The sequence below is a fragment of the Nonomuraea sp. NPDC049141 genome (genome assembly GCF_040648415.1).
In the GTDB taxonomy this organism is placed as follows: Bacteria; Actinomycetota; Actinomycetes; order Streptosporangiales; family Streptosporangiaceae; genus Nonomuraea.
The window spans coordinates 57269-114288 of sequence record NZ_JBEZDR010000019.1 but is presented as its reverse complement, the minus strand read 5'-3'; the positions used below and the strand labels follow the sequence as shown (position 1 = coordinate 114288).

The following is a 57020-nucleotide window of genomic DNA, read 5'->3' as shown; positions in this document are numbered from 1 at the left end:
CACCGGCTACAACTGCGTCACCACGCTGAAGAGCACCTCCCTGGGCACCGCCACGGCGACGACCGCCTACCTGGAGGTGCAGGGAAGCAGCAGGATCACCGATACGGGCAACTTCTCCTACTACGCGGGGCCGGTACGGGCCTCGGCGGCGGACAAATGCGTGAAGTGGGGCGGTAAGGCAGGCTCCTCCACCTACGACAGCGGCTTCGAACACTGCACCTGATCAACCGAGCTCCGGGCAGGGCCTCCACAGCGCGGTGGAGGCCCTGCCCGCCTGAGTTCATGTCGCCGGCCGAACACGCCTGGGTCCTGCACCCGGACACGATCGGTGGTGTGTACGAACGGTCGACGAGCAGCCGGCGGGATCGTCATTTTGTCGGTGCCGTCGTTCATGATGCTCGCATGACGTCGTGGAAAGAGTTCGAGCTCCAGGCTCCCGGGCTGGCGGCGGTCGCTCGGCAGGTGATGGAGCGTCACAAGCACAAGGTGCTGGCCACGCTCCGTAAAGACGGTTCGCCCCGGGTGAGTGGCACCGAGTCGCGTTTTGACGGCGGCGAGCTGTGGATGGGGTCCATGGCCGGCGCGGTCAAGGCGCTCGACCTGCGGCGGGATCCGCGCATGGCGATCCACGTCACCTCGCCCGACCCCGATGAGGCCGATCCGTCGTCATGGGCCGGCGACGTGAAGCTGGCCGGGCGGGCGGTCGAGATCACCGACCCGAAGGTGCTGGCCGAGGCGGGCCTGCCCAACACCGATTCACACCTGTTCAGGATCGACCTGTCCGAGGTGGTGTGGACCCGGGTCGAAGGGGACGAGCTGGTCATCGACACCTGGCACGAGGGCGCGGAGGTCCGGCACATCCGCCGTCAGTAATCTACAAAGTAAAGGCGCTCGGCCGAGTCAGTGAACGAAAAAGCCACCATCGACGAACAGCATCTGGCCGGTGACAAACGCGGAGGCGTCACCGGCCAGAAACACCGCGGCACCGGCGAAATCGTCCGGCACGCCGTTACGGCCGACCATGTGACGGGCAGCGAGCGCCTCGACCCGGCCGGGGATGGCCTGGGCCGGTTCGGTCAGCGGCGTCAGCACGAAGCCGGGGATGATCGTGTTGACGCATACGCCCTGGCGTGACCAGGCTTCGGCCTGCGACCGGGTGAGTCCGGCGATGCCTGCCTTGGCCGCACCATAAGCACCGCTGTTGCCGAACGCGCTGACGGTCTGCTGGGAGCCCACGTTGATGATCCGTCCCCAGCCCCGTTCGGCCATGCGCGGGCCGAAGTGCTGGCCGAACAGGTAGGGGGCGGTCAGGTTGACGGCGATCGTCTGCTCGTAGTCGTCGTCGGTGAGCTCGGCCATGGGCTTGCGGATGTTGTTGGCGGCGTCGTTGACCAGGATGTCGATCCGGCCGGCGCCGGCGCAGACCCGTTCCACGGCGGCGCGGTCACCGAGGTCGGCGCTGATGCGGGAGGCCGTCACGCCGTGCTGCTCCAGCTGCTGCACGGCCTTGTCGAGCTCGGCCTCCCGGCGAGCCACGATCACGACCTCGGCACCGGCCCGGCCGATCGCTTCGGCCATGGCGTAACCGATGCCGGAACTTCCGCCTGTCACCAGGGCCCGCCGGCCGGCAAGGGAGAACAGATCACGCAGGTAGTCGGACACGAACGGTCAAATTAGCATCCTGGGCGAGGCTGCTCACGGCGGGGCTTGCTTGTACGGGCATGTGTCCTGGCGAGCTGCGGGTAAGGCCTGGTCATCGAGGGCTAACCCAGCAGCGGGAACCTCACGTCGTCCGACGGCAGCCGTCCCGTGGCCTCCAGGACGTAGGTGGGCAGATCCAGCTGGGACGGCCGGGCCGTACCGAGCAGGCCGTCGAGCGTCTCACCCGCGAGCTCCAGCGCCTCCGGCGCGGGCGGATGATCCGTCGAGAGGTCGAGGTGGTGGATGGCGGCCTCGGTGGCCAGGGTGGCCAGGAAGTCGGGGACGGCGAGGACGTGGCCTTGCGTCGCGACGAACCCGGCGGGGTCCGTGGCCAGCGCCGCCCGCACCGCCGCGGGGGCGGTGTCCTGCCAGACCCGCACGACGCCGGAAGGCCGCGCGAAGGCGGAGGCGGATCTGCGTACCCACCAGGCGTGGCCGTCCGCGCCGTCCACGCCTGGCGTGAAGGGAGTCCAGTAGGTCACGTAGTCGACGTCGGGTGGCCCGTCCGCCGGGGTGGCGAGGGTGACGAGTGCGCGCTGGGCGTCGCAGAGCATGTGGAAGAGCAGGTCGACGGCGGCCCACCCGGCGCACCTGGTGGGCTGGAGCAGGTCGATCCCGCTCACCGCCGCCGTGAGCTCCCGGTAGGCGGCGGCGAAGGCGGTGCGGGCGCGGTCGATGTCCATGTGTCAATCTTGCGCGAGCGTTCCATGCGTGCCTTCACCCGCCGGGGCGCGCCTGCACGCGGTGCCTCAGACGGTGGTGAGCCAGGCGCGGATTTCGTCCATGAGCGGGACGGGCGCGTCGTGGTGGACCAGGTGACCGGCGGCGTCGATCAGCGAGAGTTCGGCGGCGGGGATCAGGCTCTGCAGGCGCCGGGCGATATCGGTGGGGATCCACGCGTCACAGGAGCCCCACAGGATCCTTACGGGGATACTGATGCGGCTCAATCGCTCTTCGTTCTCTTCGAGGAAGCGCTCGTCGTAGTGGGCGATCTGCCGGTAGAAGGCGGGCTGGCCTTCCTCTCCCGTCCACGGCCGCACGAGGGCGTCGAGATCGTCCTCGCGTAGGCCGCGGTGGCTCGCGCCCTGAATGTAGGCGCGCACGATGGCGGTGTGGATGTAGGCCGGTAGCCCTGCCAGGACGTCGGGATGGTCTTGCACGAAGGTGAAGAAGGGCGAGCCGCTGGGCGGGATGGCCACGACGTCGACGAGCATGAGCGAGGCGTAATCGACGCCCAGGGTCAGGTGCGTGCGCAGGGATACGGCACCGCCGAAGTCGTGGGCGATCACGTGTGGCCGGTCCAACCCCCAGTGCGTGAGCAGCGCCGCGAACGCATCGGCCTGCGCGCCGAAATCCACGGGATGCTCGGCATGCTTGGACGAACGGCCATATCCGGGCATGTCCCACAGGTAGACGGTGAAGTCGCGGCTCAAGGCCTCCGCGAACGGCTGCCACAACACCGACGAGAACGGCGTGCCATGGCAGAACACCACGGCCGGACCCGCGCCCGCGCGTCCCCAGGCAATCTGCCTTCCACGCCACTCGAATCGCTCCGTCAACTCCATGACTGGCAATGTTAGTAAGTCGCGCTCAGTCTCCCGGCGGCAGGTCTTAGGCCCAGCGATCAGGCCGAACGGGCGCCGGTCACCGCGTGGCTGTCGTCCTGTCCATCAGGCAGAGCGTGGCCGGGGGGATGGCCTCATCCGGTTATGCCGTGGGGAGCGGGTTCTGGCCGAGGAAGCGGTGGCCGTTGTCGGCGGAGGCACGTACTGCGGCGAACCCGTAGTCGATCATGGCCGTCTCGTAGTCACGCACCGCCGCCACGAGCGGGCGTCCGTGTGCCGCCTTGTTCAGCGCGTCCGCCAGCGTGGCCGCGTCACGCAGCGCGGTGTTGGCGCCCACCCCGCCCGCCGGGCTCATCGCGTGGATGGCGTCACCCAGCAGGGTGACGGCAGTGGTGGGCCATGCCTCGATGGGGACGCTCGTACGCAGTACGGCGGGGAAGATGCTGGCCGGATCCCACTCCCGCGCGATGCGCTGGACGCGGGGATGCCAGCCGTCGATCAGGTCCAGCACCATCGCGCGGAGCTCGGCGCCGGTCATCCGGTGGAGTTCGTCGTCGGTGCGGGGCAGGTGCTCAGCGCGGATGCCGAAGCTGCAGGTCATGTAGTCCTGAACGGCGCGGAGCCGGACGGCGGGGGCGTGCCGGAGCGCGGCCTGGTGGAGCGGCTCTGGGAACTCCACCGGCGCCACCCCGATGAACGCGTTGCGGGGGCCGACGATCGCGGTGAAGACGTTGAACATGTCGTCGCTGAACAGCCCCTGGGTCCGGTCATTGAGCGGGATCTTGCCGTAGAGCTGGCGCAGGCCGGTGTCCACGACGCGGGCGTGGGGGAGGAGCCGGCGGCGGATGACGGAGTTCACGCCGTCGGCGGCCACGAGCACGTCGCCGGTCACGGTGCTGCCGTCGGCGAAGTGGGCGGTGACACGGCTGTTCGCGGTGGTGACGACGTCGTTTTCAGCGCGGTCGGTTTCGAAGCCGGTGCAGGTCTTGCCGAAGGTGACGATGTCTTCCAGCCCGGCCAGCAGGATCTGGCGCAGGGTCAGCCGGTCGACCGTCAGGGGCGCGGGTCCGGGCTCCGCTTCGGCCGTCCATCGCGGGACGAGCTGCTCGTCGAGGAAGACCGAGCGGGGGCCGGGTGTCCCGGCGGTGGCCAGGAACAGCTGCCACAGCCGTGGTGGCAGGGCGTGTTCGAGGGCGCGACGGCCGTCGGCGTTGATGTGGAGGCGGTAGCCCTGGTCGCGGAAGACCGGTGTCGGGTCCTGCTCGTGTACGGAGACGCTGATGCCGTCCTGGCGCAGCCGCTGGGCCAGGCACAGGCCGCCGAGACCGGCGCCGATGACGATCACATGCATGGTGGTGGATCCCTTCTGGTCGTCGGCAACTGTCGGCGCTTGACGCGGGTGAAGGCGAGCCAGGAGCGGCGATGTGGCGGTTTCCGGCACGAGGGGCGGTGCCGAAGACGGAATCCGATGTCACGTGGGCAGGATGGCGCCTGCTCGCTTGACGGTCCGGATCAGCGGTGCCGTCTCGACGTGCCGTACGGCCTTCAGTGATCCGATGCGCTCGGTCAGGTACCGGTACAGATCGCGGGAGTCCCGGCACGTGACGCCGGCGAAGAGGTTGGCGGGACCCGTCGTGGCGGCGGCCACGGTGACCTCCGGGTGCAGGGCCAGGGCCTCGCCCACGGCGGCGAGCTTGGCGGGCTTGACGGACATCCACAGCCAGGCCTCGGCGTGGAAGCCGAGGGGTTCGGGTGGGATGTCGACGTCGAAGTACACGATCCCGGCCTGCCGCAGGTGCGCCAGGCGCCGCCGTACGGTCGACTCCGACCAGCCGGTGATCACGGCCAGGTCGGTGTGCGGGGTGCGCCCGTCCTTTGACAGGGTCTCCAGCAGCGCGTGGTCCGCTTCGTCGAGCCGGATGGATTCGTCGGGCACGACGGGGGGTGGAGGCTGGAGTTCGGCCGCCTGCTCGGTGGACAGTGCCCGCAGGCCCGCCCAGCCCGCCGGTCCACCGGCGAACCTGTGCAGCATGCGGTGCGCGGTGACGCCCACCACCTGCCGGCTGCGGGGGAGTTTCTCCAGGAGGAGCGCGTCGCGTTCGGCGGGGGTACGGGCCAGGGTGCCGCAGGCGATCTCGGTGCCGCCGGAGAGCAGGCTCACCCAGGCGGTGTCGTTGCGGCGGGCCAGGGCGGAGGCGACCGCGCTTCCGGCGTCCGGGGTGCAGCGCAGGCGGATCGCCCACGAAACGTAGTCGAGCCGGAACCCGTCGACCACGCCGACGACGCGGAGTATCCCGGCCGAACGCAGCCGCCGGTAGCGGCGGGCGATCGTGTTCTCGGAGACGCCGAGCACTTCGCCGATCTTGCTGAAGGGTGCTCGGCCGTCGATCTGGAGAGCGTGTGCCAGGCAGCGGTCCAGGCGGTCCAGCGTGACGGTTTCCATCTGGGTAAGGTATCCCTGTGCCGGTTACGGGCATGCTGACGGCCTCCCGTGGCTGTTCGGTCTGCCGCATGGGCGCGCGCGGGAGGTGTCCGGAGACGGATTTCATCGCCTGCCGGGCAGCGTGGTGGCGTCAAAGGTGAGCTGCGACGTCGAGCTTGCATTGACGCCATTATGGCGCCATAGTGATGCCATGGATCTCGCGCCGTACGTCGACAATCTGCGCCGCGAACTCGCGGTCGCCGCCGAAGCGGGTGGCGACGATGCGCGCGCGCTCGCCGAGCGCCTCACCTCGCCGCTGGAGTCGGCCACGCGGCTCGTGCTGCTGGAGGCGTTGTCCGCCGCCGCTGACGAGATTACCCGTGAGCTCGCGCCGGGATCGGTCGATGTGCGGCTGCGCGGACGCGACCCCTCCTTCGTCGTGACACCGCCGCCCATGGACCGCTCGCTGGATGAGGAGGGCGAGGGCGGTTTCGACGCGCTGCCGGGTGGGGCGGCCGGTCGGCGGTGGTCGGGTTCGGGAGTTCCAGCGGGACGAGGGGCTCCGGGAGCCCGGGGGGCTTCGGAGGCGGCCTCAGCGTCGACGGCGGTGCCGCAGGACGGTGAGGAGGGTGGCACGTCGCGGATCTCGCTGCGGGTCCCCGAGCAGCTCAAGCCGCGTATCGAGGAGGCGGCCAGCCGCGAGGGGCTCTCCGTCAACGCCTGGCTCGTCCGGGCCGTCTCCGCCGCACTCCAGCCCGAGGGCGCGGGCGGCCGTTCAGGGTGGCGTGAGGATCCGAAGGGGGGCCGGCGCTACACCGGCTGGGTTCGCTAGCGCGGCAGGCGAGGGCTTTCACGTCCAGCGCCGGTGATCGCGTGCGGGGCGTTCGTCATCTGCCGCTGCCTGTCTCCCTTCCAGGCGAAGGTTGTACGGGGTTTACAGACCTGTAAGTATGGCGTCGTGGAGAAGTACAGTCCCGGTGGGCGGCGGTTGCTGGAAGTGGCCACCGAGGTGTTCTACGCCGAAGGGATCCGGGCCACCGGCGTGGACGCGCTGGTGGAGCGGGCAGGGGTGTCAAAACCCACCCTGTACGCCCAGTTCGGGTCGAAGGAGAACCTGGTGGCCGCCGTACTGGAGTGGCGGCGCGCCGTACGGCAGGCGGGGCTGACCGAGTTCCTCGTCGAGAACGGCGGGTCGGCCCAGGAGCGGCTGCTGGCGGTGTTCGACTGGCTGGCGCGGGGGCACCGGAGTGAGGGGTTTCGCGGGTGCCCGTTCACCAACGCCGCGGTGGAGCTGCCCGATCCGGACCATCCGGCGCGCAAGGTGATCTCCGATTACAAGGGGTGGCTGCGGCAGCGGCTGACCGAGCTGGCCGAGCAGGCCGGACTGGCCGACCCGGAGGAATTGGGTTACGCGTTTTTGCTGCTCATCGACGGGGCCAATGCCCGCGTCGTGGTGGATGGGGATCGGTCGGCGATGCTGCGGGCCAAGGCCGCGGCCGCCCGGATGATCGGTGGAGCGCATGGCTGAAGGGTTGGTCGCGGGGCTGGAGCACGAGTTCGCGTTCCTGGTGCCGCCGAGCAAGGTCGTGGCGGGGCTGTATCCGGAGTCGGCGGAGTTCGGGGTGATGCCGCCGGTGTTCGCCACCGGATTCCTGGTCGGGCTGCTGGAGTGGGCGTGCGTACGGGCCGTCCTGCCGTACCTGGACTGGCCGCGCGAGCAGACGGTCGGCACGCGCGTCGACATCACCCATCAGGCGCCGACGCCGGCGGGGATGACGGTGACCTGCCGGGTGCGGCTGGTGTCGGTGGAGGGGCGGCTGCTGCGGTTCGAGGTGGCGGCTGAAGACGGCGTGGATGTCATCGGTGAGGGTACGCACGAGCGGGTGATCATCGATGCCGAGCGGTTCACCGCGCGGGCCCTGGCCAAAGGCCGCCCGGCCTGAATCAGGCCGGGGAGCTGCTCTCGCGTTGAGTATGCCGGACGCGGCGAGGGTCGCGGAAGGGCGTTGGGGCGCGTCAGGCCAGTGTGCGTACAAGGTGCTCGGCGAGAGCGACGACGGGAAGGTTCGTTGTGGCCCGGGGGATCACCGGGATGATCGAGGCGTCGATGACCCAGAGGTTGTCGGCGCCGTACAGCCGCCCGGAGGTGTCGACGACGGCTCCCGCGTCCGGGTCCGTGCCGATCGCGCACGTGCCGACGGGGTGCCAGTAGTGGGCGGCGGCGGCGCGCATCGCGGCCTCGCCCGCTCGCGGGCCGTCTTGTGGGGTCGTGGAGAATTCAGCTCGCCGGTCCGCCATGAATGCCGCGGTGAACTCGTCGAGAGGCCGCCCCAGAAGCGGCGCCAGCGCAGGTGAGGCGGCCATGCGCCGGCACAGGTCGATGCCGTGCCGCAACACCGCCAGGTCGCGTCCCTCGGGGTCGGTCAGGTAGGCGTGGTCGACGACCGGTCTGGTTCCGGGGTCGGGCGAGATCAGCCGCAGGGCGCCCCGGGACCGAGGCGTGAGGCAGGCGGCGGGCAACACGCAGGTCCAGCCTGCGGATTCTCTGCCGGTCCACGGAAGGAGATGCAGGTCGTACGGCGCCCGGCCGCCGGGCGAGAGCGCCTTGCCGATCACCTGCTCGTCCGGGACCGCCGCCCGCTCGCGCTCGTAGCCGGCGAGTCGTCGCACCAACTCGTCGCTCGCGGCGAACCGCAGCTCCAAGGTGGGGTGGTCGTGCAGGTTGCGGCCGACGCCGGGCAGGTCGAGGCGGGGTTCCACGCCGAGGGCGGCCAGCTCGCCGGCCGGTCCGACGCCGCTGCGCAGCAGTACTTCGGGGCTGCCGTACGCGCCGCCGCACAGGACGAAGCGGTCCGCCTCCACGGTGAGCCGCTCCTGCGCGCGCCGCACATGCGCGCGGCGGACCACCGAGCCGTGCAGTTCGAGGCGGTCGACCAGCGCGTGGTCGACCACACGAAGCCGCGCGCCGCCGCGCCCCGAGTTCAGAGCGCCGCGCTCGGGGACCAAGGAGCCCTGTATCGGGTCCAGGGCGCCGTGCCCTCGGCCAAGGTAGCCCCGAACCGGGTCCAGGTAGGCGAACGCGCTGTTCCAGCGGACGCCGTCAGGGTTGTTGACCGGCGACGGGCCGCAGCCGGCGCCGGCGAACAGGTCGTCCAGGTCATCCGTGCGCGGCACGCCGGAGAGGATCATGGCGTCCATCGCCGCGGCCTGGAACGGGGTGAGCTCGTCGTCGGAGTCCCGGCGGACGCGGAGCCTGGCCGCGCCCTGCCTCATCAGCTCGGTGACCGACGTGTCGGTCCAGGACAGCCCCCATGACCGGTAGTCGGCGGCGTGGCCGACGGTCTGGGAGCAGCCGTTGTGGGATGAGCAGCCGCCGATGACGCGGGCGCGATCGAGCGGCAGGTCGCGTGCGGGGAGGGCGCCGGGGCCCCGGTATCCCCAGTCGTGCGTCTCCGGCAGCGTGGCGCTGTCGAGCAGCTCGCGGGGCCAGCGCCCGGAGGCGAACGGCCCGTAGTCCGGTCCGGCCTCCACGACCACCACGGACAGGGAGGTGGTCTCGATCAGGCGCCCGGCGACGACCGCCCCGGCGGTGCCGCCGCCGAGGATGGCGATGTCCGCGCGAACGCGCTGGTCTAAGTCGTTTCCAACGCCTACCATGGAGCGAGTTTAATCGATCGGTCGATAAAATCAACTAGCTGACGAGAGCGGGCAAGAACGTGGACGTCGCCATCCTCATCTACGAAGGTTTCACCTCCCTGGACGCCACCGGGCCGTTCGAGGTGCTGAGGCGCCTGCCCGATCCCCGGGTGTGCTTCGTCTCGGCCACGCCCGGGATGTGCGCCGCCGATCAGCCCGGTTTCGGGCTGGTGGCCGAGCCGCTGGAGAGCATGGAGCGGCCGGACATCGTGGTGGTCGCCGGCGGCAGCACCACCCAGGGCCTGCTGGCCGACGAGACGGTTCTGGCCTGGCTGCGCCGGGTGCACGAGACGAGCACGTGGACGACGTCGGTGTGCACCGGATCGCTGCTGCTCGGGGCCGCGGGCCTGCTCCGGGGCCGTCAGGCCACCTCGCACTGGTACGAGCTGGACAGCCTGCGCTGCTTCGGCGCCGAACCGGTGTCCAGGCGCGTCGTGGAGGACGGGAAGATCATGACGGCCGCGGGCGTGTCCTCCGGCATCGACATGGCGCTGCTGCTCTGCGACCGGCTGATGGGCCCGGCCTACGCCCAGGCCGTGCAGCTGGGGATCGAGTACGACCCTCAGCCCCCGCACGACGCGGGCTCGGTGGCCAAGGCCCCGGCCGAAGTGGTCCGGTTCATGCGGGACAACATGGAGCGGCACTACGGCCCCTCCTGGGATCGGCGGGCCGTTCAAGGCTCGTAAGCCCTCCACCCGGGTCCGTGCGATTCCGACGTACGTCACCTCGTTCGGCGCGCAGGCTTGCCCCTGTATAGAATTACGTTCATAATTCAATAATCGACGTGATGCCGAGGGGGCTTGACCGTGAACGATGCACAAGATGTACGAGGCGATGTGGTGACGTCATACAAGAACGCACCGACCCGCACCATCGCGGTCGGCGGAGGGACCTTCGCCTACCGCGAGCTCGGTCCCCAGGGCGGCGTCCCGGTGGTCTTTCTCCACCACCTCGCCGCGGTCCTGGACAACTGGGACCCTCGGGTCGTCGACGGCATCGCCGCCAAGCGGCGGGTCGTCACGTTCGACAACAGGGGCGTTGGCGCATCTACCGGGTCGACGCCGCGGACCATCCAGGCGATGGCCGAGGATGCCGTCACCTTCATCCGGGCGCTCAGGTTCGAGCACGTCGATCTCCATGGCTTCTCGATGGGCGGCATGATCGCCCAGGCCATCGCGCAGACCGAACCGCGACTCGTCCGCAGGCTGATCCTCACGGGCACCGGTCCCGCGGGCGGCGAGGGCATCAAGAACGTGACCCGGTTGTCTCATCTCGACACCGTCCGAGGACTGCTCACTCTTCAGGACCCGAAGCAGTTCCTCTTCTTCACCCGCACCGCCAACGGGCGTCGGGCCGGAAAGGAGTTCTTGGCCCGCCTGAAGGAGCGCACCCACGACCGGGACAAGGCGATCTCCCTCACGTCCTACTTTGCCCAGCTCAAGGCCATTCACCGCTGGGGGCTGGAGCGGCCTCACGATCTGTCCGTCATCCACCAGCCTGTGCTCGTCGCCAACGGCGACAGCGACAGGATGGTGCCGTCGAAGAACTCGGCCGACCTGGCGCGGCGAGTGCCGAACGGCGAGTTGGTGATCTACCCCGACGCGGGCCACGGCGGCATTTTCCAGTTCCACGAGCAGTTCGTGGAGACGGCTCTTGAGTTCCTCGAGCGGAAGTAGGTGCCAGGCACGGTTACCGCGGCGGCAGGCGGCCACCCTGCCGCGGATTGACCGCCCCCTCAGCGCATGAAGGTGAGGGCGTTCTCAATTCCCTGCTCAAGGACCTCATCGGCGAACTTACGGTCGGAGAGGGCACGGGACAGTTGCAACGTCCCCACCATCATGGTGAAGAGCCCGATGGCCTTGCCGCGAGCGGACTGCGGATCCTCAGGTGCCAGGCGGGCTGCGATCTCTTCCACGATGGCCCTCGCACCGTCGGTGTAGGCCTGCTTGGTCCCGTCCCCGCAGCGGCCGATCTCGTCGAGCAGGGCGGCGGAGGGGCATCCGACGCCGGGGTGGTCACGGTGCTCAGGCGACAGATACTCGCGAACGAGGTCCTCGAGCCCCGGGCGGCCGGTCCGCAGCGTGCCGTATCTGGCCACCTGCGTGCTCAGTTCGTTCGCGACGACGGTGGCGACGAGGTCGTCCTTGGAGGCGAAGTGGGCGTAGAAGGCGCCGTTGGTGAGCCCGGCATCCGACATCAGCGTGGAGACGCCCGAGCCGTCTATGCCGTCCTGCTTGAACCGATGTCCGGCCTTCTCGATGATCCGTTGCCGCGTCACCTCCTTGTGCTCCTTGGCATAGCGCACCACGAGCTTCCTCCATTCGCTCCGTTTGGCCCAAGCCTATTCTATGATATGACGTACGTAATATCATTAGAGCTTGACGATCATCTTCCCGGTTGTCGAAGCCGTCCACCACGGTCTCCTGGTAGCGGAGCTTGCCCTCGCCGAGCCAGCCGCCGACCTCGCGGACGAAGTCCGGCTGCAGGTCCAGCTCCTCGGTCACCATGAACGCCAGCATCTTCGAACGCGTCACGGACGGGTTCCACAGGTTGCGCGGCCCGACCACCTTCTCGCCGTTGTACTGGGAGACCATTCCGCACAGCCCGTTCGTGGCGGCGGCGGTGGAGGTCAAGTCGCCCGAGCATCCGGCGAGCCTGGTCGCCCGCCGCGGCAAGGAGCGCTGACCGCGTTCTTCCAGCAGGAGGCCGAGCGCGGCGGCGCCGAGGACCCCGCCTTGCTGGCACGGCAGCTGACCGTCGTGTTCGACGGATCCAGCGCGCGGGCGGTCGTGCAGGCGCAGGGGCTCGACGGCCTCGCCGTCGCGACAGCCGGTGCCCTGCTCGACGGCGCCGGCATCCATCCGTGATCACCAGCGGGGGGCCGTAAGGTCACCCGCCGCGCCATGCGGAACCATTCAGAGCTCGAAAGCCTGTCCGTCGCGCCACGAGAAATGGCACCACACCCGCTGCCCGTCCCGCCGGACCTCAGGTGGCTCCGCCTCACCGCACCGCTCGGCCGCCTGCGGGCAGCGCGGGTGGAAGCGGCAGCCGGGCGGGACCCGCAGGGGGCTCGGGGGTTCGCCCGCGAGCCCCCGAGCCACGGTGCCGGAGCGCCGCCGGTGGCGGGAGGGGACCGCGTCGAGCAGGACGCGGGTGTACGGATGCCCCGGCCGTGCGAAGACCTCCGCGACGGGCCCCTCCTCCACGATGGACCCCAGATACATGACGGCGACGCGATCGCACAGCCCCCGTACGGTCGCCAGGTCGTGCGAGATGAACAGCACCGTCAGCCCGAGCCGCTCGCGCAGGTCGCTCAGCAGGTTGAGCACGGAGCCCGCCACCGACGCGTCGAGCGCGGCCACGGCCTCGTCGGCGACCAGCACCTCCGGCTCGACGGCCAGGGCGCGGGCGATCGCGACGCGCTGGCGCTGACCTCCGGACAGTTCGCGCGGGAGCGCGTGCGCCTGCCGTTCCCCCAGCCCGACCATCTCCAGCAGCTCCCGCGTCCGGAGCCCGACCTGCCCGGCGGGGACGGTGCGATCCCGGCGCAGCGGCTCGGCGAGCGTCTGCGACACCGTGCGGCGCGGGTCGAGCGAGGAACCCGGATCCTGGTAGATCATCTGTATCCGGCGGCGCATGCCCGGCGGGCGCCGCGCGGGTACGGGCACGCCGTCGAGCAGTACGCGTCCGGCGGACGGGGGAGCCAGGCCGACGATGGCGCGCGCGAGCGTGGACTTGCCGCAGCCGCTCTCGCCGACCAGGCCCAGGATCTCGCCCCGGCCCAGCTCCAGGTCGATCCCGTCGACCGCGCGGACGCGCCGCTGCCGCAGCAGCCCGGTCCGTACGGGGAAGTCCACGACGAGTCTCTCCACCCGCACCAGCTCGCTCATCTGTCCTCCAAGGTGTGCACGCAGGACGACCGGTGCCTGCTGTCGAGCCCGTCGACGCCGGGGACGAGGCCCGCGCAGGCCGCGACGTGGTGGGCGCAGCGCGCCAGGAAGCGGCAGGCGGAGGTGTAGTCGGCCGGGGCGGGCGGGGAGCCCGCGATCGGACGGAAGCGGCCGATGGGCCCGTCGAGCGTGGGGACGGCGTCGATGAGGGCTCGGGTGTACGGGTGCCGGGGCCGGTCCAGGACGTCCGGCGCCGGCCCCATCTCGATGATCTGGCCGGCGTACATGACGGCGACCACGTCCGCGATCTGGCGGATCACCGCGATGTCGTGGCTGACGAAGACCATGCCGAGTCCCCGGTCGGCGCGTGCGGCGTCCAGCAGCCGCAGGATCTCCGCCTGCAGCGTCACGTCCAGTGCCGTGGTCGGCTCGTCGCACAGCAGCACCCGCGGGTCGGTGGCCAGCGCCAGGGCGATCGCGACGCGCTGGCGCATGCCGCCGCTGAGTTCGTGCGGATAGGCGCCGAACCGCAGGGCGGGGTCGGGGACGCCGACCGAGGCCAGCAGCTCCACGGCCCGTCGCCTGGCCGCGGCCCGTGAGGTGGCGGTGCGGCGGCGGACGATGTCGGCGATGAAGGCTCCGACGCGGGCCGTGGGATCGAGCGAGGCGTGCGAGTCCTGGAAGACCATCGCCAGCCCGCGCCCTGCCGCCTGCCCGGGAGGGACGGCGTGGGGTGCGGCCCCGGCCCGCGGGCTCAGGCGGATCTCGCCGCCGGTGCGTTCGACGCCCGGTGGCAGCAGTCCCATGGCGGCGCGCAGGGTGAGCGACTTGCCGCACCCCGACTCGCCGACGATGCCGAGGCACTGCCCGGCGCCGACCGCGAAGGAGACGCCGTCGAGCACGGTCGGCGCCGGGCCGTCCCGGCGGACGGCGAGCCGCAGTCCGTCCACTTCGAGCAGCGGATGCGCGCTCATCCTCGCGCCTCCCCTCGACCACGGACCCGACCACCGAGCCGACCACCAACCTGACCGCCGACCCGACCGCCAAGGCGGTCGCCGAGCCGGTCGCCCAGGGCGGCGATGCTCGATCCGAGGATCACGATCGTCAGACCCGGGAACGCCGCCAGCCACCAGTGGCTGCGCAGGAACAGCTGGGCCTCCGACACCATCGCGCCGAGCTCGGGCGTACCCGCCTTGACACCGAGCCCGAAGAACGACAGGACCGCGATGCCCTGCAGCGCCATCCCCATGTCGGTGGCCAGGTAGACCAGCGACTGGCGCAGCGCGTTCGGCAGCACGTGCCTGAACAGCACCGCGGTGTGCGACAGGCCGAGCAGGTAGCCGGCCGAGACGTAGTCGTGTTCCCGCACCCGTCGCACCTCGGTGCGGATGAGCCGCGCGTACACGACCCAGCCCAGCACGCTGAACGCGACCAGCAGCGACGCGGTGCCCGGACCCAGCACGAACACGAAGGCGATCAGCAGCACGTACACGGGCAACGCCTGGAAGATGTCGGCCACCCAGCGCAGCGCGGCGTCCAGGACGCCGCCGCGGTAGCCGGCCACCGCGCCGATCAGCGTGCCGGCCAGCATCGGCAGCCCCGCGGCGAACACCATCAGCAGCAGGTCGGTACGGAGCGCGAACAGCAGCCGCGACAGCACGTCCCGGCCGAGCGCGTCCGTGCCGAGCAGGTGGGCGGCGCTGGGCGGCTGGAGCTGGTCGAGCGTCAGCAGGGCCGGGTCGGCCGGAGCCAGCAGCGGCGCGAGGACGGCGGCCAGGATCGCCAGCGCCAGCAGCCCGGCGGCCGCCGAACGGGTCCAGCCGGACGCGCGCGGTCTCACCGGTACGGCGGCGTCCAGGACCGGCGGCGGAGTGGTCATCGCCATGTCGTCCTCGGATCCAGGAGGGCTACCGCCAGGTCGGCGAGCAGGTTGATCCCGATGATGGCCGCTCCGAAGATCAGCGTGAGGGCCTGGACCACCGGGAAGTCGCGCTGGCTCGCCGCGTTGACCATCTCGGCCCCCAGCCCCGGCAGGCCGAACGTCTGCTCGACGATGACCGCGCCGAACAGCAGCGCGGCGGCCTGGACGGCCAGCAGCGTGACGGCCGGCGGCAGCGCGTTGCGCAGCAGGTGACGCCGGATCAGCGGCCACCCGGACAGGCCCAGCGACCGGGCGGTCGTCACGTGGTCGGCGGCGAGCACCTGGCGCAGGCTCGCGGCGCCGCTGCGGGCCAGCAGCGGCATCGCCGCCAGGCCGATCGTCAGCGAGGGCAGGACCATCGAGCGGAGCCGGTCGCCGGTGTCCTCGCCGAAGCCGCCGACAGGCAGCCAGCCCGTCCGCAGCGCCAGCACCGAGGCCAGCATCAGGCCCACCCAGAAGGGCGGGCAGTTGAGGATGACCGTGAGCGAACGCGCGCACACGCGGGCCGCGGGCGAGCGCGGGCGCAGCGCCATCAGCAGCGCGGCGGGCACCGCCAGCACCGTGCTGACGATGAGGCCGCCGAAGAGCAGCCACACCGTCACGGCGGCGCGCTCGCCCACGATGGTGGCGATGGGGATCCCGGTACGGTTCGACCGGCCCAGGTCCCCGCCGGACAGATTCACCACGTATGTCCAGAACTGCGCGAGGATCGACTGGTCGAGCCCGAGATCGTGGCGGACCCGCGCCACCTGTTCGGCGCTCGCCCGCGGCCCGGCGATCACCCGCGCGGGGTCGCCGGGCATCAGCTGCTGGAGCAGGACGACGATGAGCAGCAGCGCGACCAGCACCGGCAGCACCTGGACCAGCCTGCCCGCCACGAAGCGCAACCGTCCGGCGGGCATGCTCACGCCGCCCAGAGCAGGTCGGCCGGATAGGACAGGAAGGGGGTGACCTTGAGGCCCTTCACCTTGGGGGAGACGGCGAAGAGGCGGTCGGGGAAGGCGGTCGGGATGTAGGGCAGGTTGTCATGGATCCAGGTCTCGGCCACGCGCACCGCCTCGGCCCGTTCCTGGTCGGTCCGGGCGACCTCCAGCCGGGCGAAGGCGTCGGAGATGGTCTTCATCGGCAGGCCGGAGTACAGCCCGCCGGTGGCCACGATGAGGCCGAAGATGTCGCCGACGGTCGGTGAGACGCTGCCGACCTCGCCCAGCGACAGGTCGTAGGTGCCCTTCGCCTGCCGGTCGACGAGTACCTGCACCTCCAGCTTCTGCAGGTCGACCTCGATGCCGGCGGCCCGCAGCAGCGCGGCGGCGGTCTCGCCCGCGCGGGTGGAGAACGGTGTCGTGGCGTCCACCACCAGCTCCACCTTCGTCCCCGGCCGGTAGGAGGACTGGGCCAGCTCCTGCTTGGCCTTCTGCACGTCGCTCTCGTACACGCACCCGCACCCGGCCGAGCCCTGGACCCGCGGCGGCAGCCCGCCCGTGGCCGGTACGGCCAGACCGCCGAACACCGCCCGGATGTAGCGGGCGCGGTCGATCGCCAGGCTGACCGCGCGCCGGAAATGCAGGTCGTTGCCCGGTTGCCGGGCGGCGTTGACGAAGATGCCGTGGATGGTCGCCGACGGATGGACGATCACCTGCTCGCCGCGCGGAATCTGGCTGGCCAGGTCGAGCGGCACCGCCTCGATGGCGTCGGCCTGGCGGCTCTGGTAGCGCAGCAACTGCTGGTTGGGGTCGGCGACGACGTCGTAGGTGAGGCGGTTCAGGTAGGGGCGCGCGGGGTCGTGGTAGCGCGGGTTGCGTTCCAGTACGAGCTGCTGGCCCGGCCGGTAGGAGGCCACGACGAAGGGGCCGGCGCCGATCGGCTTGGTGAAGAAGTCCTTCCGGCTCATCCCGCCGAAGTCCTTCGGCACGATGACCGAGGAGCCGTTGCTGAGCCAGGTGAGCGTGAACGTGCTCGCCTTGCTCATCTTGATGACCAGGGTCCGCGGGTCGGGTGTGGCGGTGCCGGTGATGGCGGCGTACAGCGTGCCGAGGGACAGTCCCTTGCGCCAGAGCTCGACGGAGAAGGCGGCGTCCTGCGAGGTCAGTGGCCGGCCGTCGCTGAAGGTCAGCCCGGGACGCAGCGTGAAGGTGATGGTCTTGGCCTTGGCGTCGAGCTTCCAGCTCTGCGCCAGGCCGGGTTCGATCGACGTGCCGTCGGGCGCGTAGCGCACCAGGCCCTCCATCACCTGCGGCAGGGTCTGGAACGTGGCGAGCTGGATGGCCTTGTCGGGGTCCCAGCCGTCGATGTCGGACGCGCGCAGGATCGTCAGGCTCCCGCCGCGTTTCGGCGTCCCGCCGTCACGGGGCGCTGCGTTCCCGGCGGGCGCGCCGCAGCCTGTGGCCAGCAGGGCCATCACCAGCAGGACGCGTCCCGCTGCCTTCCCTCGCATCATGGGCAATCACCATTTCGAACGATCGATAGATTAAGTGGGGGTGGCGCGGTACTCCCGAGCTCAGGTGGCCGGTGCTCAGCGCAGGCTGGCCATCACGTGTTTGACGTGCGTGTAGTCCTCGAGCGCGTAGGCCGACAGGTCCTTGCCGTGGCCCGACTGCCCGTAGCCGCCGTGCGGCATCTCCGAGGCGAGCGGGACGTGGTCGTTGATCCAGACGCAGCCGAAGCGCAGCGCCCTGGACATGCGCAGGGCCCGCCCGATGTCCCGCGTCCAGACCGAGGCGGCCAGGCCGTACGGCGTGCCGTTGGCCAGCCTGATCGCCTCGTCCTCGTCGCCGAAGCGCTGGACGGTGATGACCGGCCCGAAGATCTCCCGCTGGATCAGTTCGTCGTCCTGCCGCAGCCCGGCGACGACGGTGGGCTCGAAGAAGAAGCCCGGCCGGTCGGCGGCCCGGCCCCCGGTGACGACCTCCGCGTGGCCGGGCCGGCGCTCCAGGAAGCCCGCCACCCGCTCCCGCTGGCGCAGGGAGTTGAGCGGGCCGAGCGTCGTGTCCGGCGCGCTCATGTCGCCCATCACCAGCTCCTTGGCCTTGGCGGCCAGCCCGGCGACGAGGTCGTCATACAGACCGGGCGCGGCCAGCACCCTGGTGGCCGCGGTGCAGTCCTGCCCCGTGTTGTAGAAGCCGGCGCCGGAGATGATCTCCAGAGCCGCCTCCAGGTCGGCGTCGTCGAACACCACGACCGGCGCCTTGCCGCCGAGCTCCAGATGGGTGCGCTTGAGCGTACGGGCGGCGTGCTCGGCGACCCACCGGCCGGTCTCGACGGACCCCGTGAGCGAGACGAGGTCGACGTCCGGGTGCTCGACCAGGGCCGCGCCCGGCTCGTTGCCGCCGACGACGACGTTGAGCACGCCGGGTGGGAAGATGTCCGCGGCGATCTCGGCGAGCCTGACGGTGGTCACCGGTGTCGTCGGGGCGGGCTTGAGCACGGTCGTGCACCCGGCGGCCAGCGCGGGGCCGATCTTCCACACCGCCATCATCATCGGGTAGTTCCACGGGGTGATCTGGCCGACCACGCCCACGGGCTCCCGGCGGATCATCGAGGTGTAGCCGGCCACGTACTCGCCGGCCGCCTTGCCCTCCAGGCAGCGGGCGGCGCCGGCGAAGAAGCGCAGGTTGTCGGCCATCGTGCCGATCTCATCGCTCTTGACCACGTGCAGGGGCTTTCCGGCGTTCGCCGACTCCAGTTCGGCCAGTTCGGCGCCGTGCTCCTCGATCGCGTCGGCCAGCTTGAGCAGCGCGAGCGCGCGTTCGCCCGGGGTCGTGGCGGCCCAGCCGGGAAAAGCCGCCCCGGCCGCGGCCACCGCCCGGTCGACGTCCGCGGGCCACGATCGCGGGGCGTGCGCGATCGTCCGGCCCGTCGCCGGGTCGAGCACGGGCGCCGACTCGCCGTCGAGCGGATCGGCGAACGCGCCGTCGATGAAATTACCGATCTCAATCATGTCGATCTCCCAGCGTCATGGCGCGGCGGCGCAGCTCCACTTTGTCGATCTTGCCGATGGGCAGCTTCGGCAGCTCCGCCGCCAGCCGGAACACCTTCGGCACCTTGTAGTTGGCCAGCCGAGCGCGGGCGTACTCGCGCAGCTCACCCGCCGTGACCGGCCCGCTCGGCACGACGAAGGCGTGCCCGACCTCGCCCCAGCGCTCGTCGGGCACGCCGACCACGGCGGCCAGCGCGACGGCCGGATGCTCCTCGATCGCGGCTTCGAGCTCGCGGGGGTAGACGTTGTAGCCGCCCGACTTGAACATCTCCTTCAGCCGTCCGACGAGGCGAATGTGGCCGCCCGCCTCCTGCACCGCGAGGTCGCCGGTGTGGAGCCAGCCGTCGCCGTCGATCGCCGCCCGGGTGGCCTGCGGCGCCCGCCAGTAGCCCCGGGTGATGAAGTCGCCCCGGATGAGCAGCTCGCCGGCGCTGGACGTGGTGCCGTCGGGGCGGCGCAGCGTGACCTCGTAGTGCGGATCCACCCGGCCCACGCTCCAGGCCAGCACCTCCAGCGGGTCCTCCGGGTCGGTGTAGGTCACCGAACCGGTCGACTCGGTGAGGCTGTAGCTGGTGGCCAGCCGCGCGCCCGTCTTGGACAGCGTCTCCAGCAGGCTCTGCGGCGCGGCGGCCCCGCCCCACAGGATGTACTCCAGCGAGCCGAGCTCGCACTGGGACCACTCCGCCGTTCTCACCATGGCCAGCAACTGCGTCGGAACGCAGTACAGGTGCGTCAGGCGCTCGCGCTCCACCATGCGCAGCGCGCCGGCCGGGTCGAAGCGCCGCATGTACACGACCGTGCCGCCGGCGGTGAGGATCGAGGTGCTGATGTCGCCGAGCCCGCCGATGTGGTTGAGCGGCAGGTCGCACAGCTTGCGGGGCGCCTGGCCGTACCACCGTCCCGCCTGCACCGCGCCGCAGTGGGCCAGCCCCCAGTGCGGGACGAGCGCGCCCTTGGGCCTGCCGGTGCTGCCGGAGGTGTAGATCATCGCCGCCGGATCCAGCGGCCGGACCCGCTCGCGGGCGCCGGCCAGCAGGTCGCCGGGCACGTCCGCGCCGGCGTCGAGGAACTCCTCGTAGGAGACCGACAGCCCGTCCACCGCGCGGTCAAGGGTCACCACGCGGGCCGGCCCCAGCGACCGCAGCGCGCTCAGCGTGGCGTCCTCGGCGTCGAGCATGCCGAACAGCAGGGCCGGCTCGCTGTCGGCGACCACGTGGGACAGCTCGGCGATCGTGTACTTGGGGTTCAGGCCCACCCAGACGCCGCCGATGCTCGCCGTCGCCAGGAAGACCACGAAGCATTCCGGCTGCGGGTGGCCGAGCAGCGCCACCCGGTCGCCGTGCCGCACGCCGGCGGCCAGCAGCGCGGCCGCGCAGCGGTCGACGTCCTCACGCAGCCGCTGGTACGTCCAGCGGCCGTGCTCGCCGACCAGCGCCTCGCGGGCCGGGCGGTGCGTGGCCCAGTGGCCGACGTAGTCGGTGATGCGGGCCAACCGTGGAACGCTCATACCGGCACCGCCTCCTGGCGGGCCGACAGCAGCCGTCTGGCGTTGTCGTGCAGCAGCGCGTCCAGCGTCTCGGCCCGCAGGCCGAGGCCATGCCACTCCTCCAGGGCCCGCAGGTGCGGGAACACCGGCCAGTCCGTGGCGAACAGCACCTGGCCGCGCAGGACCCGGTCCATGAAGCGCAGCATCATCTCCCAGCCCGATCCCGGCACGCCGAGGTACTTGGGGGCCAGGCCGCCGAAGTCGACGAGCACGTTCGGGTGCCGCCGCGCCACGGCCACGATCTCCGGCACCCAGGGCCAGGCGCCATGGCAGGCGATGAGCGTCGCCTCGGGGAAGTCGCAGGCGACCTGGTCCAGGCGGACGGGCCGTTCGGACTCGATCGGGTGCCGGCGCGAGTAGTTGACGCCCGTGTGGATGCCGATCGCCAGCCCCAGCTCGGTGGCCTTGGCGTACACCGGGTACAGCTGCCGGTCGTCGATCGCGTGGCCGAAGAACGACGGCTGCACGTTGATCCCCGCCAGCCCCAGCGCGGCCACCCGCTCGACCTGGCGTACGGCGCGCATGATCGACAGGGGCTCCAGCGTGACCGTCCCGAACCCGGAGAACCGGTCGGGCCGCAGCCGCACCTGCTCGGCCACCTCCTCATTCAGCGCGTCGGCGTAGTCGCCGTGCTCGTACTCCGCGTGCAGCACGGCGTGCCCGACCCCGGCCTCGTCCATCTCGGCCAGTAACTCGCCCATGCCCTTGTGCCAGCCGTCGCCGATGTCGAGGACCGCCTCGTACTGGGTGTAGACGTCGCCGCCGGCCGCGAGCGGCGGGCGTGCGGCGCTGGGCACCCGTACGCGGAAGTCGATGATCGTCGAGGAGAGCGGGGCGGTCAGATCCATGAGGTGTTCCTCCCGGCGGATTCGATGGTCATGGGCATGCTGGGCCTGCGGTGACGCCACGGGTGGGCGCGTTCGAGCTGGCCGGCCAGGGCCAGGACCGTGCCGTCACACCATCTGCCGCCGATGAGCTGGACGCCGAGCGGCAGGCCGCCGGGCTGTTCCACGAGCGGGATGGAGATGGCGGGCAGGCCCAGCATGTTCGCCAGGGCCGTCAGCGAGGCGGTCTCCTCCGCGCGCCGCAGCGGCAGCCACGGGTCGGCGTCCTGCCCCTGCCACAGCGCCCCCTCACTCGGCGCCAGAACCGGGTTGGTCGGGGTGAGCAGCACGTCGACGGCCTCCCACGCCCGGTACATCTCCGCCGAGCGCCACTGCAACTCCAGCATGGTCCGCACGTACGTCAGCGAGTCGGTCTCACGGGCGGCCTGGCGAAGGGTCCGGTTGAGGGGCTCGGCCGCCGACTCGTCCACGACCGCGCAGTCGGCCGAACCGGTGGCGTAAAGGATCTCGAAACGGGGCTGGAACCAGTCGGGGTCGAGTCCCGGAATCGACTGCTCGACCACCTCGTGCCCGAGGTCGGCGAGCAGGTCGGCGGCCCGGCGGGCCAGGGCGACGGCCGCGGGGTGCACCTCGGCGGGGAAGGCGGGCTGCAGGTTGAGCCCGACGCGCAGCCGCCGCGGATCACGCTGGGCCTGCCGCCGGTAGGGCTCGTCGGCCGGGGGAGCGCTGTACCAGGTGGACTGCGGGGCCGCCGCCAAGACGTCCAGGATGGCCGCGGTGTCCAGCACGGTACGGGTGAGCACGCCCTCGGTTGCGAAGCCCTCCATGTAGTGCGCGTCGGACGGGACGCGTCCGCGGCTCGGCTTCAGCCCGACCAGCCCGCAGAAGCTGGCGGGCTCGCGGATGGAGCCCGCCCCGTCGGATCCGTGCGCGACGGGCAGCAGGCCGGCCGCCACGGCCGCGGCGGCGCCGCCGCTGGAACCGCCCGGGCTGCGGTGCAGATCCCAGGGGCTGCGGGTGACGCCGTGGCGCAGCGACTCGGTGACCGACACGGTGCCGAACTCCGGCGACGTCGTCGCGCCCACGAACACGAAACCCGCCTCCCGCAGCGCCTTGACCGCCGGCGCGTCGGCGTCCATCACGCGGTGCTCGACGGCGTTCGAGGCGCTGCACAGGGGCCGGCCGCGGACCGGGTGCAGATCCTTGATCGCGATGGGCACGCCCAGGAACGGCGGCAGCGGCCCGCCGGCCGCCACCCGCGCGTCGGCCGCGTCGGCCACCTGGCGGGCCTGGTCATGCTCGACGTGGCAGAACGCGTTCAGCGCGGGATCGAGCGCGTCGATGCGCGCCAGGTAGCCTTCCAGGACCTCGCGCGCGCCGGCCTCGCCGGAGGCGATCCGCCCGGCCAGTTCGGTGGCGCTCGGCCACCCTTCCGGCCCGGTGCCGACCGGCTCCGGGAGGCTTGTGGTGTCTGTCATCGTCTCTCCTAAGCAGTCGAACGATCGCTCAAATAAGCGCCTACGTCAAGGCATGCCGCGTCAGAGGGTGGCCTCGACCTCGCCCAGCGCATCGTCGAGGACATCGAGGAACAGCTCGCAGTCCGCGCCGGTCAGCACCAGGGGAGGCTTGATCTTGAGAACGTTGTCAGCCGGCCCGTCCGTCGACAGCAGCACCCCGCGCGCCTTCACCGCCTCCTTGACCGCGCCCGCCTGCGCGGTGGCCGGCAGCAGCCCGTCCAGGCTCAGCTCCACGCCGAGGAAGAGCCCCTCGCCCCGGACGTCCCCGATCAGCGGATGGCGGCCGCTCAGCCGCCGCAGCCCGCGCAGGAGCTGCTCGCCGCGCCGGCGCGCGTGGGCCTGCAGACCCTCATCGCGTACGACGTCGAGCACGGCCAGCCCGATCTCGGCCGACACCGGGTTGCCGCCGAAGGTGTTGAAGTACTCCATCCCCGTCTCGAACGACCGCGCGATCTCCGGTGTCGTCACCACGGCGGCCAGCGGATGCCCGTTGCCCAGCGGCTTGCCCAGCGTGACGATGTCGGGCACGACCCCCTGCGGCTCGAACCCCCAGAAACTCCGCCCCACCCGCCCCAGGCCCACCTGCACCTCGTCGGTCACGCACACCCCGCCCGCCCGCCGTACGTGCTCGAACGCCTCGCGCAGGTAGCCGTCGGGGTAGACGATCTGACCGCCGCAGCTCTGCAGCGACTCGGCGAAGAACGCGGCGGGCCGCCGCCCGGCCGCCGCGAGCCCGGCCAGCCGGTCGGCGACCGAGCCGGCGTAACGCCGGCCCAGATCGTCGTCGCGGCCCGCCCGCAGCCGGCCACGGTAGGGGTCGGGCAGCTCGCAGACATGAGTGGTGTCCGGCCGGCCGCGCCCGCCGCGCCGGTCGAACTTGTACGGGCTCAAGGCGATCTGCGAGGACAGGTGACCGTGGTAGGCGTGGTCGAGGACCAGCACGTCCGCGGCGCCGGTATGAGCCGCCGCCAGCCTCAGCGCGAGGTCGTTGGCCTCGGAGCCGGAGTTGACGAAGAAGCAGACCCGCAACGGGTCCGGCAGCAGCTCGACCAGGCGGCGGGCGTACTCCACGACGGACTCGTGCAGATACCGGGTGTTGGTGTTGAGCCGGGCCGCCTGCCGATGACCCGCGGCCACCACCCGCGGGTGGCAGTGGCCCACATGGCAGACGTTGTTCACCAGGTCCAGCCACGGCCGGCCGGAGGCGTCGAAGAGGTAGGCGCCCTCACCCCGGACCAGGTGCAGCGGCTCGCGATAGGACAGGCTCATCGCCCGGCTGAGATTCGTCCGCCGGCGCGCGGCGATGCCGTCCGCCTCCCGCCGTGGCCGCGCCGCGCCCCCTCGTCCGAGGACCAGGCCGGGGTCGGTGCTGATGCCCCTCCACAGGTCCGCCTCATCGACGGGCGCGGTGTCCGGGAAGTCGGCTCCCATGCCGAGCAGGTGGGTCAGCAACTGCAGGCGCGCTCGCGTGGCGCCGGCCGTCCCCAGCGGGTCGCCGGGTGCCAGCTCGCCGCCCGGGGTGAGGTGGGTGATCGAGCTCGCGTCCAGGTGCCGGTAGAGGGTCCAGAACGGCACGCCGCCGTCGGTGCGGTGCTCCAGCACGACGGAGCCGGACGGGTGGGTCTTCACGGTGTGCACGACCGACGGGAGAGGGCACCGCACCGTGACACCCTCGCCGGTGACCAGGTCGCACCCCAGGTGGATCTCCGGCCGCCGTCCGGGTGGCTGCGCGGTCTCCTCGCCGTAGCGGGCCGGCGGGGCGTCCAGCACGGGCGCCGCCGGGACGGGCCGGGCTGAGACAGCCTCGTCCGGCGGGGCCGCGCCAGGCAACAGGGGCACGGGCCGGGCCACGCCGGACTCGAAGTGCTGGCGCACGGCCCGGGCCAGCGGGTTGGGCGCGAAGCCGACCGCGTCGCGCAGCCGGAAGTGGGCGAGGCCCGGGCTCGTCCCGGCCAGCCGCCGCAGCACCCGCGTCACACCACGCCGGCTGACCAGCAGGTAGTCGTTGGCGGGGTCGTTGGCGTGCTGGTAGGCCGACAGGCACACGCTCATCGCCAGCCGGGTACGCATGAGGTCGTACAGGACCTCGAGCTCGGCCGGTCGCAGCGGCGACACCTCGTCGTACCCGCTCACCACAGGCAGCACCGCCCGCAGCGGATCGGCGTGCCCCTGCATCGCGTACGCCCCGGCCACCGCCAGGCCGCACACGCGCGGGTTCCACGCCACGTCGCCGAAGTCGATCAGAGCGGCCACCTCGCCGCCGTCGTCCACCAGGATGTTGAGCTCGTTGGCGTCGTTGTGGATCACCTGGTGGGGCAGCGCCGCGACGCGCGGGGCGACGTGGTCGCGGTAGCGGTCGAAGACCTCGGTCACCAGCGGCCGGAGCTCGCCGTCGAGCAGCGGCGCGAGGTCCGCGACGGCGGGGGCGCCGGTCAGGTTCCACACGAGTTCGCGCCGCATGCCGGGGTGGGTGAAGTCGCGCAGCGCGTGATCGACGGCCGCCACGTGCCGGCCCAGGCCGCGCAGGCGCCGCGCCGTCGGCTCGACCTCGGCCCAGGGGCGGCCCGCCATCCAGGTGAGCACCCTGGCCGTGCGCGTGCCGTCGGCCCACGCGGCGGCGGCGGACCGGCGTCCGTCCAGGGCCGGCACCACGCGCGGGGCCGGGGGCCGCTCGCCGCCTCCTACGGCGCCCGGCTCACGCCGCGAGCCGGGCGAGGGCGACCCGGCCCGGCCGGCCAGGTGCAGCAGCACGGCGTCCTGCAGGTCGAGCTCGGCGGGGTCGGTGCCCGGGGCGTGGAGCTTGAGGACGTAGCGGTCGCCGTCCGCCGTGCTCAACCGGAAGTTGCGGTCCTTCTCCCCCGGCAGCGGCTCCAGCCGGCCCGCCAGGCCGAACAGGTCCCGCGCGAGCGTGGCCGCGCGCTCCAGCTCGTCCGCCGAGCTCGGCGACGACGCGGCCCGCCGCTCGTCATCATGGCCCGTACGCCTCACGCCGGTCTCCCCTCAAGGCCCGTTATGTTGTCGAACGATCGCTCAAATTCGTGGTGATGTCAAGACCCCGCCCGGCCCATCGGGAGGTCACACTCCCGTGGGCTTGCGGCGGGGCTCGATCGACAGCTCGACCCGCTGGAGCAGCAGCTCGGAGTCGGGGATGCGCAGGTCACCCACCTGGAGCGGGCGCCCGTCGCGGCTGGCGCCCATGAGCGAGAGCCCCATGTCGGCGAACCGCTCGCACAGCCGCGCGATGTCCAGCTCGCCGTTGGGGCGGTACCAGTGCGCGATCCCGGTCGCCATCTGCAACAGGGCCAGCCGGGCGACGTTGCCGCGATCGGTGAAGACGCCGGCACGCACTCCGGCCTCCAGCGTGTCCGCCCACACCTTCTCGTAGGCGTCGCGCAGCCGCAGGATGTCGCGCCGGGCCTGCCCGGTCAGCGCCTGGAACTCGTGGTCGGCGACCTTGGCGGCGCGCGGGTTGCGCGCGTGGAAGGCGGCGTGCACGGCGATGAGCGCGGCCAGGCGCTCGGCGGGGTCGTCGATGTCGCGGACCGCCTCCTCGCTGCTGGCCGCGAGCACCTCCATGACGCGGCGGGTGACCGCCTCCAGCAGCTCGTCCTTGGAGGAGGCGTAGTAGTACATCGCCGAGACGGCGACCCCCGCGGCCTCGGAGATGTCCCGGATGCCGGTGCCGTGGAAGCCTCGCTCCGAGAAGAGCCAGCAGGCGGTGCGCAGCAGCCGCAGCTCCGTGCGGGCCGACTGCGCCCGCCGCGAGGACGTCGCCTTCATCCGGCCGCCCTTGGTGTGCCGGCTGCCGCCCGTCTGGTTGGTGGTGGCCATGGCGCCGACTATCCCATAGCCAGGACGGTCGCGGGGTTGGTGACCGTCACCGTGATGATCTCGCTCTGGCTCATCCCCATGCGGCGCATCAGGGGGAGGGCGCTGTCGAGGATGTGGGCGTATCCGGGGCCGCCGTAACGGCGCAGGTAGACCTTCTGGCAGATGTCCTGCGCGATCAGCAGGCGCTCGCCGTGGCCGGCCTCGATCACCCGCTGGAGCCATTCGACGCGGGTGCGGTCGTTGGGGCGGCGCGCGTCGGGGTTGAAGGTGTAGTAGCTGGACTCCTGGCCGAACAGGTCGAGCTCCAGGTAGCAGCCCGTGCCCGCGAGCTTCAGCAGGTCGTCCGCCGTCCACAGCGTACGGTCGAGGTGAGACATGATCACGCGGTCCGGGTCGCCGCCCGCCTCCAGGACCACGCGCATGGCCCGCAGCGGCGCCTCGCGATGCCGGCCGGGATGGATCTGCAGCGGCGCCCCGGTCGCCGCCTGCGCGCGGCAGGCGGCGCGCAGCACCTTCTCCTCGGTGGGGTGCACCGGCCAGCTCAGGCCGATCTCGCCGATGAGCCCGGCGCGGACGCCGGTGTCGCCCACGCCGTCCCGCACGTCGGCGATGATCTCCGCGCCGATGGCCTCCACGGAGGCTTCGGCCAGCCCGGCCGGATGGTAGTCGCGGCAGTAGTAGCCGCTGCCCATCACGATGTGCACGCCGCTGGCGCGTGAGACACGGGCGAGCCCGAGGGGGTCGCGGCCCAGTCCCACCGGCGTGGAGTCGACCACCGCGCCGCCTCCGGCCGTGCGGTAGTGGATCAGCTCCTCGGCCGCGTCCTGCTCGGACAGCAGGCGCAGGTTGTCGAGGTTCAGGACCGTGCGCCGGATCCAGTCGTAGTTGTCCAGCCGTACGGGCTCGGCGACCCGGGCGCGTACGGACGCGGGCAGCTCCCGGGCGATCGTCGCCCGTGGCGCGCCGTCGTCACCGGCCACCGGCCGCGGGCCCCAGGGCTGAATGATCGCCGACATGTCGCACAGGACGTGTTCGTGCGGCTGCGTGTGGCCGAGTGCTGCGGGTTCGACATCACCGAGCACGGTACGCACACGCCGAGCCGGTCCTGCCGGAAGCTCCGCCATGCGCGTTAGTCTATCGATCGTTTGTACAAATAATCAATGCGCCGGGATCCCTGGGGAGGTCGCGGGAGACCTGCAGCACCGGGCGTTCAGGACGGCGGGTCCTCGGTGGCCGGCATCGTGAAGAACCTCAGGAACACCGGCCGCGCGCCGGGCGACGCGTCTTCGGGCGCACGGCGGAATCTGGACAGCAGTTCCATGTACGCCTCGAAGAGCTCGTCGAGCTCCTCCCGGGTCAGGTGAGTGAGCCCGCGCGACGCCTTCGCCCACTCGCCGTAGCGCCGATGGTCTCTGAAGAAACGCCGGGCGAGTTCCAGCTCCTCGTCGACCTTGAACTCGGTGATCTCGTCGAGGAGCTTCTGCGACTCCTCGTCCAGCTCACCCGCCGAGGGCCACCTCAGGTCGCGGCTGATCTGCCGCCACCAGCGCTCCCTTCCGTTCGACCGCTCGGGGATGTCCTCGATGAACCCGTTGTGCTCAAGCTGGCGCAGGTGGTAGCTGAGCGTCCCGGTGTTCTCGCCGAGTGCCCGGCTGAGCGTGGTGGACGTGGCCGGGCCGTGGATGCCGAGATGCCGCAGGATCCGCTGGCGCAGCGGATGGCCGAGCGCCTTGAGCGCACCTGGATCACTGAGCTGCCGGACCGCCGGTCTGTTCGCCACGCTGCGAGCTTACAACCCCTCACCGGATTGCAGAACTTTCGCTGCAGCATTTCTTCTGCAATACTCCGTCGCGATGATCCTGATGCCACCACAAGGGGACATTTGGGACGCACGACACGGGGAGTGAACACGGATGACACCAGTGGCCGCAGACGAGCAGGCATCGAGACGGCGCTCACTCGCCGCCGGACTCACGGCCCTGTGCGTGCTCGTGCTGATCGCCATCGGCGCGATCACGGACACCACCCCCACCGCGGTGAACCCGGCCGGCGCCCCCGCCCGGGAGTTCAGCGCGCGGCGGGCCTTCTCCCAGGTCGAGCGCTTCGCCGTCAAACCCCACCCCGTCGGCACGGCCGAGCACACCCGGGTGCGTGACTACCTGGTCGGCGAGCTGCGACGGCTGGGCCTGCGGCCCGAGGTGCACGAGGCGGTGGGCGTCTCCCCGATGGACGAGCGGGGCGACCCCGTCACCGCCGGCCGCGTCTTCAACATCGTCACCGTGATACCCGGGACCGCTCCCACCGGCCGGGTCTTCGTCACCGCGCACTACGACTCGGTCCCCGAGGGGCCGGGCGCCAATGACGACGGTGCCGGTACGGCGAGCGCGATCGAGACGGCCAGGGCGCTGGTCGCGGACGGCACCCGGTTGCGCAACGACGTCGTGTTCCTCATCACCGACGCCGAGGAGGCCGGGCTCCTGGGTTCGGAGGCGTTCGTCGCCGGGCACCCGCTCGCGAAGGGGCGGAGCGTGGTGCTCAACAACGAGGCGCGCGGGGCCAAGGGGCCGGTGCTGATGTTCCGGAGCACGCCGTCGAACTCCGGCCTGATCTCCATGTTCGGATCGGCGGCGCCCATGCCCGTGGCCGACTCCGTCTACGCCGAGCTCATGAAACTGCTCAACAACGACACCGACTTCACCGCCTTCGCACCCGGCAGGATGGCCGTGCTCGACTCCGCCTACGCCAACGCGGGCACCGTGTACCACAGCGTTCTCGACGACCCCGCGCACGTCGACCTGGCGGCGCTGCAGCAGATGGGCGACAACACGCTGGCGCTCGTGCGCGCGTTCGGCGCCACCGACCTGGCACGGCTGACCACCGGCAACGACCTGGTCTACTTCAACCTCCCGCCCGGCCTGCTGGTCCGCTATCCGAGCTGGGCGGCGTCCCTGCTGGGCGCCGTCGCCCTGCTGGCCGCGCTGGCACTGATCTTCCTGGCCCGCCGCCGGGGCATGGTCACGTTGCGGCGCACGCTCCTCGGCACCGCGCTCGCCCTGATCCCGATCGGAGCCGGGGTGGGCGCCGGTGTCTTCTTCTGGGACCTGCTCAAGATGATCCGGCCCGAACTCAGCGGAACCGCCACCACGACGCCGTATCAGCCGGAGCCGTTCTGGCTCGCCGTAGTGATGCTCGCGGGCACCATCCTGCTCGCCTGGTACGCGCTGCTGCGCCGTCGCGTCGGCACCGCCGAACTGGCGCTGGGCATGCTGACCTGGGCGGCCCTGATCGGTCTCGGACTCGGCATCGTCGCGCCCGGAGCCTCGCACCTCGCCGCCTGGCCCGCCCTGGGGGCGGCACTCGGCGGGCTGGCCGCACTCGGCTGCCCGCCGCGGTGGCGCGTCCTCGTCCTCGCCGCCGGTCTGGTGCCGGGCGCCCTGATCCTGCTGCCCAGCGCGTGGAACACCCTGCCGACGGGCCTGCAGTACGCGGGCTACGCCCCCATGCCCCTGGTGATCCTGTTCGGCGGCCCCCTGCTGCCGCTGATCGAGACGGTGTGGCCGCGCCGGCGTTCCCCGCTGATCCCGCTGACCGCGCTGGCCGTCTCGATCACCCTGGTGGCGGCGGGCCTGCTGGCCGAGCCCATCGACAAGGAGCACCCGCGCCGGACCAGCCTGGCTTACGGCCTCGACGCCGACACCGGCGAGGCCGTCTGGCTGACCTCGAAGTCGCCCGACCAGTGGGCCCGCCGCTATGGCGGTGCCGCCGGCCATCCGGCGGCGCAGCTGTGGGGCGGGTCCAAGCTCCTCAGCCCGGCGAAGGCCGCCGCGCTGGCGGCGCCCTCGCTGCGGGTGCTCGCCGACACGACCCGGCACGGCGTGCGAACCCTGCGCGTACGGATCCGCTCCGAGCGCGGAGCGAACACGGTCGGCCTGCGGGTGGACGGGGACACCTCGACGGTGCGTTCGCTGACCGTCGAGGGCCGCTCCATCACGGCCGATCCGGCGGGATTCGTCTTCCACGCCTCAGGGGCGGCGGGAGTCGAGGCGTCGCTGGAGGTTCCCGGCGGCAAGATCCGACTGAGGGTCACCGATGTGAGCCCGAATCCCCGTGAGCTGTCCACGCTTCCTGGCTTCATCGCCCCACCGGACTGGCTGTTCGTCGGCGACGCCAAGATCTCCGTCACCAAGGCCTACACCCTGTGACGCGTCAGAGGAAGCTCACGTTCTGGGCGAGGGTCAGCTGGTCGGAGTAGTTGACGGTGCTGGTCGTGCGCCGCATGTAGGCGCGCCAGGAGTCCGAGCCGGACTCGCGCCCGCCGCCGGTCTCCTTCTCACCGCCGAAGGCGCCGCCGATCTCCGCGCCGGAGGTGCCGATGTTGACGTTGACGATGCCGCAGTCGGAGCCGTCGGCGGCCTGGAAGCGCTCGGCCTCGCGCAGGTCCCGGGTGAAGATGCTGGAGGACAACCCCTGGGGGACGTCGTTGTTCAGGGCGATGGCCTCCTCCAGCGTCCGGTAGGTCTGCACGTACAGGATCGGCGCGAAGGTCTCCTGCCGGACGATGCCGCTCTGACCGTCGATCCGGACGATCGCGGGCTCGGCGTAGCGGGCGGCGGGGGCGGCGTCGGCCAGGCGGCGCCCGCCGCCGGCCAGGATGGTGCCGCCCTCGGACCGCGCGGCGCTCAGCGCCTGCCGCATCGCCTCGTGTGCCTGAGCGGAGATGAGCGGCCCGACCAGGGTGGAGTCGTCGAACGGGTCGCCGATGGGCAGCTTGCCGTAGGCGGTGGTGAGCCGGTCGATCAGGGCGTCGGCGATGTCGGTGTGCGCGATGAGCCGGCGCAGGGTGGTGCAGCGCTGCCCGGCGGTCCCGGCCGCGGCGAACACGATGGCGGGCGCGGCCAGGTCGAGATCGGCCGAGGCGGTGACCACGGCGGCGTTGTTGCCGCCCAGCTCCAGCAGCGAACGGCCGAAGCGGGCCGCGACCCGCGGGCCGACCTGGCTGCCCATTCGGACCGAACCGGTGGCGCTGACCAGCGCCACCCGCCGGTCGTCGGCCAGCCGCTCCCCGATGGCGCGCTCGCCGAGCAGCAGCCGGTGCACGTCGCGGGGGGCGCCGCTCTGCCCGCTCGCCGTGGCCAGCAGCCGGTCGCAGGCCAGCGAGGTCAGGGGGGTCAGCTCGGAGGGCTTCCAGACCACGGTGTCGCCGCAGACCAGGGCCACGGCGGTGTTCCACGCCCACACGGCCGCCGGGAAGTTGAACGCGGAGATCACGCCGACGACGCCCAGCGGGTGCCAGGTCTCCGACAGGCGGTGGCCCGGCCGTTCGGAGGCGATGGTGCGCCCGTAGAGCTGGCGCGACAGGCCGACCGCGAACTCGCAGATGTCGATCATCTCCTGGACCTCGCCGAGCGCCTCCGAGCGGATCTTGCCCGCTTCGATGGTGACCAGGTCGGCCAGGTCGTTCTTGTGCTCGCGCAGGAGTTCCCCGAGTCTGCGCACCACTTCGCCGCGGCGGGGGGCGGGCACGGTGCGCCAGGTCAGGAACGCCTCGTGCGCCGCCGCGATCGCCTCGTCGGCCTCGGCGGGGGTCGCGGCCTTGAGGCCGAACAGGTGCTCGCCGGTGATCGGCGTGCGGGCGTGGAGGTCGTCGCCCTGTTCGAGGGTGACGTCCAGGCGGGTCAGGATGTCGAGCGCGCGTCGCCGCAGGGCGTCGGTGCTGGGAAGGGTCATGAAGGGTTCTCCGTCTGGGCGGTCATCAGGTGATCTCGGGCAGGCCGAGCGCGTGGGCGGCGCCCCGCAGGGATCGCTGCTGCTGGGTCTCGTACAGGGCGAACGGGTCCAGCACCTCGCGTCCGATGGCGCCGGACAGCCAGTCGGCGTCGTAGCCGGCGGCGGTGTGGCTGTCGTCCTTGACGCCCTGCCCGCTGAGGTTGGACTGGAAGATCCCGGCCGCCGAGCGGGGCAGGAAGTCCTCGTACACGATGGGCTCGGCGCGTACCCAGCCGTGGTCGAGCAGGTCGGCCAGGCCGGTGGCGGGTGGCCGCCCGTCACGCACGCGGTCCGGCACCGGCTGATAGGTGAAGAACCCCAGAGCGCCGACCGCCAGATCCCGTTCGGTCGCGGGGAACTCCCGCTCCCAGATCGACCGTACGGCCTGGGCACGGCTGTGAGCGGGATCGCCGCCGTCCGCCCCGTGGCCTGCCCCGCCGTCTGTGCCGTGGTGGCCGGTGGGTTCGGTGTCGGCGCGCGCCTGCAGGTCGTCGTAGCGTTCCCGGCCGGCGCGGGTGAGCGCGATCCCGCGCGCCTCCACCTCGCCGAAGCGCACCCGCAGCGATCCCGTGGTGATGCCGCCGTCGGGCTGGCGCAGCGCGCGCGGCTCGGCCAGGGCGCGGAAGGAGGTCTGGCGCAGCAGCACGTCCGGCCCCGACCAGCGCGGCGGCCCCTGAATCGTGTCGATCATGGTGATGCCGCGCTCGGTCATCCGCCGGTACAGCTCGTCGATGTCGAGCACGCGCGGCGTCAGGTGGTTGATGTGGGTGCTGCGCACGCCGCCGATGTCGGCGGCGACGGCCGAGACCCGTTCCAGCCTCTCGTACCAGGCCCTGTCGATCGGCTCCTCGGCCAGCGCGAACGCGTGGACGGCCAGGGCGAGGAAGCGTTCGGCCTGCTCCTGCGGCAGTTCGCGCTCGCGTTCGGCCCGATCGGCGAGCTCCAGCAGCTCGGGCGGGAACAGTTGCCGCGCGGCCAGGAACCTCTCCAGCCGCTCGCGCAGGTCCGCGTCGAAGAAGCGGGGGTCGGCCGGGGTGAGCATGGAGGTGAAGACCCGGAAGGGGTTGCGGGCCAGCTCGTCGTCCGCGACGGGACGAAAGGCCGTCGAGACCACGGGCACGGCGCTGGAGGCGGCCTCACGCAGGTCGTAGAACCCGACCGGGCGCATGCCCAGCGCCCCGAAGATCCGCGCCACCTGCTGGAGCTCGGCCGGGGTGCCGACCCGGATGGCGCCGTGGCGTTCGGCGGTGACGCGGTCGATGGACCCCAGCCGCTCGGCGCCGGCTCCCGCCCGCTGGAGCACGCTGTCGTTGACCTCCCGGGAGACCTCCACCAGCGTCCGGTAGGCGGGCACCTCCTGCCCGTACATCTCCGACAGACGCCGCGCGAACGAGGCGCGCAGCCGCCCTTGAGAGACCATGACCATGCGTTATCTCCTCCAGGTCCCAGATGGCTCTGTCCACGATGGAGGCGATCCCGGGTGAATCCAAGCCCCAGGAGACCGATAGATTTCCGGCCAAAGCCCAAGCACTGCTTATGGTGCTCCACCGGCGGCTCGGAGGCGGCATGGTCAAGCCCCTGCTTCTGGTCACCTTGCGAGAGGTGTGCCGGACTGGATCGTTCGCGCTCGCGGCACGCGAGCTCGGCTACACGGCCTCGGCCGTCTCCCAGCAGATCGCGGCGCTGGAGAAGGACACCGGGCTGGTGCTGTTCGAGCGGGAGGCGCGCGGCGTGCGCGCCACCGCCGCGGCCCATCGCCTGGTGGAGCTGAGCCAGCGGGTGCTGGCCACGTTGGAGGACTTCGGCTACGAGGTGCGCGAACTGGCCACCGGCACCACCGGCCGGCTGCGGCTGGGCAGCTTCCCCACGGCCAGCGTGCGCCTGGTGCCGCCGACCCTGTCGGCGTTCACCCGCCGCTACCCCCGGGCGGAGATCCTGCTGGAGGAGGGCGAGCCCGAGGAGCTGGTCCCGCGGGTGATCGACGGCGCTCTGGACCTGGCGCTGGTCTATGAGTACGGGCTCACACCGCAGTCGTGGCCTGACGGGCTGGCCGCCCACCACCTGCTGCGTGAGGACCTGCTCCTGCTGCGCCCTCAAGATCATGGCCCGGGCGCGGAGCTGTCCGCGCTGGCGGGGGAACGCTGGATCACCAGCCGCGAGGGGACCGGAGGCGCCCTGTCACTGGCCCGGCTGTGCGCGGCGGCCGGATTCGTGCCCGTCGTCACCTTCCGCAGCAACAACTACGACGTGGTGCGGCATCTGGTGGCCGCCAGGCTGGGGGTGGCGGTCGTCCCCGCCCTCGGCCATGTGCCCGACGACCGCGTCGTGGCCACGCCGTTGAGGCTGCCCGCCGCGCACCGAACCGTCGTCGCGCTGCACCGGGAGGCCAACGGCAACCCCCTGCTCGCCGACGCGCTCGCCACCCTGCGGCAGGTCGTCCTGCCATGGAAGGAGGGTTGAGACTTTCCGGGTCTGCGCCCGGCAATTCTCCAGCAAACCCTCAACGTGCGTAGACGCTTGCGGAAAAGGCGGAAAGAGCGATACTCTCGCTTACTTGGCGTCAAAACCAAGAGGGGTTCACACGCCTCCCGTTAGGAGTATATCAGCGAATGGCTAATCGTCAAGATGCTCTCGCGGAAGCCCTTGACACCGAGCAGGGGACTGTTTCCATGCTCTACGGCAGACTCGACGCGGCGCGCGAGCGGGCGCGGGAGGTGCTGCGTGAGGTGTACGGCCGCGGCGGCGCGCTGGGCACCCGCCAGGCCATGGTCGAGCGTGAGGTGCGGGCCTCGGAGCAGGCGCGGCGGCTGACGCAGCTGGACGGGGTCGAGCGCGGGCTGTGCTTCGGCCGCATCGACGAGGCCGGCGGCCGAAGCACCTACATCGGCCGGATCGGGCTGCGTGATGACGAGCACGAGTCGGTCCTGATCGACTGGCGCGCTCCGGCGGCCCGTCCGTTCTACGTGGCCACGGCCAGCGATCCCGGCGGCCTGCTGCGCCGCCGGCACCTGCACACCAAGGACCGCCAGGTGGTGGGCCTGGATGACGAGGTGTTCGATCTGGAGCGGATGAGCGAGGGCGATCGGCGCACGCTGGTCGGTGAGGCGGCGCTGCTGGCGGCGCTGCGCCGGGGGCGTACGGGCCGGATGGGTGACGTGGTGGCCACCATCCAGACCGAGCAGGACCGGGTGATCCGCGCCGGGCTGCAGGGGGCGCTGGTGGTGCAGGGCGGCCCCGGCACCGGCAAGACGGTCGCGGCGCTGCACCGCGCCGCCTACCTCCTCTACACCCACCGCGCCACCCTGGAGCGGCGGGGTGTGCTGGTGGTGGGGCCCAATCCGATGTTCCTGCGCTACATCGGCCAGGTGCTGCCGGCGCTGGGCGAGACGCAGGTGGTGATGTCGACGGTGGGGGAGTTGTTCCCCGGCGTGCGGGCGGTGGCGGCCGACGGGCCGGCCGCGGCGGTGGTCAAGGGCGATCTGCGGATGGCCGAGGTGGTGGCGGCGGCGGTGCGCGAGCGGCAGCGGCTGCCCGCGGGCGATCTGGAGGTGTGGCTGGACGGCCGGCTGCTGCGGGTGCCGCGCGCGGTGTGCGTGGCGCTGCGTGAGCGGGCGCGGGCGGTGCGGTTGCCGCACAACATGGCGCGCAAGCTGTTCGTCACCGAGTTGCTGAAGGAGCTGGCGCTGGCCGAGGCGCGGGCGGTGGAGGAGGCGCTGAAGCTGGCCGAGATGGAGTTCGAGGATCCGGAGCTGGCCGAGCCGCTCGACCTTGAGCGCGATCTGGACGAGGTCGATCTCGCGCTGGCCTCGGCGCGGCTGTGGTCGGAGGATCCGGTACGCCAGGCGGTGGAGGAGTTGTGGCCGGAGCTGACGCCGCAGCGCCTGATCGGCGAGTTGCTGGCTTCGCCGGAGACGTTGTGGCAGGTGTCGCCTCCGGGCCTGGACTGGCGGGCGCTGGTGCGGCCGGAGGGTTCGCCGTGGACGGTCGGCGACGTACCGCTGCTGGATGAGGCGGCCGAACTGCTGGGCGAGGACGACTCGGCGAGCCGCTCGGCCGCCCGGGAGGCCGAGGGCGCATGGGAGGAGCAGGAGCGTTACGCCCAGGAGGTCCTGGAGACGACCGGCCTGCTCGAGGAGGGCATCTTCGACCGGGCCGACGTGCTGGCCGACCGGCACGCCGACGCCGGCGCGGACCTGAGCACCGCCGAGCGGGCCGCGGCCGACCGCCAGTGGGCCTACGGCCATGTGATCGTGGACGAGGCCCAGGAGCTGTCGGCGATGGCGTGGCGGACGGTCATGCGCAGGGTGCCGGCCCGCTCGCTGACGGTGGTGGGCGACATCGCCCAGACGGGTTCGGCGGCCGGGGCGCGCTCCTGGGGCGAGGTCCTCGATCCCTACCTGCGGGGCCGCTGGCGCGAAGAGCGGCTGCTGGTCAACTACCGGACCCCGGCGGAGATCATGCGGGTGGCGGCCGACGTCCTGCGCGCGGTCGACCCGGCCCAGAGCCTTCCGGAGTCGGTCAGGGACGGGGAGGCCGAGCCGCGCGCGGTCCGTACGGGCCTCAACGGCCTGCCCGCCCTGGTGGCCGAGGAGCTGCGGGAGATCGGCGAGGGCCGCCTGGCCCTGCTGACCCCGGACGCCCTTCAGGCGGAGACGGCGGCGCTGTTTCCCGGCTGCGACGATCTGGAGGCCCCGGTGGTGGTCCTGACGGTGACCCAGTGCAAGGGGCTGGAGTTCGACGCCGTCATCGTGGTGGACCCGCAGGCCATCCTGGCCCAGTCCCCGATGGGCGGCCAGGACCTGTATGTGGCCGTGACCAGGGCGACCCGCCGCCTGACGGTCACTCACGAGAACGGCCTGCCGGAGGTCCTGGCCCAGCTCGCCAAGAAATCTACTTTGTAAAGGCGCTCGGGCAGGTCAAAAACCCAAACGCATAATCGAATAAATCCTCATCTATCAAACGGCGGCACGCGAGCGGTCATGGGTAGAGCCGGTCGGCGACTTCGCGGATGCGGGTGGTCACCCGCAGGAGGGAGTGCAGGGTCTCGGTGTCGAGGTGGCGCATGATGTTGCGGTAGTGGTCCAGGCCGGCGTCGTTGATCTCGGCCATGAGCCTGGTGCCCGCGTCCGTCAGTTCCACGCGGCGCACGCGGCGGTCGTGCGGGTCTTCGCGCCGGCTCACCAGGCCGTGGCCGACCAGCCGGTCGACGATGCCGGTCACGGTGCCGAGCCCGACGCCGAGGCTCTGGGCGAGCTCCTGGCCGGAGGTGGAGCCGTTGAGGGACAGCACCATGACGACTTTGAGTTGGCGCATGGTGAGGTTGGAGGTGAACAGCGGCGATGGGCTCTGGGCGAAGGTCCGCCCGAGGTCGCGCTGGGTTTCGGTGATCCGGCGGATCAGGTCTTCGCGTTCGTCGTCCACACTCACCTCTCGCTTCCTGAGAATGTTATCAGGAACGCCAAGGCAGGCTAAATATTCGTAAAAGGCGAAGTGTTAGTCTGGAGCGAACTCTGAAGGGACCTCCATGACCGCGTTCGCCCGGTTGAGTCTTGCCAACCGCAGTTTAGTGATCTTGCTGGCACTCGTGCTCAGCGCGTTCGGCGCGTTCACGATTCCGCAGCTCAAGCAGCAGTTGTTGCCGTCACTGTCGTTCCCCGGCGCGTTCGTCATCGCGTCGTATCCCGGTGCTTCGCCGGAGATCGTGGAAGACCAGGTGACCAAGCCGCTGGAGGACTCCTTCCAGGGCATTCCCGGCATGGAGCAGATGACCTCGACGTCGAAGGAGGGCCTGACGCAGGTCCAGGTCGCCTTCGCGTTCGGCACCGACATCGAGGCGTCGATCAACAAGATGCAGCAGGCGGTCAGCCGGGTGCAGCCGCAGTTGCCCTCCGGTGTGGAGCCGCAGGTGGTCGCGGGTAACACCGACGACATCCCGGTGCTGGTGCTGGCCGTGGGCGACGGCGGCGACGAGCGGGCGATGGCCGACAAGCTGCGCCGCATCATGGTGCCGGAGCTGCAGGCCGTGGAGGGCGTGCGGGAGGCGACGGTCACGGGCACGCGTGACGAGGTCGTGACGATCAAGCCGGATCTGAAGAAGATGGCGCTGGCGGGTGTGTCGGCGGCGCAGATCCCGGAGGTGCTGAAGGCCAACGGGACGCCGATCCCGGCGGGCACCCTGAACGACGGCTCCTCGTCGCTGACGGTCCAGGTGGGCCAGCGGGTCGATTCGATCGAGAAGCTGAAGGACCTGTACCTGACCCCGGCCCAGCCGCAGACCGCTCAGGCTCAGCCGCAAGCCCAGCCGCAGGCGCAGCCGCAGCAGGGTCGTCCGGGCGGGCAGCCGCAGGGCGGCCCGGCGCAGACGGCCACGCTGGTCAAGCCGAAGCCGCTCAAGCCGGTCAAGCTGGGTGACGTCGCGGAGATCACCCGCGGTCTGGCCGATCCGACGACGATCACCCGTACCGACGGCAGGACCAGCCTGGGCGTGTCGGTGACGATGTCGCCCGACGGCAACGCGGTGTCGATCTCGAACGCGATCCGCGAGAAGCTGCCCGAGCTGGGCAGGGCGCTGGGCGACTCGTCGGAGACGGCCGTCGAGGTGGTCTTCGACCAGGCTCCCTACGTGCAGGAGTCGATCGAGAACCTGACCACCGAGGGTCTGCTGGGCCTGGTGTTCGCGGTGCTGGTCATCTTGGTGTTCCTGCTGTCAGTGCGCTCCACGCTGGTGACGGCGGTGTCGATCCCGCTGTCGGTGGTGATCGCGCTGATCGCGTTGTGGGCGGGCGACTATTCGCTGAACATGCTGACGCTCGGCGCGCTGACGATTGCGGTCGGCCGGGTGGTGGACGACTCGATCGTGGTGCTGGAGAACATCAAGCGCCATCTCGGGTACGGCGAGGCGAAGCTGTCGGCGATCTTGTCGGGGGTTCGCGAGGTGTCGGGGGCGGTGACGGCCTCGACGCTGACGACGGTGGCGGTGTTCGCGCCGATCGCGGTGGTCGGCGGCATGGTGGGTGAGTTGTTCGGTCCGTTCGCGGTCACGGTGGCGGTGGCGTTGCTGGCTTCGCTGGTGGTGTCGCTGACGGTGGTGCCGGTGCTGGCGTACTGGTTCTTGAAGGCGCCGGCGCTGACGCCGGAGCAGGCGCGGGCGCAGCGTGAGGAGGCCGAGGCCAAGGAGTTGCGCAGCCCGTTGCAGCGCGCCTATCTGCCGGTGTTGCGGTTCGCGACGCGGTTCAAGCTGGTGACGGTGCTGATCGGGCTGGCGGTGTTCGTCGGGACGCTGGGGCTGGCGGGCCAGTTGCAGACGAACTTCCTGGACTCCTCTGGCCAGAACACCATCTCGGTGTCGCAGAAGATGCCGGTGGGCACCGATCTGGCCACGACGGACGCGGCGGCCAAGAAGGTGGAAGGCGTCCTTTCCGGCCTGGACGGCGTGGAGACGTACCAGGTGAACGTGGGTGGCGGCAACGCGATGCGCGGTGGGGCGGGTGGTGGCGCGGATCGGGCGTCGTACTCGCTGACGTTGAAGGACGGCGTCGAGACGCCGGTGGTGGAGCAGGCACTGCGGGACAAACTGGCCGGTCTTTCGGGGATCGGCGAGGTGACGGTCGGCGGTTCCGGCGGCGGCGGGTTCTCCTCCGACTCCATCGACGTGATCGTGCAGGCGGCCGACGCCGAGACGCTGCGGACGGCCGCGGACGCGGTCAAGACGGCGATGGGCCAGGTGCCGGGGCTGCGTGATGTGGCCTCGAACCTGGAGGCCAGCGCGCCGCGCGTCGAGGTGCGGGTGGACAAGGAGAAGGCGGCGGCCAAGGGGTTGTCGGAGGCGCAGATCGGTCAGTCGGTGGCGCAGGCCTTCCGCGGCGCGCCGCTGGGTCAGGTCACGCTGGATGGGCGGGCCAGTGATCTGGTGCTGCGGGTGGGTGATGCGCCGGAGGACGTCAAGGCGATCGAGGGTCTGAAGCTGGCGACGGCGTCGGGTCTGGTGAAGCTGTCGTCGGTGGCCGATGTGGAGCGGGTGGCCGGGCCGACGCAGGTGACGCGGATCGACGGTGAGCGTTCGGCGACGGTGTCGGCCAAGGCGACGGGCTCGGATCTGGGCAGTGTGACGCAGGCGCTGACGACGAAGCTGGACGGGGTGACACTGTCGGCGGGTGCCTCGTATGAGATCGGTGGCGCGTCGGCGGATCAGCAGGAGGCGTTCGCGGATCTGGGGATGGCGATGCTGGCGGCGATCGCGATCGTGTTCATGATCATGGTGGCGACGTTCCGGAGTTTCGTGCAGCCGCTGATCTTGCTGGTGTCGATTCCGTTCGCGGCGACGGGCGCGGTGGGGTTGCTGGTGGCGACGGACACGGCGATGGGCGTGCCGGCGTTGATCGGCATGCTGATGCTGATCGGGATCGTGGTGACGAACGCGATCGTGCTGATCGACCTGATCAACCAGTATCGCGCTCAGGGGATGGGGATCGTGGAGGCGGTGATCGAGGGCGGCCGGCGCAGGTTGCGGCCGATCCTGATGACCGCGGTGGCCACGATCTGCGCGTTGACGCCGATGGCGCTGGGTGTGACGGGGTCGGGCGGGTTCATCTCCCAGCCGCTGGCGATCGTGGTCATCGGTGGTCTGGTGACCTCGACGCTGCTGACGCTGGTGCTGGTGCCGACGTTGTACACGGTGGTGGAGCGGACGAAGGAGCGGCTGCGCCGTAAGCCGGCCGAGCCGAAGCCGGAGCCGAAGGTGCTGGCCCCGACCTCGTAGATTCAAGGGGGGTGCTCCGCCCGTGCGGCCTGGTGCCGTGCGGGCGGAGCTGTGTGAATAGACTTGTGCGACGTGACTTCCAAGCCGCGTATCCCTGACGTCCTGGCCGCCCGTTATGCCTCCGCGGAGCTGGCCCGGTTGTGGTCTCCCGAGTACAAGGTGGTCGCCGAGCGGCGGCTGTGGCTGGCGGTGTTGCGGGCGCAGGCGGAGCTGGGGGTCGCGGTTCCCGAGGATGCCCTGGCCGACTACGACAAGGTGGTCGAGCAGGTCGATCTGGCCTCGATCGCGGCGCGTGAGCGGGTGACGCGGCACGATGTGAAGGCGCGCATCGAGGAGTTCAACGCGCTGGCCGGGCACGAGCAGGTGCACAAGGGCATGACCTCGCGCGATCTGACGGAGAACGTCGAGCAGTTGCAGGTGCGTGACAGCCTGCTGCTGGTGCGGGATCGGGTGGTGGCGTTGCTGGCCCGGCTGGCGACGCTGGCCGAGGAGCATGAGGCGACGGTGATGGCGGGCCGTTCGCACAATGTGGCGGCGCAGGCCACGACGCTGGGCAAGCGGTTCGCGTCGGCGGCAGATGAGCTGCTGGTGGCTTTTCGCCGCCTGGAGGAGCTGATCGCCCGTTATCCGCTGCGCGGCATCAAGGGGCCGGTGGGCACGGCTCAGGACATGCTGGATCTGCTGGACGGTGATCGCGGGAAGCTGGCGGAGCTGGAGGGGCGGGTGGCCGCGCATCTGGGGTTCGAGCGGCGTTTCACCAGTGTGGGGCAGGTCTATCCGCGGTCGCTGGATTTCGAGGTGGTGACGGCTCTGGTGCAGCTGGCGGCGGCGCCGTCGTCGCTGGCCAAGACGATCCGGTTGATGGCCGGGCATGAGCTGGTGACCGAGGGGTTCAAGGAGGGGCAGGTCGGTTCGTCGGCGATGCCGCACAAGATGAACACCCGCTCGTGTGAGCGGGTGAACGGTCTGACGGTGGTGTTGCGGGGTTACGCCTCGATGGTGGGCGAGCTGGCGGGCGATCAGTGGAACGAGGGTGATGTGTCGTGTTCGGTGGTGCGCCGGGTGGCGTTGCCGGATGCGTTCTTCGCTTTCGACGGGCTGGTGGAGACGATGTTGACGGTCCTGGATGAGTTCGGGGCGTTCCCGGCGGTCATCTCGGCGGAGCTGGATCGGTATCTGCCGTTCCTGGCGACGACGAAGATGCTGATGGCGGCGGTACGCGCGGGGGTGGGCCGTGAGCAGGCGCACGAGCTGATCAAGGAGCACGCGGTGGCGGCGGCGCTGGCGATGCGTTCGCGGGGCGCGGCCAACGAGCTGCTGGAGCGGCTGGCGGCCGATGAGCGGTTCCCGGTGGACCGGGCGGGCCTGCAGGCGCTGCTGGGTGATCGGGTGTCGTTCACCGGGGCGGCGGCCGACCAGGTGGAGGCGGTGTCGCAGGCGGTGGGCGAGGTCGTGGCGGCCTATCCGGAGGCGGCGGCTTATCGGCCGGGCTCAATTCTGTGATCGTTGAGCTTACGCGGCTGGATCAGGTGCGGTCGGCGTGCGGGGACGACGATCTGCTGAGGTGGGCCCGTCGTATCGGCCGTTCGGTGATGTGGAGCTGATGGCGGATGTCGCGCCGTCGGTCGGGTTCTTGGCGGAGGTCGCGACTGCTGCCCGGTTCCGCGGGCGGGGGCTGGCGGAGCGGCTGTGCCGGTGGGTGTCGGGTGAGCTGGTGGCGGCGCGGGGCAGGGCGGCGCTGATGGTGGATGACGGCAACCTGGCGGCGATCAGGGTGTATGAGCGGATCGGGTATCGCCGTCGAGCGGTCATGGCGTCGCGGGCGGTGTAGAGCGGCCGGCTCCGGGTGAGGGGTGGGAACGTAGATGGTGACCGTGCGCACGTCGCGGTGGGGTGGCGGCGCGGCCGGTGAGCGTGACCCTGGAGTGCCGGTGACCTGGGGCGGCGGGTGGGTCTTCCCGTGCTTGCCGTACAGGATGGATGGGGTTGTGTTTTTAAGAAGGAGCGGCGCGGCGGAGTAGCTCGGTGAGCAGGGGGCGCAGGGCGGTGGGAATGTTGGGTTCGGTGAGTTCGGTGGTCTGGTCGCCGGTGGGGTGGTGGACGGTGAGCCGGTAGCGGGGTTGGGCCGAGGTGGCGGGGGTGGCGGCGGGCTCGGCGGCGCTGAGGGCGGCCAGGAGGGTTCGCAGGTCGTCGTCCAGGTCGGTGTCGAGGGTGGCGTGGCGGCGCAGGCCGGTGAAGCCGCCGCTGGTTTCGAGCGTCACGCGCATGTCGTCCCTTCCGGCGGATGGTTCCTCTTTCACGGTACGCGGGTGGACTCCGCACGGGTCTGTGGCGGGTATCGTCGCGGAACCCTCGCGGGATGCCGCGCCGTCAGGCCCGTGCGGAGAGTTCGCGGGGTTACCAGAATCCCTGCTGGCGGGCGGCGCCGCGGACGGTTTGGGGGGACTGGCGGGGGACGAGGTTGTTGCGGGCCAGGATGCGGGCCTGGGCGACGGCGACGGTGGCGGCGTCGCTGAACTTGGCGTTAGGCCACAGGTTCTGCAGGGTCTGGTACATGATCAGGGTGGCGGCGTCGAGGCCGATGTCCTGGCTGATGAGGTAGAACCAGCGGTTGGTGATGCCGGACATGATGTGGGGGTCGGCGGGTTCGAAGTAGCCGGACATGTCGCGGGGTTGCGGGTCGCGGCCCATGAGGGGGTTGTCGAAGGCGGTGCCGGGTTCGGCCATGTTGCGCAGTGCTTCGCCGTAGAGGTCGTCGGCCATGATCTCGTCGCCGATGAGCCAGTTGTGGCTGTGGGCGTCGTGGTTGCCGGCGTGGGCGTCGATGGCGGTGCCGAGCATGTCGCTGAAGGATTCGTTGAGGGCGCCGCTCTGGTCGTTGGTGTAGTTGAGGTTGGCGCTGAACTGGGTGACGCCGTGGGTGAGTTCGTGGGCGCAGACGTCGACGCTGGCGGTCAGGTCCTTGAAGACCAGGCCGCTGCCGTTGCCGAAGACCATGCGCAGGCCGGCGTCGTCCCAGAAGGCGTTGTCGAAGCCGACGCCGAAGTTGACGTTGGCGACGAGGTTGAGTCCGGCGTTGTCGATGGAGTCGCGGCCGAGTTTGTCCTGGTAGTAGGTGCGGACGAGGCCGAGGTAGTCGTAGGCGTCGTTGGCGTTCTGGGCGGTGACGGCGGGGTCTCCTTCGCCGCGGATGAAGGTGACGTCGAAGGTCCACTGGTTGAGGTCGTCGTAGATGAGGCGGCCGGCGGTGCCGGGTTTGGGGATGGTGAGTCCGGGCGGGAGGGTTTCGGGTTCGGCGGTGAGGCGCTGCTGCTGGCCCAGGGGCAGGGCGTCGGGGCTGCGCCGTCCGCGGCGGAACTGGGCGGAGACGACCGCTGAGCGCTGGGCCGAGGCGGGTTCGGCGCTCTGTTGTGCCTGGACTTTGGCGATGTGGTCGAGGACGTGGGGCGGGACGAAGCTGCAGCGATATGCCATGGCGCAACCCTTGTGCCGGGGGTGGTTGTGACGTTTCCACGTAAGCGGGGGCCGGTTGGGGTGCGCATCGGTGGTGGTCTCAGGGCTATCCCTAGGGCCGCCTTGGGGGGTGGCTGGAAAATCGGATGAGGTTCGCCAGGTGGTCAGGCAGAGTTGACGGTGTGATGTCCGATTTTGTGCCTGGTATTGAGTTGTCCCGAGCCTTTTATGCCGAGGTGGTGGCGCCGCTGGTGGCGCGGGTGCCGCATAGTGCCGCGTTGATCGGGCCGGGTTCGGAGGTGCTGGCGTTCGACACGGGCCGCTCCGCTGATCATGACTGGGGTCCGCGGGTGCTGGTGTTCGTGGAGCCGCGGGCGGTGGCGGAGGTGGAGGCGCGGGTGCTGGCCGGGCTTCCGGAGCGGTTTCGGGGGCTGGCGACGGTGTTCGACTATCACGGCGCGCTGCAGCCGGGGGTGGTGGTCGCCGATCTGGAGGGTTGGCTGGTGGAGCGGTTGGGGTTCGATCCGCGGCGGGGGGTGTCGCTGCTGGATTGGCTGTCGGTGCCGTGGCAGAGCCTGGCGGAGGTGACGTCGGGGGAGGTGTTCCATGACGGGCTGGGTGGGCTGGAGGCGGCTCGGGCGGCGTTGCGCTGGTATCCGGGGGATGTGTGGCGTTATGTGCTGGCGTGTCAGTGGCGGCGTATCGCGCAGGAGGAGCCGTTTCCCGGCCGGTCGGGTGAGGTGGGCGATGAGCTCGGCTCGGCCGTCGTGGGGGCGCGGCTGAGCCGGGAGGTGATGCGGCTGGCGTTGCTGTTGCGCCGCCGCTATCCGCCGTACGCCAAGTGGCTGGGCAGTGCTCTGGCGCGGATGCCCGGTTCGACGGAGCTGGGGGAGTCGCTGGGGCTGGCGGTGGCCGCCCGGTCGTGGCGGGAGCGGGAGGACGGGCTGGCCGCGGCCTACGGGCGGCTGGCGGCGTTGCAGAACCGGGTGGGTCTGGCCGAGCCGCTGGATGAGCGGGTGCGCGGCTTCCATGATCGGCCGTTCCGGGTGATCGGGGGTGATCGGTTCGCGCAGGCGTTGCTGGGGTCGGTGTCGGATCCGGTGATCAGGGGGTTGCCGGTGGTGGGGTGTGTGGATCAGCTGTCGGACTCGGTGGATCTGCTGCTGGAGCCGGGCCGGGCCCGGGCGGTGACGGCGGCGGCGCTCGGCCTGGGCGCCTGACAGGTGTTTCCCACCTTCTGCCGGGTAGCGGGACCCGGCGACCGGAAAGCACGAGAGCGTCATGAGCACGAAAACCGATGAGTTCGCCGACCGCCTGTTCCACGCGGCGCTCGGCGCCATTGAGGTCCTGTCGGTGCACATCGGTGACCGGCTGGGCTGGTATCGCGCGCTGGCCGAGCACGGTCCGGCCGATCCCGGCGAGCTGGCCGCCCGCGCGGGCGGCCACGAACGATACGCCAGGGAATGGCTCGAACAGCAGGCCGCCTGCGACATCCTTCAGGTCGGCGCCGACGGGCGTTTCGCGCTGCCCGACGGCGCGGCGGAGGTCCTGACCGACGCCTCCAGCCTGGCCTACCTCGCACCGCTGGCGCGGATGCTGACCAGCGCCGCCGTGCAGATGCCCGCCCTGCTGGAGGCCTACCGGCGGGGCGGCGGGGTCGGCTGGGCGAGCTTCGGCCAGGACATGCGAGAGTCTCAGGCGGACCTGAACCGGCCCTGGTTCGAGCGCGCGCTGCCGGGCGCCATCGCGGGCGTGCCCGACCTGGAGGCGGTTCTGCGCCGTCCCGGGGCTCGCATCGCCGACCTCGGCTGCGGCGCGGGGTGGTCGACGATCGCGCTGGCCAGGACCTACCCCGAGGCCATGGTGGTGGGCGTCGACATCGACGGCCCGTCCGTCGAGCTGGCCGCGCGCAACGCCGCGAGCGCCGGGGCCGGGCCTGGCCTCACCTTCCGCCAGGGGGATGCCGCCCTGCTCGGTGAGGATCGCTACGACGCCGTGTTCGCCTTCGAGTGCGTGCACGACATGCCGCGGCCGGTGCGGACGCTGGCGGCGGCGCGGCGGGCGGTCGTGCCCGGTGGGGCGGTGGTCGTGATGGACGAGGCCGTGGGTGAGCGCTTCGCCGGGCCCGCCGATGAGGTGGAGCGGCTGATGTACGGCTTCAGCCTGCTGATCTGCCTGCCGGACGGGATGAGTGATCCGCCTTCGGCCGCCACGGGAACGGTGATGCGGCCGGACACGCTGCGCCGGTACGCGCGCGAGGCCGGGTTCGCCGACCTGGAAGTCCTGCCGATCGAGGACTTCGGATTCTGGCGCTTCTACCGCCTCATCCCCTGACCTCGCAAACTGAACTCCACACCAAAAATACAATGGACTTAAAGTTTGGTGTTGAGTTAAGTTATTGCGCATGTCCGAGGGGTTGCGGGAACGCAAGAAGCAGCAGACGCGCCGCCGCATCCGCGACGTGGCCACCGCCCTGTTCGTGGAACGCGGCTTCGACCACGTCACGATCGCCGAAGTCGCCGCGGCGGCCGAGGTGTCCGTCAACACCGTCTACAACTACTTCCCGGCCAAGGAGGACCTCGTCCTGCCGCCCGATGAGGCCTCACCTCATCGCCTGGCCGACATCGTGCGCCGGCGCCCCGCCGGGCAGGCCGCCATGCCGGCGGTGCTGGAGCACCTGCGGCAGGAGGTACGGCGGCGCGACCGCAAGATGGGCCTGACCGAGGGGTTCGGCCGCGTCCTGGAGATGATGCGCGCCGCTCCCACCCTCACCGCCCGCCTGGGCGACCTCGGCCGGCAGATGACCGACGAACTGGTCGCCGTCCTGGCCGAGGAGACCGGTGCCGCGCCCGGCGACCCGCTGCCCCGCATGGTGGCCTGGCACATCGGCGGCCTGCACTCGCTGGTCTACGCCGAGATCGGCGAACGGACCGCGGCGGGTCACAGCGCCGGCGACATCGCCGCGGCCGTGCTGGAACTCCTGGACGTCTTCGAGGACCTGCTCGGAGAACGCCTGCTCACCTATGCTCGACGAAAGGACTGACCTTGTTCAGAGTGATGATTCGCGGCAAGTTCGACGCCCTGGACGACGCCGCCCGTGAGGCCGTGCGGGCCGCGGGAAACGCCGCCTTCACCGAGGCCGGGACGTTCACCCACGACCAGAGCGTGTCGTCGTTCACCTTCCGCTGCCAGGTCCCCGCCGGGCCCGACGACGGCGAGAACGAGGCCATCAGGTCGGCGATGGCGGCCCTGGAGGCGCACGGCCACCTGTATCAGTTGCTGCACGTCGCGGTGACGGACATGCGCGACATCAAGATCCGCCGCAAGGGACGCCCGAGGACGACCTCGGGCTGACCGCGCACCCTGCCCCGGCTCACCGCTCCGTGCGGGCTTGTGTCCTGCTGTCATGTGGCGGTTTTTCGCTCTTTTTACGGCACGCATGGGTCACCCGCCACCCGCCGCACGTGGCCGGGGGCCTCCAGGAAAACGGCCTCTGACCCCGCACGTGGCCGGCCGCCGTTACGTGAGCGTCCTTGCTTGCGTCGCCCGGGAACGACGTCAGAGCCGCTGTGACCTCGGCGGGCCGTTCCCCCGCGAGGCGGAAGGAGCGCCCGCCGAGCAGGCGGTTCAGCAGGCGGCTCGGCGGCGGGCGTTGGCGGTGATGGCGAGGCGGACGTAGGCGGCCAGGCCCGGCACCTGGCCGTCGAAATGGGCCGTGAACCGCGGATCCATCACATACAACTCGCCCAGCCCCCGATGAATCTCATACGTGCAGGTGTAGAACCACCGGCTGATGTGAGCGCGATGACGCTCGGCCACCTCCATCGCCGCCTCGCCGTCGGGCGGCAGCCCCGCCTCGAACACCGCCACCAGATCGCCCAGCACGCCCGCCGCCTCGGCCTTGATCCGCAACCAGTCGGCCTTGGTGTAGGTGGCCACCCGGCGGCGGCTCTGCTCGTACTGCTCGCCGCCGCCCCAGCGCCGCTCCACCTCCGCCTCGTGATCCTCCGGCCGGAAGCCGCCGAACACCTCCAAGCGTTCGGCCGGGGTGAGCGCGACGCTCATCGTGCGCGCCTGCATCGCCCGTTCCACCGCGGCGATCACCTCGCTGAGCCGCTCGGACTTGCGGACCAGCAGCTCATGCTGGCGTCGCAGGTGCGTCAGCTCGTCGGCGCGCGGCTCGTCCAGGATGACGGCGATCTCCTCCAGCGCGAAACCCAGCTCCCGATACAGCAGCACCTGCTGCAGCCTGATCAGATCCGCCTCGGTGTAACGACGGTAGCCGGCCGCGCTGCGCTCACCCGGGCAGAGCAGGCCGACCTCGTCGTAGTGATGCAGCGTGCGCACGGTGACGCCGGCCAGCCGCGACACCTGCCCCACGGACAAACTCATGACACCACCATGAACCCTCACGTTACGTCAGGTGCAACCCCCGGCTGGACTCTCCCACGGCGGGAGGGCCCATGCTGGGGGCGTGGATGAGGATCTCCTGCCGATCGGGCAGTTCGCCCAGCTTGCCCGGTTGAGCGTGAAGCAGTTGCGGCACTACGACGAGATCGGGCTGCTGCGGCCCGCCTGCGTGGACGCCGCCACCGGCTACCGCTACTACCGCGCCGCGCAGGCCCGCACGGCGCTGTCGATCGGGCTGCTGCGCTCACTCGACGTGCCGCTGCCCGTCGTGGGCCAGGTCCTGGCCGGCAGCCAAGGCGCCCTGGAGTCCGTACGCGACTCGCTGGAGTCCGAACTGGCCCGGCGGCGGCGCGCCCTGGCGTCACTGGAACGCGTCATGGCCGACGGCCTGCCCGCCACCCAGGTCCGCATCGTCACCGAACCCGCGCACCGCGTCGCCCTCGTCCGCGAACGCGCCGACGGCCCGGCCGACATCGCCCGCGCCACCAGCACCGCCGCCGCACGCCTGATGGCCGGCATGTACAGGGCGGCTGACGCGGGCGCCGGCACCCGCCCGGCCCACTCCGGCACCCGCCCGAGGCGGGACGGCCCGCTGCCCGTACACGCCGACACCGGGAACACCGGGGGCAGCCCGCCTGCCTGGGACGCCGCCGCCTCGAAGACGAAGGACGCCGACGCCTCGCAGGCAGGGTACGGCCCGCCACCCACGCACGCCGCCGCCTCGAAGACGAAGGACGCCGACGCCTCGCAGGCAGGGTACGGCCCGCCACCCACGCACGCCGCCGCCTCGAAAGCGGCGGACAGCCCGCCCCCTACCCCCAGCGACGCCGAGCCTCCCGGCCGGACGCTCGCCCAGGCCGCCGGCACGCATCCCGGCGGGGGAGCGGCGACGGGCGACGGGCCGCAGTTGATCGGGCTGTTCCCCCTCGACCTGAGCGACGCCTTCGACGTGGCCTTCGCGCTCGTCCTGCACGACGGCTGGGAGGCCGGCGGGGGCGCGCGGGTGGACGTGCTGCCCGGCGGCACGTTCGCCGCCGCCACCCACATCGGCCCCTACGACCAGATCTCCCTGACCGCCCACGCCGTCCTGGCCTGGTGCGCCGAACGCCGCCACCCCATGCGCGGCCCGATCCGCGAGGTGTACGTGTCCGACCCGGCCCGCACCCCGCCCGATGAGCTGATCACCCACCTGATGATCCCTTTGGAGGAAGAGTCATGAACGCCGAACTGACCACCCACGGCCCGGTCACCTGCCTGAACGTCACCGGCCTCGGCGAACCCGGCGGCAGCGAGCACCTGTCGGCCATCGGCGCCCTGTTCGCCGTCGCCGGCGCGATGGGCGGCCCCGGCGGGCCGCTGGAGGGCCTGTGGTGGGTGGAGGACGAGCGGCCCGGTCTTGAGGTGCCGCGCGAGCAGTGGCGCTGGCACCTGCTGCTGCCCCTGCCCGCCGCACCCGAACCGGGACGGCTGGAGCAGGCCCGCGAGTCCGTGCGCGCCACCGGCGCGGCGGTGGACCGGGTACGCGTGGCCGTCTTCACCGAAGGACAGTGCGTGGAGATCCTGCACCACGGCCCCTACAGCGAGGAGCACCTGTCGCTGAAGATCATGGAGGACTTCATGGACGAACACGCGCTGGTGCCCAACGGGCCGCACCACGAGGTGTACCTGACGGCCTTCGACGACCCCGACCCGCGCACGGTGCTGCGCCAGCCTGTGCGCCCGGCCTGAGGCGCGGGAACCGGCGACGCCCCACGGGCAAGGCCGTAGCACATGCCTGCGCCGATCAACGCCGCCCACTGGCGTGGCGCCCGCCGCGGCCCACCCGTCCGGCCGGCCCGCTCACCGCTGCGGGTCGGCCCGCTTCAGCAGCGGGTGCGCCCGCATCGCCCCTTCCAGCTCGCCCGGCAGCTCATCGCGGTAGCGGCCCAGCGTCGACAGGTCGCTGTGGCCCAGCACCCGCCGCACCGCGTCCATGTCCACCGCGTCGGCCAGCAGATGCGTGGCCGTCGTATGCCGCAGCCCATGTGGTGTCACCGAGCGGCGCTGGCCGGCCTCTACCTGCCGCTGCACCCGGTCGATCACCGCCTGCACGTCACCGCGCGCCAACCGGCGCCCCCGCCACGACAGCAGCAGCGCCTTGTCCGGCAGCGGCGCCCGCTCCCGCGCCAGGTAGGCCTCCAGCGCCAGCGTCACATCGCGGGGGAGCGGCAGATCGCGGGTGCGGCCGCCCTTGCCGAAGATCCGCCAGTAACGCACGCCGTCATTGGTGTAGAAATCCTCGACGTTGGCCCGTACGAGCTCCGAGACCCGCGGCCCCATCGTCGACAGCAGCAGCACGATCAGCGCGTCGCGCAGCTCGGTGCGCTGGTCTCGCCGGCCCCGTGCCGGAGCCTCGCCCAGTGACCGCGCCGCGCCGATCAGTCCTTGCGCCTGCTCGCGGGTCAGCGCCCGCCGCTCCGGCCGTAGTCCGCCGCGTTCTCTGGCCGTCACCGTCGAGTGGGTCATCGGGTTGATCTGCACCCAGCCCGCCAGCGAGGCGTGCTTGAACAGTGCCGAGATCGAGCGGCGGAAGCGGGCTTGGGAGGAGGGGCTCTGCCCGCCGCCGGCCGCCGAGCGCCGGCCGTCCGGTTTGCGGGCGAACGCCAGCAAGATCGCATCGATGTCCTCGCCGGACAGGTCGTCCAGCACCGTCGACTCGCCGGCCAACGCGACCAGCGTGGCCACGTCGCGCGCGTAGAGCTCGGCTGTGGCCTGCGACAGCGCTCCCGTCAGTGTTTTGGCCCGCACCAGCTCCACATAGCGATCGGCCGCCTGGACCACCGTCAGCCGATCAAGCTCAGCAGGCCGCACCGTCCCCCCTCACGCTGGAAGATCCCCGTCACAGGCAGACGGTAGCGGGCCCCACCGACAGAAAATTTCAGATGTCGCGGAACGTCTCGATCCGCGCGCCCAGCGCGTTGAGCCGCTCGGCCAGGTCCTCGTATCCGCGGTTGATGACGTACACGTTGCGCAGCACCGAGGTGCCCTCGGCCGCCATCATCGCCAGCAGGACGACCACCGCCGGGCGCAGCGCCGGCGGGCACATCATCTCCGCGCTGCGCCAGCGCGTCGGCCCCTCCACCAGGACGCGATGCGGGTCCAGCAGTTTGACCGAGGCCCCGAGGCGGGTCAGTTCCGTCAGGTAGATGGCGCGGTTGTCGTAGACCCAGTCATGGATGAGCGTCGAACCCTGCGCGGTGGCCGCGATCGCGGCGAAGAAGGGGACGTTGTCGATGTTCAGTCCGGGGAACGGCATCGGATGGATCTTGTCGATGGGGGAGATCAGCTTGGAGGGCCGCACCGTCAGGTCCACCAGCCGGGTGCGGCCGTTGGCCGCCGGGTATTCTCCGCCCCGGTCGTGATCGAGGCCCATCTCCTCCAGCACCGCCAGCTCGATCTCCAGGAACTCCACCGGGACCCGGCAGATCGTCAGCTCCGAGGAGGTCACCACCGCGGCCGCCAGCAGGCTCATCGCCTCCACCGGGTCTTCGGAGGGGGAGTAGTCGACGTCGCACTCGATGGAGGCCACCCCGTGCACGGTCAGCGTCGTCGTCCCGACGCCCTCCACCCGCACGCCCAGCTCCTCCAGGAAGAAGCATAGGTCCTGGACCATGTAGTTGGAGGAGGCGTTGCGGATCACCGTCACGCCGTCGTGCCGCGCCGCCGCCAGCAGCGCGTTCTCCGTCACCGTGTCGCCCCGCTCGGTCAAAACGATCGCCCGTGAGGGCGACACGCCCCGGTCCACCCGCGCGTGGTAGAAGCCGCCTGTCGCGGTGATGTCCAGCCCGAAGTGCCGCAGCGCCGACATGTGCGGCTGCACCGTGCGTGTTCCCAGGTCGCAGCCGCCGGCGTACGGAATCCTGAACTCCTCCGCGCGATGCATGAGCGGCCCCAGGAACATGATCACGCTTCTGGTGCGGCGGGCGGCCTCGGTGTCCATCGCCTCCAGTTCCAGCCGGGCCGGAGGGACGATCTCCAGGTCGCTGCCCTCGTTGATCCATCGGGCCCGCACTCCGATGGAGGCGAGCACCTCCAGGATCCGGTACACCTCTTCGATCCGCGCCACCTTACGCAAGATCGTCCGGCCGGAGGTGAGCAGGGACGCGCACAGCAGCGCCACGCAGGCGTTCTTGGAGGTCTTCACGTCGATGCTGCCCGACAGCCGGCGTCCGCCCACCACCCGCAGGTGCATCGGCCCGGAGTAGCCCAGCGACACGATCTCGCTGTCGAGCGCCTCGCCGATCCGCGCGATCATCTCAAGACTGATGTTCTGGTTGCCGCGCTCGATCCGGTTCACCGCGCTCTGGCTGGTGGCCAGAGCGTCCGCCAGCTGCAGCTGGGTCCACCCACGGTGCTGGCGGGCGTCGCGAATGAGCCGGCCGATCCGTACGAGATAGTCATCAGTCATAGCACGACAACATATCTCACATATGAGATGCCGCTGCGACGGGCCCCGCCGACGCGCCGGACAACTCCCGGTGCACCGCCAGGTGGTCCGGCGTCGTCACCACCTTACGCTTGTGCACGAACGCCTTGCGCGCCTGCCGGAAGCCGTTGCGGTCATCGAACATGTCCCGGCTCATCTCGGCCAGCTCCTCCACCCGGTAGGCCTCCAGGGGCTTGCGCCGCTCGTCGGCCTCCTGCGCCTGGCGTTTGATCTCCAGCAGCCGCCCGTAATCGTCACCGGCGGCCAGCCGCTCGGCGTACTCCAGCACCGAGCGCTCGAACTCCAGGCGCGAGCCGGGCATCAGCCGGTCGGCCAGCCCCAGCTCGAGCGCCTGCGCCGCGCTGATCGGCAGCGCCTGGCCCGTCAGCCGCCGCGCCACCACCGCCCCCACCCGCCGGGGCAGCACATACGTCCAGTACTCCGACCCGAACAGCCCCATCGTCCGGTAGTGCGGGTTGAGCACCACGCCCTCGCGCACCAGCACCCGATCGGCGCCCAGGCCCATCATCACGCCGCCCGCGCCCGCGTTGCCGCCCACCGACGTCACCACCAGCTGCCCCGTGCACGTGATCACCTCACGGCACACCTGGTTGATCGCGTTGATGTTCGTCCAGGCCTCCAGCTCGGGGTGGCGCGAGGCCTCGATCACGTTCAGGTGGATGCCGTTGGAGAACACCTCGCCGCCCCGCACCACCAGCACGCGGGTGTCCTGGGCGCCGGCGTAGCGAAGGGCCGAGGCCAGGCGGCGGCACTGCTCGCTGGACATCGCGCCGTTGTAGAAGTCGAAACTCACCACGCCCACCGTGTCGCTGCGGTCGTAGGTCACCTCGCTGTAACCCGGGCGCTCCTCCAGCCCGGCCGCCCGCTCACCCAGGACCGTGGCCGCCGGCAACTTGATCGCGCCCGGCTCCTCCACCCGCAGGTGCCCCACCCACACCGTGCCGTCGCCGGTGTGCACCAGCACCGCGCCCTCGCGCCGGGCCGCCACCGCGCCCTCGCGCCGGGCCGCCACCGTGCCCGGCGTCCCGGCCACCACCGGGCCCCGGTAGACGTCGAACACCCGCATCATCCGCCCGTCCAGCATCACCCGCCCGCCCGGCGCACCGTCGGCCGAGCGGATGCGCCGCAGCACCGCGTCGGTGCTCTGCGACCAGGAGAACTCCCGATCGGCGTGCCGCATCGCCGGCCGCAGCCGCCCGCGCACCTGCGGCGAACGGTAGTCCAGCGGCACCGGCACGAACCCCGCGTCCATGGCCTTGGCCGCCACCTCCACTACCAGCTCCACCGCCGCGTCGGCCACCGGCCCGTTGTACAGGGCGGACTTGCGCGGCGGCTCGGCCGGCATCGCGAACGTCCGATACCCCCAGATCGGCCCGGCGTCCATCTCCTCCACCGCCTGCAGCGCCGTCACGCCCCACTCCGGCTCCGCGTCGGCGATCGCCCAGTCCAGCGAGGAGGGGCCCCGGTCGCCGGGGGGCCCCGGGTGGATGATGATCGTGCGGTGGTTCTGCCACAGAAGCGCCGGCACCTTCTCCTTCAGGAACGGGCAGATGATCAGGTCGGGCTTGGCCAGCCGGGCCGCCTCGACCATCACCTGCTCCGAGACGGCCAGCTCGACGGTGACGTCGTGTCCGGCCCGGCGCAGTTCCAGCCAGGCACGCTGGGTCAGGCCGTTGAAGGAGGAGCAGAGCAGCAGGATGCGCAACGGATGACTTCTTTCAGGCGGTCGTTCGAGGGTGACGGGGGCTCGCCGTGTGCGGGCCCGGGGGAGGGGGCCTGCTCAGCCGGGCGTACCCGGGCCCGGGTGATCCCAGAAGTCCCGGATGTTTACGGCAGTCCCATATGGCCCGTACATGTCATCGATGCTGACACGAACCTGCAAGTGCTGATGACACATCTCCGCAAAAATCCGCCCGGACCAGCCCCAAATGACCCGCTTTGTCGGAATCGAATCTGGGGGACAGGCGCCCGTACGCCCCTACTCCGGCCCAACCGCCTAGCCCGCTACCCGACCGAAACCCCGCTCCTGCGGCCGGCGGATGAGTGATTCCAGGACGTCGATGCCGATCGGGATCGACTCCTCCCGCACCTCGAAGGTCGCACTGTGATGGGGGCCCGGGCTGCCGGCGCCCACCATCAGGTAGGCGCCCTGGCCGCCGCGTTCCTGCACACGCCGGATGAGCAGGTTGGCATCGTCGCTTCCCGCGTACGGCCGGGTCCGGATCACCTCCACGACGGCGGGATGGGCCTTGGCCGCCTCGACGATGCGGTCGACCAGTTCCTCGTCGGGGGTCACGGTCGTGGAGCGGCCCATCACGGCCAGCTCCACCTCCACGCCCTGCGCGCCGGCCGCCCCCTCCACGATGGAACCGATCCGGCCCACCAGCTCCTCAGCGACCTCGTCCACGGTGGCGCGCGCCTCGCACGTCATCACCGCCGTGGACGGCACGATGTTCACCCCGTCACCGGCCACCAGCGTGCCGACGTTGAGCCGGGTGTCGGCGGAGCTGAAGCGCGGGATCGCCATGATGGCCAGCGCGGACATGGCGGCGGCCAGCAGCGCGTTGCGGCCGGTCTCGGGCGAGCCGGCGGCATGGGAGGCCTCGCCGGTGAAGTCGACTTTCAGCTTGCGGGTGGCCAGGCCGCCGGTGAAGCTGCCCACGACCGAGCCGAGGGCCATGTCGCCCGCCATGTGCACGGCGAGCATGGTGTCGATGCCGTCGGCGACCCCGGCGTCGATCATCGTCTGCGCGCCCCGCACCCCCTCTTCGGCGGGCTGGAACAAGATCCGCAGCGAGCCCGCGAAGTCACGGTCGGCCAGGCGGTGCAGCAGGCCCACCCCGATGGTGGCGTGCGCGTCATGGCCGCACGCGTGCATCGCGCCGTTGACCGAGGCGAAGCCGTTGGCGGCCGGGAAGTGCGCCGGATCGGCCGACTCGCGCATCGGCAGCGCGTCGATGTCGACACGCAGACCCCACCGCGGGCCCGGCCGCAGCCCGGCCACGTCGACGACCAGCGCGGTGCCGTTCTTGCGGAAGAAGCGGGCGCGCTCGGCCGCGACGCCGGACTCGATCGCGCGAGCCTCCCATGCGTCGAGCGTGCGCGGCGAGGGGTAGTTCACGACGGGGGAGAGGTCGTGGGCGTCCTCTCCGGTCAAGACGGTCACCGGCAGGCCTTCGATGGCCTGGGTGATCCGGGCGGCCGTCCCGATCTCCACGAACGCGGGTTCCGGATTCC

At 71.3% G+C, this 57020-nt stretch carries 51 protein-coding genes (2 of these 51 running past the window's edge); 21 read left to right on the top strand and 30 right to left on the bottom strand.

Features of this window, described 5'->3' with window-relative positions; all coding sequences use genetic code 11:
* A protein-coding gene (locus AB0B91_RS44295; protein ID WP_358333920.1) for a M23 family metallopeptidase crosses the window boundary here: on the top strand, positions 1–223 show its 3' end. Its footprint begins 695 nt before the window's first position; the window shows 223 of its 918 coding nt (coding positions 696–918); its start codon lies beyond the left edge, outside the window; the stop codon is at positions 221–223.
* A gap of 179 nt (positions 224–402) precedes the next feature.
* A complete protein-coding gene (locus AB0B91_RS44290; protein WP_358333917.1) occupies positions 403–873 on the top strand; it encodes a pyridoxamine 5'-phosphate oxidase family protein in 471 nt (156 codons plus the stop codon).
* Positions 874–900: 27 nt separating this feature from the next.
* Here AB0B91_RS44290 and AB0B91_RS44285 read toward each other — a convergent pair whose 3' ends face one another.
* From AB0B91_RS44285 to AB0B91_RS44265, 5 genes are all read right to left on the bottom strand, one after another.
* Positions 901–1662, bottom strand: a complete 762-nt coding sequence (locus AB0B91_RS44285; protein WP_358333914.1) for an SDR family oxidoreductase — start codon at positions 1660–1662, stop codon at positions 901–903.
* A 101-nt stretch (positions 1663–1763) separates the two neighbouring features.
* Positions 1764–2384 carry a maleylpyruvate isomerase N-terminal domain-containing protein gene (locus tag AB0B91_RS44280; RefSeq protein WP_358333911.1) on the bottom strand — a complete coding sequence of 207 codons (621 nt, stop codon included), beginning with the start codon at positions 2382–2384 and terminating at the stop codon, positions 1764–1766.
* A gap of 66 nt (positions 2385–2450) precedes the next feature.
* On the bottom strand, positions 2451–3266 hold the full coding sequence (locus AB0B91_RS44275) for an alpha/beta hydrolase (RefSeq protein ID WP_358333908.1): 816 nt from the start codon (positions 3264–3266) through the stop codon (positions 2451–2453).
* Positions 3267–3408: 142 nt separating this feature from the next.
* Complete coding sequence (locus AB0B91_RS44270) at positions 3409–4617, bottom strand: NAD(P)/FAD-dependent oxidoreductase (RefSeq protein ID WP_358333904.1); 1209 nt, start codon at positions 4615–4617, stop codon at positions 3409–3411.
* 120 nt (positions 4618–4737) lie between these two features.
* Positions 4738–5709, bottom strand: coding sequence for an Lrp/AsnC family transcriptional regulator (locus tag AB0B91_RS44265; protein ID WP_358333901.1), 972 nt, complete (start codon positions 5707–5709; stop codon positions 4738–4740).
* 190 nt (positions 5710–5899) lie between these two features.
* On the opposite strand from AB0B91_RS44265, the gene AB0B91_RS44260 reads away from it, so the two are divergent.
* From AB0B91_RS44260 to AB0B91_RS44250, 3 genes are all read left to right on the top strand, one after another.
* Positions 5900–6520: a hypothetical protein gene (locus AB0B91_RS44260; protein WP_358333898.1), complete on the top strand. Its 621-nt coding sequence runs from the start codon at positions 5900–5902 to the stop codon at positions 6518–6520.
* A 126-nt stretch (positions 6521–6646) separates the two neighbouring features.
* Positions 6647–7216 (top strand): TetR/AcrR family transcriptional regulator, encoded by a 570-nt coding sequence (locus tag AB0B91_RS44255; protein ID WP_358333895.1) that lies wholly within the window; start codon positions 6647–6649, stop codon positions 7214–7216.
* Positions 7209–7631: a thioesterase family protein gene (locus tag AB0B91_RS44250; RefSeq protein WP_358333892.1), complete on the top strand. Its 423-nt coding sequence runs from the start codon at positions 7209–7211 to the stop codon at positions 7629–7631. Before AB0B91_RS44255 ends, AB0B91_RS44250 begins: the two co-directional genes overlap by 8 nt.
* A 73-nt stretch (positions 7632–7704) precedes the next feature.
* On the opposite strand, the gene AB0B91_RS44245 is transcribed toward AB0B91_RS44250, so the two are convergent.
* Positions 7705–9345 (bottom strand): GMC family oxidoreductase, encoded by a 1641-nt coding sequence (locus tag AB0B91_RS44245; RefSeq protein ID WP_358333889.1) that lies wholly within the window; start codon positions 9343–9345, stop codon positions 7705–7707.
* A 59-nt stretch (positions 9346–9404) separates the two neighbouring features.
* On the opposite strand from AB0B91_RS44245, the gene AB0B91_RS44240 reads away from it, so the two are divergent.
* Together AB0B91_RS44240 and AB0B91_RS44235 are read left to right on the top strand one after the other, a co-directional pair.
* Positions 9405–10070 carry a DJ-1/PfpI family protein gene (locus tag AB0B91_RS44240; protein ID WP_358333886.1) on the top strand — a complete coding sequence of 222 codons (666 nt, stop codon included), beginning with the start codon at positions 9405–9407 and terminating at the stop codon, positions 10068–10070.
* A 153-nt stretch (positions 10071–10223) separates the two neighbouring features.
* A complete protein-coding gene (locus AB0B91_RS44235) occupies positions 10224–11060 on the top strand; it encodes an alpha/beta hydrolase (protein ID WP_358333883.1) in 837 nt (278 codons plus the stop codon).
* Positions 11061–11119: 59 nt separating this feature from the next.
* On the opposite strand, the gene AB0B91_RS44230 is transcribed toward AB0B91_RS44235, so the two are convergent.
* Positions 11120–11692: a TetR/AcrR family transcriptional regulator gene (locus tag AB0B91_RS44230; protein WP_358333880.1), complete on the bottom strand. Its 573-nt coding sequence runs from the start codon at positions 11690–11692 to the stop codon at positions 11120–11122.
* 197 nt (positions 11693–11889) lie between these two features.
* On the opposite strand from AB0B91_RS44230, the gene AB0B91_RS44225 reads away from it, so the two are divergent.
* Together AB0B91_RS44225 and AB0B91_RS44220 are read left to right on the top strand one after the other, a co-directional pair.
* A complete protein-coding gene (locus AB0B91_RS44225; RefSeq protein WP_358333877.1) occupies positions 11890–12069 on the top strand; it encodes a hypothetical protein in 180 nt (59 codons plus the stop codon).
* A gap of 50 nt (positions 12070–12119) precedes the next feature.
* Positions 12120–12251 (top strand): hypothetical protein, encoded by a 132-nt coding sequence (locus AB0B91_RS44220; protein WP_358333874.1) that lies wholly within the window; start codon positions 12120–12122, stop codon positions 12249–12251.
* Positions 12252–12299: 48 nt separating this feature from the next.
* On the opposite strand, the gene AB0B91_RS44215 is transcribed toward AB0B91_RS44220, so the two are convergent.
* From AB0B91_RS44215 to AB0B91_RS44155, 13 genes are all read right to left on the bottom strand, one after another.
* Positions 12300–13274 carry an ABC transporter ATP-binding protein gene (locus AB0B91_RS44215; RefSeq protein WP_358333871.1) on the bottom strand — a complete coding sequence of 325 codons (975 nt, stop codon included), beginning with the start codon at positions 13272–13274 and terminating at the stop codon, positions 12300–12302.
* Positions 13271–14248 (bottom strand): ABC transporter ATP-binding protein, encoded by a 978-nt coding sequence (locus AB0B91_RS44210; RefSeq protein ID WP_358333868.1) that lies wholly within the window; start codon positions 14246–14248, stop codon positions 13271–13273. The genes AB0B91_RS44215 and AB0B91_RS44210 overlap by 4 nt, the downstream gene beginning before the upstream one ends.
* Positions 14245–15153, bottom strand: a complete 909-nt coding sequence (locus tag AB0B91_RS44205) for an ABC transporter permease (RefSeq protein WP_358333865.1) — start codon at positions 15151–15153, stop codon at positions 14245–14247. Before AB0B91_RS44205 ends, AB0B91_RS44210 begins: the two co-directional genes overlap by 4 nt.
* Complete coding sequence (locus AB0B91_RS44200) at positions 15150–16097, bottom strand: ABC transporter permease (protein WP_358334285.1); 948 nt, start codon at positions 16095–16097, stop codon at positions 15150–15152. Before AB0B91_RS44200 ends, AB0B91_RS44205 begins: the two co-directional genes overlap by 4 nt.
* Before the next feature lie 2 nt (positions 16098–16099).
* Entirely contained in the window at positions 16100–17632 is a 1533-nt protein-coding gene (locus AB0B91_RS44195) for an ABC transporter substrate-binding protein (RefSeq protein ID WP_358333862.1), read from the bottom strand.
* Between the two features lie 75 nt (positions 17633–17707).
* Positions 17708–19132, bottom strand: a complete 1425-nt coding sequence (locus AB0B91_RS44190; RefSeq protein WP_358333859.1) for a gamma-aminobutyraldehyde dehydrogenase — start codon at positions 19130–19132, stop codon at positions 17708–17710.
* The gene (locus AB0B91_RS44185) at positions 19125–20678 is read right to left on the bottom strand and encodes a class I adenylate-forming enzyme family protein (protein ID WP_358333856.1); all 1554 of its coding nucleotides are present in this window, start codon (positions 20676–20678) and stop codon (positions 19125–19127) included. Before AB0B91_RS44185 ends, AB0B91_RS44190 begins: the two co-directional genes overlap by 8 nt.
* Complete coding sequence (locus AB0B91_RS44180; protein WP_358333853.1) at positions 20675–21565, bottom strand: amidohydrolase family protein; 891 nt, start codon at positions 21563–21565, stop codon at positions 20675–20677. The genes AB0B91_RS44185 and AB0B91_RS44180 overlap by 4 nt, the downstream gene beginning before the upstream one ends.
* Positions 21556–23040, bottom strand: a complete 1485-nt coding sequence (locus AB0B91_RS44175) for an amidase (protein ID WP_358333850.1) — start codon at positions 23038–23040, stop codon at positions 21556–21558. The genes AB0B91_RS44180 and AB0B91_RS44175 overlap by 10 nt, the downstream gene beginning before the upstream one ends.
* A gap of 60 nt (positions 23041–23100) precedes the next feature.
* The gene (locus tag AB0B91_RS44170) at positions 23101–26067 is read right to left on the bottom strand and encodes an aminotransferase class III-fold pyridoxal phosphate-dependent enzyme (RefSeq protein ID WP_358333847.1); all 2967 of its coding nucleotides are present in this window, start codon (positions 26065–26067) and stop codon (positions 23101–23103) included.
* Between the two features lie 87 nt (positions 26068–26154).
* The gene (locus AB0B91_RS44165; protein ID WP_358333845.1) at positions 26155–26910 is read right to left on the bottom strand and encodes a TetR/AcrR family transcriptional regulator; all 756 of its coding nucleotides are present in this window, start codon (positions 26908–26910) and stop codon (positions 26155–26157) included.
* 8 nt (positions 26911–26918) lie between these two features.
* Positions 26919–28034, bottom strand: coding sequence for a hypothetical protein (locus tag AB0B91_RS44160; RefSeq protein WP_358333842.1), 1116 nt, complete (start codon positions 28032–28034; stop codon positions 26919–26921).
* An 86-nt stretch (positions 28035–28120) separates the two neighbouring features.
* Complete coding sequence (locus AB0B91_RS44155; RefSeq protein WP_358333839.1) at positions 28121–28690, bottom strand: helix-turn-helix domain-containing protein; 570 nt, start codon at positions 28688–28690, stop codon at positions 28121–28123.
* A 133-nt stretch (positions 28691–28823) separates the two neighbouring features.
* On the opposite strand from AB0B91_RS44155, the gene AB0B91_RS44150 reads away from it, so the two are divergent.
* Complete coding sequence (locus AB0B91_RS44150; protein ID WP_358333836.1) at positions 28824–31112, top strand: M20/M25/M40 family metallo-hydrolase; 2289 nt, start codon at positions 28824–28826, stop codon at positions 31110–31112.
* A 4-nt stretch (positions 31113–31116) separates the two neighbouring features.
* Here AB0B91_RS44150 and AB0B91_RS44145 read toward each other — a convergent pair whose 3' ends face one another.
* Entirely contained in the window at positions 31117–32637 is a 1521-nt protein-coding gene (locus AB0B91_RS44145) for an aldehyde dehydrogenase family protein (protein WP_358333833.1), read from the bottom strand.
* Between the two features lie 25 nt (positions 32638–32662).
* A complete protein-coding gene (locus AB0B91_RS44140) occupies positions 32663–34102 on the bottom strand; it encodes a DUF1338 family protein (protein ID WP_358333830.1) in 1440 nt (479 codons plus the stop codon).
* Between the two features lie 140 nt (positions 34103–34242).
* On the opposite strand from AB0B91_RS44140, the gene AB0B91_RS44135 reads away from it, so the two are divergent.
* Both AB0B91_RS44135 and AB0B91_RS44130 read left to right on the top strand, forming a co-directional pair.
* A complete protein-coding gene (locus AB0B91_RS44135; protein WP_358333827.1) occupies positions 34243–35136 on the top strand; it encodes a LysR substrate-binding domain-containing protein in 894 nt (297 codons plus the stop codon).
* A 209-nt stretch (positions 35137–35345) separates the two neighbouring features.
* Positions 35346–37577 carry an ATP-binding domain-containing protein gene (locus AB0B91_RS44130; RefSeq protein ID WP_358333824.1) on the top strand — a complete coding sequence of 744 codons (2232 nt, stop codon included), beginning with the start codon at positions 35346–35348 and terminating at the stop codon, positions 37575–37577.
* Positions 37578–37653: 76 nt separating this feature from the next.
* Here the strand turns inward: AB0B91_RS44130 and AB0B91_RS44125 are convergent, their stop codons facing one another.
* Entirely contained in the window at positions 37654–38103 is a 450-nt protein-coding gene (locus AB0B91_RS44125; protein WP_358333821.1) for a MarR family transcriptional regulator, read from the bottom strand.
* 97 nt (positions 38104–38200) lie between these two features.
* On the opposite strand from AB0B91_RS44125, the gene AB0B91_RS44120 reads away from it, so the two are divergent.
* The 3 genes from AB0B91_RS44120 to AB0B91_RS44110 all read left to right on the top strand — a co-directional run bounded on the left by AB0B91_RS44120 (position 38201) and on the right by AB0B91_RS44110 (position 43265).
* Positions 38201–41434 carry an efflux RND transporter permease subunit gene (locus AB0B91_RS44120; protein ID WP_358333818.1) on the top strand — a complete coding sequence of 1078 codons (3234 nt, stop codon included), beginning with the start codon at positions 38201–38203 and terminating at the stop codon, positions 41432–41434.
* 72 nt (positions 41435–41506) lie between these two features.
* Entirely contained in the window at positions 41507–42937 is a 1431-nt protein-coding gene (purB, locus tag AB0B91_RS44115; RefSeq protein WP_358333815.1) for an adenylosuccinate lyase, read from the top strand.
* A 100-nt stretch (positions 42938–43037) separates the two neighbouring features.
* Entirely contained in the window at positions 43038–43265 is a 228-nt protein-coding gene (locus AB0B91_RS44110) for a GNAT family N-acetyltransferase (protein ID WP_358333813.1), read from the top strand.
* A gap of 163 nt (positions 43266–43428) precedes the next feature.
* Here AB0B91_RS44110 and AB0B91_RS44105 read toward each other — a convergent pair whose 3' ends face one another.
* Together AB0B91_RS44105 and AB0B91_RS44100 are read right to left on the bottom strand one after the other, a co-directional pair.
* Positions 43429–43695 carry a protealysin inhibitor emfourin gene (locus AB0B91_RS44105; protein WP_358333810.1) on the bottom strand — a complete coding sequence of 89 codons (267 nt, stop codon included), beginning with the start codon at positions 43693–43695 and terminating at the stop codon, positions 43429–43431.
* A 136-nt stretch (positions 43696–43831) separates the two neighbouring features.
* Positions 43832–44908 carry a M4 family metallopeptidase gene (locus AB0B91_RS44100; RefSeq protein ID WP_358333807.1) on the bottom strand — a complete coding sequence of 359 codons (1077 nt, stop codon included), beginning with the start codon at positions 44906–44908 and terminating at the stop codon, positions 43832–43834.
* Between the two features lie 191 nt (positions 44909–45099).
* Here AB0B91_RS44100 and AB0B91_RS44095 point away from each other — a divergent pair, with 191 nt between their 5' ends.
* The 4 genes from AB0B91_RS44095 (at position 45100) to AB0B91_RS44080 (ending at position 48241) form a co-directional block, all read left to right on the top strand.
* Entirely contained in the window at positions 45100–46107 is a 1008-nt protein-coding gene (locus AB0B91_RS44095; protein ID WP_358333804.1) for a DUF4037 domain-containing protein, read from the top strand.
* A 61-nt stretch (positions 46108–46168) separates the two neighbouring features.
* Positions 46169–47221 carry a class I SAM-dependent methyltransferase gene (locus AB0B91_RS44090; protein ID WP_358333801.1) on the top strand — a complete coding sequence of 351 codons (1053 nt, stop codon included), beginning with the start codon at positions 46169–46171 and terminating at the stop codon, positions 47219–47221.
* A gap of 70 nt (positions 47222–47291) precedes the next feature.
* Positions 47292–47930, top strand: a complete 639-nt coding sequence (locus tag AB0B91_RS44085; protein ID WP_358333798.1) for a TetR/AcrR family transcriptional regulator — start codon at positions 47292–47294, stop codon at positions 47928–47930.
* 11 nt (positions 47931–47941) lie between these two features.
* On the top strand, positions 47942–48241 hold the full coding sequence (locus AB0B91_RS44080) for a DUF6204 family protein (protein ID WP_358334281.1): 300 nt from the start codon (positions 47942–47944) through the stop codon (positions 48239–48241).
* A gap of 273 nt (positions 48242–48514) precedes the next feature.
* Here the strand turns inward: AB0B91_RS44080 and AB0B91_RS44075 are convergent, their stop codons facing one another.
* Positions 48515–49279, bottom strand: a complete 765-nt coding sequence (locus AB0B91_RS44075; RefSeq protein ID WP_358333795.1) for a MerR family transcriptional regulator — start codon at positions 49277–49279, stop codon at positions 48515–48517.
* A gap of 82 nt (positions 49280–49361) precedes the next feature.
* Here AB0B91_RS44075 and AB0B91_RS44070 point away from each other — a divergent pair, with 82 nt between their 5' ends.
* Together AB0B91_RS44070 and AB0B91_RS44065 are read left to right on the top strand one after the other, a co-directional pair.
* A complete protein-coding gene (locus AB0B91_RS44070; protein ID WP_358333792.1) occupies positions 49362–50516 on the top strand; it encodes a GyrI-like domain-containing protein in 1155 nt (384 codons plus the stop codon).
* Positions 50513–51025 (top strand): hypothetical protein, encoded by a 513-nt coding sequence (locus tag AB0B91_RS44065; protein ID WP_358333790.1) that lies wholly within the window; start codon positions 50513–50515, stop codon positions 51023–51025. Before AB0B91_RS44070 ends, AB0B91_RS44065 begins: the two co-directional genes overlap by 4 nt.
* Before the next feature lie 111 nt (positions 51026–51136).
* On the opposite strand, the gene AB0B91_RS44060 is transcribed toward AB0B91_RS44065, so the two are convergent.
* The 4 genes from AB0B91_RS44060 to AB0B91_RS44045 all read right to left on the bottom strand — a co-directional run.
* The gene (locus AB0B91_RS44060; protein ID WP_358333787.1) at positions 51137–52147 is read right to left on the bottom strand and encodes a tyrosine-type recombinase/integrase; all 1011 of its coding nucleotides are present in this window, start codon (positions 52145–52147) and stop codon (positions 51137–51139) included.
* A gap of 67 nt (positions 52148–52214) precedes the next feature.
* Positions 52215–53744, bottom strand: coding sequence for a UDP-N-acetylglucosamine 1-carboxyvinyltransferase (locus AB0B91_RS44055; protein WP_358333785.1), 1530 nt, complete (start codon positions 53742–53744; stop codon positions 52215–52217).
* 16 nt (positions 53745–53760) lie between these two features.
* Entirely contained in the window at positions 53761–55488 is a 1728-nt protein-coding gene (locus AB0B91_RS44050; RefSeq protein ID WP_358333782.1) for an enoyl-CoA hydratase-related protein, read from the bottom strand.
* Between the two features lie 291 nt (positions 55489–55779).
* Positions 55780–57020, bottom strand: partial view of an amidohydrolase gene (locus AB0B91_RS44045; protein WP_358333779.1) — the 3' portion only. It continues 43 nt past the right edge of the window; the window shows 1241 of its 1284 coding nt (coding positions 44–1284); the start codon falls outside the window, past its right edge; the stop codon is at positions 55780–55782.

Coding starts and splice junctions, on each gene's coding strand:
- AB0B91_RS44290 (WP_358333917.1), top strand. CDS start 403: ATGACGTCGTGGAAAGAGTTCGAGCTCCAGGCTCCCGGGCTGGCGGCG.
- AB0B91_RS44280 (WP_358333911.1), bottom strand. CDS start 2,384: ATGGACATCGACCGCGCCCGCACCGCCTTCGCCGCCGCCTACCGGGAG.
- AB0B91_RS44275 (WP_358333908.1), bottom strand. CDS start 3,266: ATGGAGTTGACGGAGCGATTCGAGTGGCGTGGAAGGCAGATTGCCTGG.
- AB0B91_RS44270 (WP_358333904.1), bottom strand. CDS start 4,617: ATGCATGTGATCGTCATCGGCGCCGGTCTCGGCGGCCTGTGCCTGGCC.
- AB0B91_RS44265 (WP_358333901.1), bottom strand. CDS start 5,709: ATGGAAACCGTCACGCTGGACCGCCTGGACCGCTGCCTGGCACACGCT.
- AB0B91_RS44260 (WP_358333898.1), top strand. CDS start 5,900: ATGGATCTCGCGCCGTACGTCGACAATCTGCGCCGCGAACTCGCGGTC.
- AB0B91_RS44250 (WP_358333892.1), top strand. CDS start 7,209: ATGGCTGAAGGGTTGGTCGCGGGGCTGGAGCACGAGTTCGCGTTCCTG.
- AB0B91_RS44245 (WP_358333889.1), bottom strand. CDS start 9,345: ATGGTAGGCGTTGGAAACGACTTAGACCAGCGCGTTCGCGCGGACATC.
- AB0B91_RS44225 (WP_358333877.1), top strand. CDS start 11,890: ATGAACGCCAGCATCTTCGAACGCGTCACGGACGGGTTCCACAGGTTG.
- AB0B91_RS44215 (WP_358333871.1), bottom strand. CDS start 13,274: ATGAGCGAGCTGGTGCGGGTGGAGAGACTCGTCGTGGACTTCCCCGTA.
- AB0B91_RS44210 (WP_358333868.1), bottom strand. CDS start 14,248: ATGAGCGCGCATCCGCTGCTCGAAGTGGACGGACTGCGGCTCGCCGTC.
- AB0B91_RS44205 (WP_358333865.1), bottom strand. CDS start 15,153: ATGACCACTCCGCCGCCGGTCCTGGACGCCGCCGTACCGGTGAGACCG.
- AB0B91_RS44200 (WP_358334285.1), bottom strand. CDS start 16,097: ATGCCCGCCGGACGGTTGCGCTTCGTGGCGGGCAGGCTGGTCCAGGTG.
- AB0B91_RS44195 (WP_358333862.1), bottom strand. CDS start 17,632: ATGATGCGAGGGAAGGCAGCGGGACGCGTCCTGCTGGTGATGGCCCTG.
- AB0B91_RS44190 (WP_358333859.1), bottom strand. CDS start 19,132: ATGATTGAGATCGGTAATTTCATCGACGGCGCGTTCGCCGATCCGCTC.
- AB0B91_RS44185 (WP_358333856.1), bottom strand. CDS start 20,678: ATGAGCGTTCCACGGTTGGCCCGCATCACCGACTACGTCGGCCACTGG.
- AB0B91_RS44180 (WP_358333853.1), bottom strand. CDS start 21,565: ATGGATCTGACCGCCCCGCTCTCCTCGACGATCATCGACTTCCGCGTA.
- AB0B91_RS44175 (WP_358333850.1), bottom strand. CDS start 23,040: ATGACAGACACCACAAGCCTCCCGGAGCCGGTCGGCACCGGGCCGGAA.
- AB0B91_RS44165 (WP_358333845.1), bottom strand. CDS start 26,910: ATGGCCACCACCAACCAGACGGGCGGCAGCCGGCACACCAAGGGCGGC.
- AB0B91_RS44160 (WP_358333842.1), bottom strand. CDS start 28,034: ATGGCGGAGCTTCCGGCAGGACCGGCTCGGCGTGTGCGTACCGTGCTC.
- AB0B91_RS44150 (WP_358333836.1), top strand. CDS start 28,824: ATGACACCAGTGGCCGCAGACGAGCAGGCATCGAGACGGCGCTCACTC.
- AB0B91_RS44145 (WP_358333833.1), bottom strand. CDS start 32,637: ATGACCCTTCCCAGCACCGACGCCCTGCGGCGACGCGCGCTCGACATC.
- AB0B91_RS44140 (WP_358333830.1), bottom strand. CDS start 34,102: ATGGTCATGGTCTCTCAAGGGCGGCTGCGCGCCTCGTTCGCGCGGCGT.
- AB0B91_RS44135 (WP_358333827.1), top strand. CDS start 34,243: ATGGTCAAGCCCCTGCTTCTGGTCACCTTGCGAGAGGTGTGCCGGACT.
- AB0B91_RS44130 (WP_358333824.1), top strand. CDS start 35,346: ATGCTCTACGGCAGACTCGACGCGGCGCGCGAGCGGGCGCGGGAGGTG.
- AB0B91_RS44120 (WP_358333818.1), top strand. CDS start 38,201: ATGACCGCGTTCGCCCGGTTGAGTCTTGCCAACCGCAGTTTAGTGATC.
- AB0B91_RS44110 (WP_358333813.1), top strand. CDS start 43,038: ATGGCGGATGTCGCGCCGTCGGTCGGGTTCTTGGCGGAGGTCGCGACT.
- AB0B91_RS44100 (WP_358333807.1), bottom strand. CDS start 44,908: ATGGCATATCGCTGCAGCTTCGTCCCGCCCCACGTCCTCGACCACATC.
- AB0B91_RS44090 (WP_358333801.1), top strand. CDS start 46,169: ATGAGCACGAAAACCGATGAGTTCGCCGACCGCCTGTTCCACGCGGCG.
- AB0B91_RS44085 (WP_358333798.1), top strand. CDS start 47,292: ATGTCCGAGGGGTTGCGGGAACGCAAGAAGCAGCAGACGCGCCGCCGC.
- AB0B91_RS44075 (WP_358333795.1), bottom strand. CDS start 49,279: ATGAGTTTGTCCGTGGGGCAGGTGTCGCGGCTGGCCGGCGTCACCGTG.
- AB0B91_RS44065 (WP_358333790.1), top strand. CDS start 50,513: ATGAACGCCGAACTGACCACCCACGGCCCGGTCACCTGCCTGAACGTC.
- AB0B91_RS44055 (WP_358333785.1), bottom strand. CDS start 53,744: ATGACTGATGACTATCTCGTACGGATCGGCCGGCTCATTCGCGACGCC.